The organism is Mycobacterium sp. NGS54 (assembly GCF_059812465.1).
On sequence record NZ_JCALCS010000011.1, the window covers coordinates 57,672 to 115,342 of the forward strand.

General features: G+C 67.8%; 38 protein-coding genes and 1 pseudogene (2 of these 39 cut by a window edge). 14 read left to right on the forward strand and 25 right to left on the reverse strand.

Annotated features, from left to right (window positions below):
• From cysW to AC5Y5E_RS29240, 4 genes are all read right to left on the reverse strand, one after another.
• Positions 1-277: the beginning of a sulfate ABC transporter permease subunit CysW gene (cysW, locus tag AC5Y5E_RS29225; protein WP_499907324.1), read on the reverse strand. Its footprint begins 545 nt before the window's first position; 277 of the gene's 822 nt are visible here — the first part of the coding sequence; it begins with the start codon at positions 275-277; the stop codon falls past the left edge of the window.
• Positions 277-1,116 (reverse strand): sulfate ABC transporter permease subunit CysT, encoded by an 840-nt coding sequence (gene cysT / locus AC5Y5E_RS29230; RefSeq protein ID WP_499907326.1) that lies wholly within the window; start codon positions 1,114-1,116, stop codon positions 277-279. The genes cysW and cysT overlap by 1 nt, the downstream gene beginning before the upstream one ends.
• Positions 1,113-2,150, reverse strand: a complete 1,038-nt coding sequence (locus AC5Y5E_RS29235; protein WP_499907327.1) for a sulfate ABC transporter substrate-binding protein — start codon at positions 2,148-2,150, stop codon at positions 1,113-1,115. The genes cysT and AC5Y5E_RS29235 overlap by 4 nt, the downstream gene beginning before the upstream one ends.
• A 309-nt stretch (positions 2,151-2,459) precedes the next feature.
• Positions 2,460-2,654 (reverse strand): hypothetical protein, encoded by a 195-nt coding sequence (locus AC5Y5E_RS29240; RefSeq protein WP_499907520.1) that lies wholly within the window; start codon positions 2,652-2,654, stop codon positions 2,460-2,462.
• An 83-nt stretch (positions 2,655-2,737) separates the two neighbouring features.
• On the opposite strand from AC5Y5E_RS29240, the gene AC5Y5E_RS29245 reads away from it, so the two are divergent.
• On the forward strand, positions 2,738-4,789 hold the full coding sequence (locus AC5Y5E_RS29245; RefSeq protein WP_499907329.1) for a glycoside hydrolase family 15 protein: 2,052 nt from the start codon (positions 2,738-2,740) through the stop codon (positions 4,787-4,789).
• Between the two features lie 9 nt (positions 4,790-4,798).
• Here AC5Y5E_RS29245 and AC5Y5E_RS29250 read toward each other — a convergent pair whose 3' ends face one another.
• From AC5Y5E_RS29250 to lepA, 4 genes and pseudogenes are all read right to left on the reverse strand, one after another.
• A complete protein-coding gene (locus tag AC5Y5E_RS29250) occupies positions 4,799-5,494 on the reverse strand; it encodes a sensor domain-containing protein (protein WP_499907331.1) in 696 nt (231 codons plus the stop codon).
• 227 nt (positions 5,495-5,721) lie between these two features.
• On the reverse strand, positions 5,722-6,456 hold the full coding sequence (locus AC5Y5E_RS29255; protein ID WP_499907333.1) for a sensor domain-containing protein: 735 nt from the start codon (positions 6,454-6,456) through the stop codon (positions 5,722-5,724).
• A gap of 190 nt (positions 6,457-6,646) precedes the next feature.
• Positions 6,647-7,414, reverse strand: a complete 768-nt coding sequence (locus AC5Y5E_RS29260) for a sensor domain-containing protein (RefSeq protein WP_499907334.1) — start codon at positions 7,412-7,414, stop codon at positions 6,647-6,649.
• Between the two features lie 2 nt (positions 7,415-7,416).
• Positions 7,417-9,400: pseudogene (gene lepA / locus AC5Y5E_RS29265) on the reverse strand (translation elongation factor 4).
• On the opposite strand from lepA, the gene AC5Y5E_RS29270 reads away from it, so the two are divergent.
• Complete coding sequence (locus AC5Y5E_RS29270) at positions 9,382-9,960, forward strand: type II toxin-antitoxin system PemK/MazF family toxin (protein ID WP_499907336.1); 579 nt, start codon at positions 9,382-9,384, stop codon at positions 9,958-9,960. The pseudogene lepA and the gene AC5Y5E_RS29270 sit on opposite strands and share 19 nt — an antisense overlap.
• A gap of 6 nt (positions 9,961-9,966) precedes the next feature.
• Here AC5Y5E_RS29270 and AC5Y5E_RS29275 read toward each other — a convergent pair whose 3' ends face one another.
• A complete protein-coding gene (locus AC5Y5E_RS29275) occupies positions 9,967-10,395 on the reverse strand; it encodes a CBS domain-containing protein (RefSeq protein WP_499907338.1) in 429 nt (142 codons plus the stop codon).
• A 171-nt stretch (positions 10,396-10,566) separates the two neighbouring features.
• Between AC5Y5E_RS29275 and AC5Y5E_RS29280 the strand changes: the two genes are divergently transcribed.
• A complete protein-coding gene (locus tag AC5Y5E_RS29280) occupies positions 10,567-11,409 on the forward strand; it encodes a ribonuclease Z (protein WP_499907340.1) in 843 nt (280 codons plus the stop codon).
• 7 nt (positions 11,410-11,416) lie between these two features.
• Here the strand turns inward: AC5Y5E_RS29280 and AC5Y5E_RS29285 are convergent, their stop codons facing one another.
• The 4 genes from AC5Y5E_RS29285 to AC5Y5E_RS29300 are packed head-to-tail and all read right to left on the reverse strand — an operon-like array spanning position 11,417 to position 15,606.
• Positions 11,417-12,082 carry a hypothetical protein gene (locus AC5Y5E_RS29285; protein ID WP_499907342.1) on the reverse strand — a complete coding sequence of 222 codons (666 nt, stop codon included), beginning with the start codon at positions 12,080-12,082 and terminating at the stop codon, positions 11,417-11,419.
• 10 nt (positions 12,083-12,092) lie between these two features.
• Positions 12,093-12,932 carry a transglutaminase family protein gene (locus AC5Y5E_RS29290; protein WP_499907344.1) on the reverse strand — a complete coding sequence of 280 codons (840 nt, stop codon included), beginning with the start codon at positions 12,930-12,932 and terminating at the stop codon, positions 12,093-12,095.
• Positions 12,932-13,909, reverse strand: a complete 978-nt coding sequence (locus AC5Y5E_RS29295; protein ID WP_499907346.1) for an alpha-E domain-containing protein — start codon at positions 13,907-13,909, stop codon at positions 12,932-12,934. Before AC5Y5E_RS29295 ends, AC5Y5E_RS29290 begins: the two co-directional genes overlap by 1 nt.
• Positions 13,909-15,606, reverse strand: coding sequence for a circularly permuted type 2 ATP-grasp protein (locus AC5Y5E_RS29300; RefSeq protein WP_499907348.1), 1,698 nt, complete (start codon positions 15,604-15,606; stop codon positions 13,909-13,911). Before AC5Y5E_RS29300 ends, AC5Y5E_RS29295 begins: the two co-directional genes overlap by 1 nt.
• Before the next feature lie 154 nt (positions 15,607-15,760).
• Here AC5Y5E_RS29300 and rpsT point away from each other — a divergent pair, with 154 nt between their 5' ends.
• Entirely contained in the window at positions 15,761-16,021 is a 261-nt protein-coding gene (rpsT, locus tag AC5Y5E_RS29305) for a 30S ribosomal protein S20 (protein ID WP_499907350.1), read from the forward strand.
• 21 nt (positions 16,022-16,042) lie between these two features.
• On the opposite strand, the gene holA is transcribed toward rpsT, so the two are convergent.
• The 3 genes from holA to AC5Y5E_RS29320 are packed head-to-tail and all read right to left on the reverse strand — an operon-like array spanning position 16,043 to position 19,470.
• Complete coding sequence (gene holA / locus AC5Y5E_RS29310; RefSeq protein WP_499907521.1) at positions 16,043-16,993, reverse strand: DNA polymerase III subunit delta; 951 nt, start codon at positions 16,991-16,993, stop codon at positions 16,043-16,045.
• Between the two features lie 30 nt (positions 16,994-17,023).
• On the reverse strand, positions 17,024-18,553 hold the full coding sequence (locus tag AC5Y5E_RS29315) for a ComEC/Rec2 family competence protein (protein WP_499907523.1): 1,530 nt from the start codon (positions 18,551-18,553) through the stop codon (positions 17,024-17,026).
• A gap of 50 nt (positions 18,554-18,603) precedes the next feature.
• Positions 18,604-19,470 (reverse strand): ComEA family DNA-binding protein, encoded by an 867-nt coding sequence (locus AC5Y5E_RS29320; RefSeq protein WP_499907352.1) that lies wholly within the window; start codon positions 19,468-19,470, stop codon positions 18,604-18,606.
• A 154-nt stretch (positions 19,471-19,624) separates the two neighbouring features.
• On the opposite strand from AC5Y5E_RS29320, the gene AC5Y5E_RS29325 reads away from it, so the two are divergent.
• The 3 genes from AC5Y5E_RS29325 to AC5Y5E_RS29335 are packed head-to-tail and all read left to right on the forward strand — an operon-like array spanning position 19,625 to position 22,325.
• Positions 19,625-20,785: an acyl-CoA dehydrogenase family protein gene (locus tag AC5Y5E_RS29325; RefSeq protein WP_499907354.1), complete on the forward strand. Its 1,161-nt coding sequence runs from the start codon at positions 19,625-19,627 to the stop codon at positions 20,783-20,785.
• 7 nt (positions 20,786-20,792) lie between these two features.
• Positions 20,793-21,899 (forward strand): acyl-CoA dehydrogenase family protein, encoded by a 1,107-nt coding sequence (locus AC5Y5E_RS29330; RefSeq protein ID WP_499907356.1) that lies wholly within the window; start codon positions 20,793-20,795, stop codon positions 21,897-21,899.
• Positions 21,900-21,902: 3 nt separating this feature from the next.
• Complete coding sequence (locus AC5Y5E_RS29335; protein ID WP_499907358.1) at positions 21,903-22,325, forward strand: PPOX class F420-dependent oxidoreductase; 423 nt, start codon at positions 21,903-21,905, stop codon at positions 22,323-22,325.
• A gap of 12 nt (positions 22,326-22,337) precedes the next feature.
• On the opposite strand, the gene AC5Y5E_RS29340 is transcribed toward AC5Y5E_RS29335, so the two are convergent.
• Positions 22,338-33,473: a type I polyketide synthase gene (locus AC5Y5E_RS29340; RefSeq protein ID WP_499907360.1), complete on the reverse strand. Its 11,136-nt coding sequence runs from the start codon at positions 33,471-33,473 to the stop codon at positions 22,338-22,340.
• 450 nt (positions 33,474-33,923) lie between these two features.
• Here AC5Y5E_RS29340 and AC5Y5E_RS29345 point away from each other — a divergent pair, with 450 nt between their 5' ends.
• From AC5Y5E_RS29345 to AC5Y5E_RS29375, 7 genes are all read left to right on the forward strand, one after another.
• On the forward strand, positions 33,924-35,345 hold the full coding sequence (locus tag AC5Y5E_RS29345) for a condensation domain-containing protein (RefSeq protein WP_499907362.1): 1,422 nt from the start codon (positions 33,924-33,926) through the stop codon (positions 35,343-35,345).
• 57 nt (positions 35,346-35,402) lie between these two features.
• On the forward strand, positions 35,403-38,441 hold the full coding sequence (locus AC5Y5E_RS29350) for an MMPL/RND family transporter (RefSeq protein ID WP_499907363.1): 3,039 nt from the start codon (positions 35,403-35,405) through the stop codon (positions 38,439-38,441).
• A 36-nt stretch (positions 38,442-38,477) separates the two neighbouring features.
• A complete protein-coding gene (pe, locus tag AC5Y5E_RS29355; RefSeq protein ID WP_499907365.1) occupies positions 38,478-39,608 on the forward strand; it encodes an acyltransferase PE in 1,131 nt (376 codons plus the stop codon).
• A 44-nt stretch (positions 39,609-39,652) separates the two neighbouring features.
• The gene (locus tag AC5Y5E_RS29360) at positions 39,653-41,416 is read left to right on the forward strand and encodes an AMP-binding protein (protein ID WP_499907367.1); all 1,764 of its coding nucleotides are present in this window, start codon (positions 39,653-39,655) and stop codon (positions 41,414-41,416) included.
• Between the two features lie 97 nt (positions 41,417-41,513).
• Positions 41,514-42,572, forward strand: coding sequence for an NAD(P)H-dependent amine dehydrogenase family protein (locus AC5Y5E_RS29365; RefSeq protein WP_499907369.1), 1,059 nt, complete (start codon positions 41,514-41,516; stop codon positions 42,570-42,572).
• Positions 42,573-42,714: 142 nt separating this feature from the next.
• Positions 42,715-43,152: an MmpS family transport accessory protein gene (locus AC5Y5E_RS29370; protein WP_499907371.1), complete on the forward strand. Its 438-nt coding sequence runs from the start codon at positions 42,715-42,717 to the stop codon at positions 43,150-43,152.
• The gene (locus tag AC5Y5E_RS29375; RefSeq protein WP_499907373.1) at positions 43,149-46,085 is read left to right on the forward strand and encodes an MMPL/RND family transporter; all 2,937 of its coding nucleotides are present in this window, start codon (positions 43,149-43,151) and stop codon (positions 46,083-46,085) included. The genes AC5Y5E_RS29370 and AC5Y5E_RS29375 overlap by 4 nt, the downstream gene beginning before the upstream one ends.
• On the opposite strand, the gene AC5Y5E_RS29380 is transcribed toward AC5Y5E_RS29375, so the two are convergent.
• The 8 genes from AC5Y5E_RS29380 to AC5Y5E_RS29415 form a co-directional block, all read right to left on the reverse strand.
• Complete coding sequence (locus tag AC5Y5E_RS29380; protein WP_499907375.1) at positions 46,068-46,904, reverse strand: DegV family protein; 837 nt, start codon at positions 46,902-46,904, stop codon at positions 46,068-46,070. The genes AC5Y5E_RS29375 and AC5Y5E_RS29380 overlap by 18 nt on opposite strands.
• A gap of 4 nt (positions 46,905-46,908) precedes the next feature.
• On the reverse strand, positions 46,909-47,664 hold the full coding sequence (octT, locus tag AC5Y5E_RS29385; RefSeq protein ID WP_499907377.1) for a diglucosylglycerate octanoyltransferase: 756 nt from the start codon (positions 47,662-47,664) through the stop codon (positions 46,909-46,911).
• Positions 47,654-48,334, reverse strand: coding sequence for a glucosyl-3-phosphoglycerate phosphatase (gene gpgP / locus AC5Y5E_RS29390; RefSeq protein WP_499907379.1), 681 nt, complete (start codon positions 48,332-48,334; stop codon positions 47,654-47,656). The genes octT and gpgP overlap by 11 nt, the downstream gene beginning before the upstream one ends.
• Entirely contained in the window at positions 48,331-48,747 is a 417-nt protein-coding gene (rsfS, locus tag AC5Y5E_RS29395; RefSeq protein WP_499907381.1) for a ribosome silencing factor, read from the reverse strand. The genes gpgP and rsfS overlap by 4 nt, the downstream gene beginning before the upstream one ends.
• Complete coding sequence (nadD, locus tag AC5Y5E_RS29400) at positions 48,744-49,403, reverse strand: nicotinate-nucleotide adenylyltransferase (protein ID WP_499907383.1); 660 nt, start codon at positions 49,401-49,403, stop codon at positions 48,744-48,746. The genes rsfS and nadD overlap by 4 nt, the downstream gene beginning before the upstream one ends.
• A 104-nt stretch (positions 49,404-49,507) precedes the next feature.
• Positions 49,508-50,344 carry an SDR family NAD(P)-dependent oxidoreductase gene (locus AC5Y5E_RS29405; RefSeq protein ID WP_499907385.1) on the reverse strand — a complete coding sequence of 279 codons (837 nt, stop codon included), beginning with the start codon at positions 50,342-50,344 and terminating at the stop codon, positions 49,508-49,510.
• On the reverse strand, positions 50,328-51,626 hold the full coding sequence (locus AC5Y5E_RS29410) for an aminotransferase class I/II-fold pyridoxal phosphate-dependent enzyme (protein WP_499907387.1): 1,299 nt from the start codon (positions 51,624-51,626) through the stop codon (positions 50,328-50,330). The genes AC5Y5E_RS29405 and AC5Y5E_RS29410 overlap by 17 nt, the downstream gene beginning before the upstream one ends.
• A gap of 131 nt (positions 51,627-51,757) precedes the next feature.
• A protein-coding gene (locus AC5Y5E_RS29415) for a type I polyketide synthase (protein WP_499907389.1) crosses the window boundary here: on the reverse strand, positions 51,758-57,671 show its 3' portion. 428 nt of this gene lie beyond the right edge of the window; only the last 5,914 of its 6,342 coding nucleotides appear in the window; its start codon lies beyond the right edge, outside the window; the stop codon is at positions 51,758-51,760.

Consider the following 57,671-nt stretch of genomic DNA (forward strand, 5'->3'; position numbering starts at 1 on the left):
GCAGCACGCCCTTACCGCGAAAACGGTTGCGCGCCAGCACCAGCGCGGTCGGAATCCCGAAAACCACGTTGAGCGGCACCACGATGGCCACCACCAGCAGCGTCAGATTCAGCGCAGACACCGCCGCCGGCGTGCTCACCCAGTCGAAGAATTGACCGATCCCGGGCCGAAACGTCCGCCACAGGATCAGCGAAACGGGAACGACGAGCAACACCAAGACGTACGCGAGCCCGAGGAATCGGATGAGGTAGCGAGACCTCGTCGACGACGCCGTCATCAATCCAACTCCTCGCGTTTGGCCGCGCGCCCGCCCACGAGCCGTAGGACGAACAGCACGACGAAGGAAATAGCGAGCAGCACAATGGATATCGCGGCGGCACCGGTGCGGTCGTCGTTCTCGATCAGCGTGCGTATCCACTGGGAGGACACTTCGGTCTTGCCCGGCACCGCGCCGCCGATCAGCACCACCGAACCGAATTCGCCGATCGCTCGCGAGAACGCCAGGCCCGCACCGGATAACAGGGCCGGGGTCAGCGACGGCAGCACCACCGAGGTGAAGATCTTCGGGCCACTGGCTCCCAGCGACGCGGCCGCCTCCTCGGTTTCGCGATCGATCTCCAGCAGCACCGGCTGGACGGCGCGCACCACGAACGGCAGCGTGACGAAGGCCAGCGCCACCGCCACGCCCCACGCGGTGTGCTGCAGGTGCAGCCCCACCGGGCTGTTGTTTCCGTACAGGGCCAGCATCACCAGGCTGGCGACGATGGTCGGCAGCGCGAACGGCAGGTCGATGATGGCGTCGACGAGCCGCTTGCCGAAGAAGTCGTCGCGCACCAGCATCCACGCGATCACCAGCCCGAAGATCAGGTTGACCGCCGTCACCCCGGCGGAGATGGTGAGCGTCACCCGGAACGATTCCAACGCGGCGTTCGACGTGACGGCGAGCCAGAATGCGTGCCAGCCGCCGCCGGCGGCCTGCCACGCGATGGCCGCCAGTGGCAGCAGCACGATCACCGACAGCCACAGCGTCGCCACGCCGACCCGCAACGATGTGGTGCCCGCTCCGCGGGGGCGCCAGGTGACCCGGGCGGGATCCGGCGTAACGGTGGCCGTCATCCGGTGGCCTTCGTGTAGATCTTGGTGATGCTGCCGGTGTTCTTGTCGAAAAGCTGCGGGTCCACCGTGCCCCAGCCGCCGAGTTGGGCGATCGTCCACAGCTTCGCCGGTGCGGGGAACTGGTCCCGGAAATCGGCGGCGACGGCGGGGTCGACCGGCCGGAAGCCCGCCTGGGCCCACACCTTCTGCGCCGCCACGGTGTATTGGAAGTTCTTGAACGCGACGGCGGCGTCCAGGTGCGGGCTGGTGGTCACCACCGCCAGCGGATTCTCGATCTTGAACGTCTGCGGCGGGTTGACGTGCTCGACCGGCTTGCCCGTCCGCTCGGTCGCGATGGCCTCGTTCTCGTAGCTGATCAACACGTCACCGCTGCCCTGGACGAAGACGTCGGTGGCTTCCCGGCCCGAGCCGGGACGCAGTTTCACGTGTTCGCTCACCAACTTATGGATGAAGTCGATGCCGGCCTGACCGTTGGCGCCGCCCTCACTCTTGACGGCGTACGGGGCGAGCAAATTCCATTTGGCCGACCCCGAACTCAGCGGGCTCGGCGTGATGACCTCGATGCCGGGCCGCAGCAGGTCATCCCAGTCCTTGATGTTCTTCGGATTGCCCTTGCGCACCACCAGCGAGACCACCGACCCGAACGGGATTCCTTTGGTGGCGTCGGTGTTCCAGTCCTTGGAAACCTTGCCCGCCTTGACCAACCGGGTGACGTCGGGCTCGACCGAGAAGTTGACGAGGTCGGCCGGCTTGCCCTCGGCCACGCCGCGGGACTGGTCCCCGGAGGCACCGTACGAGGTGATCACCTGGATGCCCTTGCCCTCCTCGGAGGCGTTGAAGGCGGGAATCACCTTGCTCCAACCGGGTTCTGGGGCCGAATAGGCGACCAGGGTGAGACTCGCATGCGCGTTGCTGGGGCCGCTGCCGCCAACGACGTCGCTGGGGCCGCCCTGGCAGGCGGCGACGACACCGACGATCAGCGCGAGTAAGACGACAGGCCGCCAGCGCGCAGGGCTGCCGATGTCGGTGAGCATTGGTGGCCTTTCATTGCTGTTCAAGCGGGACGACTTTCGGGATCCCGTTGTAGCGGAAAGGCGATACGACTTCAGGAGAGTCGACGACTCCTACCAAACCGCGCACGGGTGGGAGTCAGCGACAACAGTGCACAACGACGGCGCATTCCACGACGCCGGTTGCCATGTGCATGTCGCGAAGCCTAACAGGAATTCGCCGGGCCGCCACCGCGCGCCGGCTTCAGCGTCAGTGCGTCGCTAGCCATGTGACGATCACCAGCACCACCAGCGTGACCAGAATCAATGTCACGTGCGACCGAGGCATGCGCGTTACCCGGGCGCCCCATCGGCGTGCCGAAGGCGGCGCATCAACTTGATGCCCCTTCCGAGCAGGCGGTCCAGCAGGCCGGCCGTGACGTAGGCCACCGCCAAAACGACGGGCATCACGATCATGGCTTGCAGCACAAACGCGAGGCCCGAGAGCCACAGCTCGTTGCCGTCCCACCAATTCAGGAACCCGCCCACCCGGCTCACACTATTCGCCACGGCACCCCGACACCTAATGGAAACATTGGACGCCGGGCAGGTTGACAGTCGATGATGTCGGCATGGTCCTGCACGCCCAACCCGCCGACCAGCCGGCCGACGGCGCTCCCGCGGAGGCACCCCTGGAAGCGTTCGAGGCGCCTCCCGAAACGGCGCTGGCTTCGCCGATCGATTTCAGCGCGCCCGCGCCGCTCGCGCCCAGCACGTCGCTGCGGAACCCGTTTCCGCCGATCGCCGACTACTCGTTCCTCTCCGACTGGGAGACGACGTGCCTGATCTCCCCCGCCGGGTCGGTCGAATGGCTGTGCGTGCCCCGACCCGACTCCCCCAGTGTGTTCGGCGCGATCCTGGACCGTAGCGCCGGCCACTTCCGGCTGGGCCCCTACGGCGTCTCGGTGCCGTCGGCGCGCCGCTACCTGCCGGGCAGCCTGATCATGGAGACCACCTGGCAAACCCATACCGGGTGGCTGATCGTGCGTGACGCGCTGGTGATGGGCCCGTGGCACGACATCGAGCGCCGCTCGCGAACCCATCGCCGCACCCCGATGGACTGGGACGCCGAGCACATCCTGCTGCGCACGGTTCGCTGCGTCAGCGGCACGGTCGAGCTGATGATGAGCTGCGAGCCGGCCTTCGACTACCATCGCGTCGGCGTCAGCTGGGAGTACTCGGCCAACGCCTACGGCGAGGCCATCGCGCGCGCCAGCAAACAGCCCGACGCGCACCCGACGCTGCGGCTGACCACCAACCTGCGTATTGGGCTGGAGGGCCGGGAAGCGCGGGCGCGCACCCGGATGAAAGAGGGCGACGACGTGTTCGTCGCCCTGAGCTGGACGAAGCACCCGGCGCCGCAGACCTACGAAGAGGCCGCCGACAAGATGTGGCAGACCACCGAGTGCTGGCGGCAGTGGATCAACATCGGCAACTTCCCCGACCACCCGTGGCGCGCCTACCTGCAGCGCAGCGCGCTCACGCTGAAGGGTCTGACGTATTCGCCGACCGGCGCGCTGCTGGCCGCCAGCACCACGTCGTTGCCCGAGACGCCGCACGGCGAACGCAACTGGGACTATCGCTATGCCTGGGTCCGCGACTCGACGTTCGCGCTGTGGGGCCTCTACACGCTGGGGCTCGACCGCGAGGCCGACGACTTCTTCGCCTTCATCGCCGACGTTTCCGGCGCCAACAGCAACGAGCGCCACCCGCTGCAGGTGATGTATGGCGTCGGCGGCGAGCGCAGCCTGGTCGAAGAGGAGCTGCACCATCTCTCCGGTTACGACCACGCTCGGCCGGTGCGGATCGGCAACGGCGCCTACGACCAGGTTCAGCACGATATCTGGGGCTCGATCCTGGACTCGTTCTACCTGCACGCCAAGTCGCGCGAGCAGATCCCGGAGACCCTCTGGCCGGTGCTGAAGAAGCAGGTGGAAGAGGCGATCAAGCACTGGCGCGAGCCCGACCGCGGAATCTGGGAGGTGCGCGGGGAGCCGCAGCATTTCACGTCGTCGAAGGTGATGTGCTGGGTGGCGCTCGACCGCGGGTCCAAGCTCGCCGAGCGGCAGGGCGAGAAGAGCTACGCCCAGCAGTGGCGGGCCATCGCCGAGGAGATCAAGAACGACATCCTCGAGCACGGCGTGGACTCCCGCGGCGTGTTCACCCAGCGCTACGGCAGCGACGCGCTGGACGCCTCGCTGCTGCTGGTGGTGCTGACCCGGTTCCTGCCGCCCGACGACCCGCGTGTCCGCAACACCGTGCTGGCGATCGCCAACGAACTCACCGAGGAAGGCCTGGTGCTGCGCTACCGGGTCGAGCAGACCGACGACGGGCTGTCCGGCGAGGAGGGCACGTTCACGATCTGCTCCTTCTGGTTGGTGTCCGCGCTGGTCGAGATCGGCGAGGTGAATCGCGCCAAGCGGCTGTGCGAGCGGCTGCTGTCCTATGCCAGCCCGCTGCACCTCTACGCCGAGGAGATCGAGCCGCGCACCGGGCGGCACCTGGGCAACTTCCCGCAGGCGTTCACCCACCTGGCCCTGATCAACGCCGTGGTCCACGTCATCCGGGCCGAGGAGGAGGCCGACGGTTCGGGGACGTTCCAGCCGGCCAACGCGCCGGTATAGCACACCGCGTCAGATCAGCGCGCCGATCTTCTCCATCATCGCCCGCGCGAGGTCGGTGGCCGCGTTGTCGAAATCGCTTGGTCCACGGCGCGAGCCGCTCGCGGAATTGAAGAAGTCGACCTCCACCTCGATGAGGCAATTGCCCCGGAGGCCGATGGCACGCCCCGCCGGGATCGTTTCCGAATCGTTCTCCGCGTCCCTCGATGTCCATCCCGTCGAAACGGTCGCCGCCAGAACGGAACTGGAAACCTGGACGTCGCTGATTTTGCCCCTGAGCCGGAATACGCTGCCGGGCAGGGATGTCGTCGCGCCATCGCATTGCCGCCATTGCCGAGAAAACGCCGCGAAAAGCGCGTTGGCATCAGCGGCCGTCGGCAGGCTGACCACGCCCTCTTGCACACCGGTCACCTCGGCGGGCAATGCGGCGTGCCGCCACGTCTCGACCGCGACCTCCTCGACCTCGCTGGCTGGGTAGACGTTTTGCTGCAGCATTGCCCCGACGCCCAGACACTCGTCCGGCAGGGCCGATCCAGCGTCCTGCAACTGCTCGGAGCCACCGAATCGTGGCGGAACCCGAGGGTCGATGTCCAAGGACTGCTTGAGGATTCGCGATAGCGTCCTGGTGCCGAGCAACGCGTGGTCGACGCTCTGCCCGGTGAGCGATCGGGGCGTCGGGCCGGGCATCGGCTTGGCCGCGCCGTCCACGCGTGGGGCGCACCCGGCGGCCAGAGTCACGGCGGTCAGCGACACGGCGAGCAACCGAATGCTTTTCCCAAGCCACCCCGGAAACACGGCCCACGTAGTCCTTATCCGTCTCGCCTGAACTTCTGCTTGCCCGCAGTTTAAGTTCGGGGTCGACGCTGGCGCCGCAAGCAGTACCGAAGGCACAGCCGAAATCCAGTAATGTCTCAGGCTCTCGCGAGGTCGACGCCTCAGCTCAGCGCGCCGACGTTGTCCAGGATGGCGTGCGCGATGTCGACGGCACGGGCCCGTGGATCGGCGCCGCGCTCGGACGGCTGCGTGTTACCGAAGAAGGCGACCTCGACCTCGACCAGGCAATTGCCGCGGACACCGAGTGCACGCCCCGACGGGAGCGACGCCGAATCCGTGCTGCGTGAGGCAAACCCCATCGAAATGTCGGCCGCCACAACCGAATCCGCGGTCTGAACGTTTGCGATCGTGGCCTTGAGCCGGAAAACCGTGCCGGACAAGGGCATCGTTGTGGCATCACATTGCTGCCACTGCCGGGCGAATTTGTCGAACAGCGCCTGGGCGTCCGCGGGGCTGGGCAGGCTGACCACGCCCTCCTGCACGTTGGTCACCTCAACGGACTTGGGCGCGTGCCGCCAGGTTTGCACCGCGACGTGGCGCACCTCGCTGGATTGATAGATGGCTCGCTGCAACATGGACGCGACGCCCAGGCAGTCGCCGGGCGAGAGCCACCCGTCGTCCAGCAACGCGTCCGGGCCGCCGAACCGCGGCCGGAAGTGCGGGTCAATCTTGAAGGACTGGTTGAGGATTCGCGACAACGCCCGGTGACCGAGTAGTACCTGCTTGATGGTTTGCCCGTGCAGCGATCGCGGCGCCATGCCCGGAGCCCGGCGGGCCGTGCCGTCGACAACGGCGGCGCAGCCGGCGGTCGACATCACGAGCAGCAGCGCCGCCACGCTGCACCAGCGCCGTGCCAGGCGCGTGGGACATCGTCGCTGTGATTTACCTCTCATATGCGCTTCATTCATCTTTCGGCTCCTTTTAGTTCACCGAAAGTTTACTTTTGGGGAACCCCGGGGCGCAGTAAGACACACCGAAGCCTCAGCGGGAAGGCAGCAATGTCTCAGGCCGCGATAAGGGGCGGCGTCAGCTCAGGGCGCTGACCTTGTCCATCATCGCGCGCGCGACGTCGATGCCGCTGGCGTCCAGGTTGCCCGATCCCGGGTCCGACGGGCGCCGGTCGCCGAAGAAGACCACCTCCACCTCGACGAGGCAGTTCAACTGCACCCCAATGGCTCGCGCCTGTGGCGTGGGCCGTAGCGGTGGCATGTTGGGCAGCACCGACGTCGCGGTATTGGTCGCCGCGACAATGGTTTTGGAGGCATCCGGCACGCGGACGTCGCTGATGACGTTGGTCGTGCTGATCGGGCCGTTTTGCTCCGTCGTCGTGGCGCCGTTGCACTGCTGCCACTGCTGCGAGAATTGCGCGAACAGGGCCTGGGCCTGCGCCGCGGAGGGCAGGGCCACCACACCCTCGATGACGCTGATCACTTGCGCCGGATCGCCGTTGTTCCACCACGCCTGCGACGCAACGTCTTTGACGTCCGCGGATTGGTAGACGCTTTTCTGCAGCATCGCCGTCACGCCGAGACAATTGGCCGGCGATACCGTTTCGTCCTTCTGGCTCAGCGCGTCGGGACCGCCGAACTCGACCGGCTTGCGGGTGGCGAAGGGCTGGTTGAGCATCCGCGACAGGGCGTCACCGTCGAGCAGGACGCGCCTGACGGTGTCGCCGGAAAGCGGTCGCGGCTTCAGATTCGGCGCCGGCTTCGCCGTGCCATCCACAACCCCGCCGCAGCCCGCGGCCAACGCGGCGACCAACATCAAGGCCGTCGCGGGCCCAACTATTCGCACGGCTACTTCTTACCCTTGTCCCCGGCGGCGTCGGTGGACAGTGCGGCAACGAACGCCTCCTGCGGCACCTCGACCCGGCCGATCGTCTTCATCCGCTTCTTGCCTTCCTTCTGCTTTTCCAGAAGTTTGCGTTTGCGGGTGATGTCACCGCCGTAGCACTTGGACAGCACGTCCTTGCGGATCGCCCGGATATTCTCGCGCGCAATGATTTTCGATCCGATCGCCGCCTGCACCGGCACCTCGAACTGCTGGCGCGGGATCAGCTCCTTGAGCTTGGTGGTCATTTTGTTGCCGTACGCGTACGCCGAATCCTTGTGCACGATCGCGCTGAACGCGTCGACGGCCTCGCCCTGCAGCAGGATGTCGACCTTGACCAGTTCGGCCTCCTGCTCGCCCGCCTCCTCATAGTCGAGGCTGGCATAGCCGCGGGTGCGCGACTTCAGGGAATCGAAGAAGTCGAAGATGATCTCGCCGAGCGGCATGGTGTAGCGCAATTCCACCCGCTCGGGCGACAGGTAATCCATGCCGCCGAGCTCGCCGCGCCGAGATTGGCAGAGCTCCATGATGGTGCCGATGAACTCGCTGGGCGCGATGATGGTGGTCTTGACCACGGGTTCGTAGACGATGCGGACCTTGCCCTCCGGCCAGTCGGACGGGTTGGTCACCACGATCTCCGTGTCGTCCTCTTTGACGACCCGGTAGACGACGTTGGGCGATGTCGAAATCAGGTCCAGGTCGAATTCGCGCTCCAGGCGCTCGCGGGTGATCTCCATGTGCAGCAGACCCAGGAAGCCGCAGCGGAAACCGAAGCCCAGCGCCACCGACGTCTCCGGCTCGTAGGTCAGGGCGGCGTCGTTGAGCTGCAGCCTGTCCAGGGCGTCGCGCAGATCCGGGTAGTCCGAGCCGTCGACGGGATACAGCCCCGAGTAGACCATCGGCTTGGGTTCGCGGTAGCCCGTCAGCGCCTCGGTGGCGCCGTGGCGGGCGGTCGTCACCGTGTCACCGACCTTGGACTGCCGGACGTCCTTCACGCCCGTGATCAGGTAGCCCACCTCCCCCACACCGAGGCCCTCGCTGGGCTTGGGTTCCGGCGAGACGATGCCGACCTCGAGCAGTTCATGGGTGGCGCCGGTGGACATCATCGCGATGCGCTCCCGCGGGGTGATCTTGCCGTCCACCACGCGCACGTAAGTGACCACGCCGCGGTAGATGTCGTAGACGGAGTCGAAGATCATCGCGCGGGTGGGCGCGTCGGCGTCGCCCTCGGGCGGCGGGACCTCACGTACGACGTGATCGAGCAGGTCGGCGACGCCCTCCCCGGTCTTGCCGGACACCCGCAGCACATCCCCGGCCTCGCAGCCGATGATGTGGGCGATCTCGCCCGCGTAGCGGTCGGGGTCGGCGGCCGGCAGGTCGATCTTGTTGAGCACCGGGATGATGTGCAGGTCACGGTCCAGCGCCAGGTACAGGTTGGCCAGGGTCTGCGCCTCGATGCCCTGGGCGGCGTCCACCAGCAGGACCGCGCCCTCGCAGGCCTCCAGCGCGCGCGACACCTCATAGGTGAAGTCGACGTGACCCGGGGTGTCGATCAGGTGCAGGACGTAATCTTGGTCCCCGACCTTCCAGGGCAGCCGCACGTTCTGCGCCTTGATGGTGATCCCGCGCTCCCGCTCGATGTCCATCCTGTCGAGGTACTGGGCGCGCATCGACCGCTCGTCGACGACGCCGGTGAGCTGAAGCATCCGGTCCGCCAGCGTCGACTTGCCGTGGTCGATGTGAGCGATGATGCAGAAATTCCGAATCTGCGCCGGCGGGGTGAAGGTCTTGTCGGCGAAACTGCTGATGGGAATCTCCTGGTCTGGGCCTGCTCGCGGCCGCCTGAGCGGTATGTCCAGGGTATCTGTGCGGGGTCGTCGGGACCTACTTGGACACATTCGCACCCGGCCGCCCGCGGTTATGCTGCGAATATGGCGTCTCCCCGGAAATCCCAATGGAAGACGCTGCAGCGGTTCGCCCGAAATGTGGTGATCTACGCGCAGACTGCCCAGGTCGTCGCGCGCGAACTCGAGCGCGCCGTGAAGATCACCGCGAACGTCATCGCCGCCGCCGCACCACAGTCACCGGCCGAGATCGCGGCGGGGCGCCCGGTGACCAGCACCAGTTTTCCCACCGCCCAGCGGGCGCGAAAGCTGGTCTACGCGCCCGACCTCGACGGCCGGGCCGATCCCGGCGAGATCGTCTGGACGTGGGTGGCCTACGAGGACGATCCGACGCGGGGCAAGGATCGACCAGTGCTGGTCGTGGGCCGTGACCGCCGCGTCCTGCTCGGGCTGATGGTGTCCAGCCAGGAGCGCCACGCCGGTGATCGCGACTGGGTCGGGATCGGGGCCGGCGCCTGGGATTACGAGGGCCGGGCAAGCTGGGTTCGCCTGGACCGAGTGCTCGACGTGCCCGAGGAGGGCATTCGCCGCGAGGGCGCGATCCTGGATCGCGAAATCTTCGACGTCGTCGCCGCCCGGCTACGGGCGGACTACGCCTGGAGCTAGGCCCGGTCAGCCCTGCGTGATGTAGGACTGCAGCTGCTGCTGCTCGGCCTCGAGCTCCTCCATGCGGGTCTTCACCACGTCACCGATGCTGACGATGCCGATCAGCTTCTTGCCGTCCAGCACCGGCACGTGGCGCACCCGGTTCTTCGTCATCAGCACGCTCAACGAATCGACCGTGTCGGATTTCGTGCAGCTGGCGACGTTGGCGGTCATGATCTTCGAGATCGGCCGCGAGAGCACGCTGGCGCCGTGGGTGTGCAGTTGGCGCACGACGTCGCGCTCCGAGACGATGCCGACGACGCCCTCGTCGCCGACCACCACCATGGCGCCGATGTTCTGCTCGGCGAGGCCGGCGAGCAGCTCCTTGACGGTCGCGTCGGGGTTGATCGTCACCACCGCCGCGCCCTTGTTCCGCAAGACGTCCGCAATCCGCATCAAGGCCTCCAGCCGGTTGTGATCCGCTTCACATCAGGCTACGGCTAACTCGCCCGGCGGGAAAGCCAACACGAAAAGCGGTAACCGCGGGCTCCCATACCCTCGGATTCCACGCCCAAACCCGACGGTGAAATACCCCTGTGGATGCGTCGGGCTTGCAAGGATGAACCCATGATCGAGATCACCCTGCTGGGCACCGGAAGCCCCATCCCCGACCCGAACCGCGCCGGACCGTCGACCCTGGTGCGAGCCGGCGGGCAGGTGTTCCTGGTGGATTGCGGGCGTGGGGTGCTGCAGCGCGCGGCGGCGGTCGGCGTGGGCGCCGCCGGGTTGTCGGCGCTGCTGCTCACCCACCTGCACAGCGACCACATCGGCGAGCTGGGCGACCTCCTGATCACCCGTTGGATCACCACCTTCGCGCCCGATCCCGCGCCGCTGCCGATCATCGGGCCGCCCGGCACCGCCGAGACCGTGGCGGCGACGCTGAAGGCATTCGGCCACGACATCGGTTACCGGATCGCCCATCACGCCGATCTGAACGCGCCGCCGGCGGTCGAGGTGCACGAATGCACCGAGGGCGCGGTGTGGGACCGCGACGGGGTGTCGATCCGGGTCGGGCCGACCGACCACCGGCCGGTGGCGCCGACCATCGGCTTCCGCATCGAATCCGGCGGCGCGTCGGTGGTGCTGGCCGGAGACACGGTCCCCTGCGCCGGTCTGGACGAACTGGCAAGCGGCGCAGACGCATTGGTGCACACCGTGATCCGCAAGGACATCGTCGTCAACATACCGCAGCAGCGGATCCAAGACATCTGTGATTACCACTCCTCGGTGGAGGAGGCGGCGACGACCGCGGAGCGAGCGGGCGTGGGCACCCTGGTGATGACGCACTACGTGCCGGCGCCGGTGCCCGGGCAGGAGGAGCAGTGGCGCGCACTGGCCGCCACCAAATTTGGCGGCCGCATCGAGCTCGGCGACGACCTGCACCGCGTCGAGGTCAGCCCGCGGGCGTAGCCGTCATTCAACGAATGTCGTTGCGGCGCAACGGTAGTAACACGCCCGCCAGCACCAGCCAGGCCAGGCCCGAGACCCGCGCGATGGGCACGATAGCGCCGAGTTCGGGCCACACCAGCACCAGCGTCGCCGACTCGGCCAGGGCCGCGATCGCCAGGCCGGCCCAGGCCACCGGGCGCGGCGTCAACCCCAAGACGAGGCTGGCCACCGCCATGCCCGCCACCAGCAGCCCCAGCGCCACGATGTGGCCCGGGCCGCCGAGGAGAAACACCAGGAAGTAGACGGCGCGGACCAACGCGGCGTCGGCGCTGACGTCCGGCCTCGACAGCGTCCAGGCCAGCAAACCGGTGAGGCCCAGGGCTCCTGCCGCCAGGATGCCGCCCGCGAGCGCGATCGTGGCCCCCGGGGCGCCGAGTTGCCGCAACCCGGCGCTGGCCGTCGCCGCGTAGATTGCCAGCGGCACCGACGACGCGAACACCGCGGTGGCGATCACTTGAATGGCGAGCGGCTCGGCGCGGACGTACGCGGTGACGGCGGACGCTTGCCCGTACGGCAGCGGCATCACGCCGCCCAGCGCGATACCGATGGCGATCCCGCCGAGAAGCACGCCGAGACAAAGCGCGGAAAGCCATAGCAGGGGCCGCAGGTTTCGGCCTGCCGGTGAATCGTTCATGACCTGAACGCTAGGCCAGCCGGGTGATCTCCACGACCACGTCGAGGTCAGTCGCGCCCTCGCCCGAATAGATGCCCTTCAGCGGGGACACGTCGGTGTAGTCGCGGCCGACGCCCACGCTGACGTACTGCTCGTTGATCTCGCTCTCATTGGTCGGGTCGTAATTCCACCAGGAGCCGATCCAGGCCTGCAACCAGGCGTGGCTGCGGCCGTCCACGGTGTCGCCGACGACGGCGTCTTTTTTCGGATGCAGATATCCGGACACATAGCGCGCGGGAATTCCCATGCCGCGCAACAGCATCAGCGAAAGGTGAACGAAGTCCTGACAGACACCCTTGCCCGCGTGCAGCGCCTCGAGGCCCGACGTGTGCACGCCGGTGGTGCCCGGCAGATAGTCCAGCTCCTCGTGCACGAACTTGGCCGCGGCGACAACCGCTTCGGCGGGCTCCTCCCCTTTGGCAAGCCGCTTGTAGATGGGCCGCAGCCGTTTGGGATCCGGGGTGTGGTCGGTCGGAGTCAGAAATTCGTCGAAGCGATCGATCACCGCCTCGGATTCCAGGTCGTCCCAGCGGACATCGGTTTCCGGTGGCTCCGGCTGCTCGGTTTCCACGACCGAAGACGACGTGACCGTCAGATCGGTGTGCGGGGCATGCAGGTCGAATGCCGTGACGGCGGTGCCCCAGTAATCGGTGAAACGGTAGGACCGGGTCGCCGGGATGGTTTCCACCCGGTTGAGGATGACGTTTTGCCGGGTATCCGATTGTGGGGTCAGCCGGGCCTCGTTGTAGGACGCCGTGACCGCCGATTGGTAGGCAAATCCGGTTGTATGCACCACCCGTAGCCGCCACATCAGGTGTCTCCGTTGCGTGCAACCAGCTCGGCACTGTGGCCGGCATCCGACCAAGCCACCCACGGCGTGACGTGAAAGTACTGCTGCGCCAACGCCTCTCCGACGTCGTAGCACGTCTTCTGCAGGGCGGCCAGGCGCGTCTCGAGCGTGTCGAGCAATACCCCGGGCGGCATGAACTCCAGTTCGCTGCGCGCCTGCCCGAGCAGTCGCTGCGCTTCGACGGTGGCCCCCACCCGACTCTGTGGGTTGTGCACCAGCTCTTCGATGCTGTGTTCGGCCAGCCGCAGCGAGTAGAACACCGATCGAGGGAACAGTCGGTCGAGCAACATGAACTCGACCACTCGACCGGCGTCCAGCGCGCCGCGGTAGGTACGCAGATAGGTGTCGTGCGCGCCGGCCGAACGCAACAGCGTCACCCACGCCGGCGAGGACGCACTGTCGCCCACCCGCGACAGCAGGAGCCGCACCGTCATGTCGACGCGCTCGATCGCGCGGCCCAGCACCATGAAGCGGTATCCGTCGTCACGAGACAAGGTGGAGTCGGCCAGGCCGGCGAACATCGCCGCCCGGCCCTCGATGAACGACAGAAATTCATGCGGCCCGAGGCGTTTGGCAGCGCGTTGGCGTTCGGGTAAGGCGTTGTAGGTGGTGTTGAGGCACTCCCAGATCTCGATGGAGGTCACTTCCCGCGCCGACTTCGCGTTCTCACGCGCCGCCGTGATCGCCTCGACGATCGACGTGCCGCCACGGTCGTCGGTGTTGTAGGCCACCAGATCCGTCAGCGACCAGACGTCCAATTCGTCGTCGGGGGCCTCGACGCCGAGCACCCGCAACAACACCCGTGATGCCTGGTCGGGATCGACGCTCGAATCTTCCAGCAATTGATGGAGCGCCACGTCCAGAATCCGTGCGGTGTCGTCCGCCCGCTCGACGTAGCGACCGATCCAATAGAGCGCTTCGGCGTTGCGGGCCAACATCAGTGGACCACCCCTCGCTGCTGGTGTTGCTCTTGTTGCTGTTTGTGCTTCTTCTTCGGCGGTGCGGACTCGCGGGGGTGGTCGCCGTTCGACTGCTGCTGAGTCGAATTGTCAACGCTCGCCTTTGATTTCGGCAGCGAACGCACCACCTCGGCGGCCCCCAGCTCGCGGTCGGCCGCCGACGCGCGCGACGACGCCAGCACCCACGTGTCTTTCGAGCCACCCCCTTGGCTGGAGTTCACCACCCGCGAGCCCTCCTCCAGCGCCACCCGCGTTAGACCGCCCGGCAACACCCAGACCTCGTCACCGTCGTTGACCGCAAACGGACGCAGGTCGACGTACCGCGGAGCCAGCGAGCTGTCGATCTGCGTCGGCACCGTCGACAGCTCCATCATCGGCTGCGCGATCCAGCTGCGCGGATCGTCGCGGATCTTCTTGCTAACGGCGGCCAACTCCTTTTCGGAGGCGTCAGGCCCGAACACGATTCCGTACCCGCCGGACCCCTCGACCGGCTTGATGACCAACTCGTTGACCCGGTCGAGCACCTCCTCGCGTTCGTCGGCGAGCCAGCAACGGAAGGTCTCCACGTTGGCCAGCAACGGTTTCTCACCCAGGTAGTACTCGATCATGGTGGGCACGTAGGTGTAGACGAGCTTGTCGTCCCCGACGCCATTGCCGATCGCGCTGGAGATGACGACGTTGCCGGCGCGCGCGGCATTGACCAGACCGGCGACCCCGAGCACCGAGTCAGCACGGAACTGCAGCGGGTCCAGGAAGATGTCGTCGATGCGCCGGTAGATGACGTCCACCTGGGTTTCGCCCTCGGTGGTGCGCATGTAGACCTGGTTGTCCCGGCAAAAGAGGTCGCGCCCCTCGACGAGCTCGACGCCCATCTGCCGGGCCAGCAGCGAATGCTCGAAATAGGCCGAGTTGTAGACGCCAGGGGTCAGCACCACGACGGTCGGGTCGGCCTCGTTGGTGGCCGCGGAGTTGCGCAGCGCGCGCAGCAGGTGCGAGGCGTAGTCGTCGACGGCGCGCACCCGGTGGGTCGCGAACAGGTTGGGGAAGACCCGCGCCATGGTGCGCCGGTTTTCCATCACGTAGGACACCCCTGACGGCGAGCGCAGGTTGTCCTCGAGCACCCGCCAGGTGCCCTTCTCGTCCTTGATCAGGTCGATGCCGGCTACGTGGATGCGCACGCCGTTGGGCGGGACGATGCCGAATGCCTGTCGGTGAAAGTGTTCACAGGACGTGATCAGCCGGCGCGGGATGACGCCGTCATTCAGGATCTCCTGATCGCCGTAGATGTCGTCCAGGTACATCTCGAGGGCCTTGACGCGCTGGATGATGCCGCGCTCCAGCCGAGTCCATTCGGCCGCCGAGATCACCCGCGGCACCAGGTCGAGCGGGAACGGTCGCTCCTGGCCGGACAGGGAGAAGGTGATGCCCTGGTCGATGAAGGCACGGGCCAGCGCTTCGGAGCGGGCTTCCAGGTCTGAGGCGTCCGACGGCACCAGCTCGGCGTAGATGCCCTTGTACGGGCCGCGGACATTGCCCTGGGCGTCGAACATCTCGTCGAAGGCCAGCGCGTAGGCGTCCGACGTCAGGTTGTAGCCGCTGAAAATCCGTTCGAAGCGCACCTCAGAACGCTTGGCACCGCGGGATCCACGCCTGGTTTTCTCCAGTTGAAAACTCACTTTTCAGATGCTGCCTCACATCGACATTCTGGCAGGCCACGGGTTCCCGTTTTGGGAGAAAACGTAACCGACTGATAACCTGGGCAGTCGCTATTGGGTGTGGGGCGCCCCCCGAAAAGTACCGCAAACACCGATTCGTAGAAGGAACTCACGCGTGGCCAACATCAAGTCGCAGCAGAAGCGCATCAAGACCAACGAGCGCGCCCGGCTTCGCAACAAGTCGGTGAAGTCCTCGCTGCGTACCGCCGTCCGCGCGTTCCGGGAGGCCGCCGACGGCGGCGACAAAGAGAAGGCCGCGGAGCTGCTGGTCTCGACCAACCGCAAGCTGGACAAGGCGGCCAGCAAGGGCGTGATCCACAAGAACCAGGCCGCCAACAGGAAGTCGGCGCTGGCGCGGGCCCTCAACAAGATCTGAGCACCGGGCCGCAGAAGCCTGTCAGTGGCCCCGGTCGGCCACCAATTCGGCGACCTGCCTGACCGCCGATTCCAGCGCGTAGTCCGCGTCGGCGACGGCCCCCTTCACGTTGGCGTTGAGTTCCGCCACCACTTTCATCGCGACCGCAACCGTCTCGCGCGTCCAGCGCCGGGCCTGCTTCTGGGCTTTCTGCACGCGCCACGGCGGCATGCCCAGCTGCGACGCCAGGCGGTAGGGGTCGCCGGACAGCGGACCCACCCGGCCGATGGTGTGCACGGCCTCGGCCAGCGCGTCGGCCAGCACCACCAGCGGTTCGCCGCGCATCATCGCCCAGCGCAGCGCCTCGGTGGCCCCCGCGACGTCGCCGGTGACCGCCTTGTCGGCGATGTCGAAGCCCTTCACCTCCGCCTTCCCGCTGTGGTAGCGGCGCACCGCGGCGGCGCTGACGTCACCGGCGGTGTCGGCGACGAGTTGTGAACACGCGGCGGCCAGCTCGCGCACGTCGGAGCCGACGGCGTCCAGCAGAGCCGTCACGGTCTCCTCGTCGACCTTGACCCGCAGCGCGCGGAACTCCTTGCGGATGAAGTCGACGCGCTCGCTGAGCTTGGCGATCCGGGCGCACGGATGCACCTCGGCGCCCAGCGACTGCAGCTCGGTGGCCAGCGCCTTGGCGCGCCCGCCGCCCGAATGCACCACCACCAGCACCGTGCCCGAAGGAACGTCGGCGGCGGCCCCGGCGATGACCGCGGCCGCTTCTTTGCCCGCTTCGGCGGCCGCTTCCAGCACGACGATGCGCTCGTCGGCGAACAGCGACGGGCTCAGCAGCTCGGCGAGTTCGTAGGTGCCGACGTCGCCGGCCCGCATCCGGCTCACCGGGACGTCATCGGTACCGGCGCGCTCGCGCGCCGACCGCAGCACGTCGGCCACCGCCCGCTCGACCAGCAGCTCTTCGTCCCCCAACACCAGGTGCAGGTGTGCAACATCGCTCACCCCACGATGGTGTCACGACCCGGCGACGACCCCCGACAGCGACCAGCCGAGCGCGCACACCGCGACCGCTCCCCCGGCCCATCCGACCGCCCGGCGAAACCAGCGCCACCGCCAGAGCAGCCGGGCCACCAGAAGCACCGACACCGTGCCCGCGGCGACCAGCGCCACACCGGGCGCACCGGCCGGCACGGGCAGCGTCGCCGCGGGCGCGCCGGCCGACCACCTCGCCACGTGCAGGACCCACCACAGTTCGGGGCCGGTGAAACGGATCAACAACTGCGCCCCGGCGGGCCACGCCACGCACAGCAGGGCCGCCGCGCTGCCGAGCACCGTGATCGGCGCGATCATGGGCGCGACCGCGAGGTTGGCCGCCACGGCGACGAGGCTGACCCGGCCCGAGATGCCGGCGACGAGCGGGGCGGTCACCATGTGCGCGGCGCACGCGACGGCGAGCGCGTCGGCCAGCGGCTTGGGCCAGCCCCTGTCGACCAGGCGCCGCGACCAGGCCGGCGCGATGACGATCAGCGCGGCCGTCGCCAGCACGGACAGCCCGAAGCCCACGTCGACGGCGAGCTGCGGAGCGAGCGCCAGCAACATCAGCACCGCGGCCGACAGGGCCGGAATCGCCTGGCGCCGACGCGACGACAGCACGCCCGTCAGCGCGATGGCGGCCATCACGGCGGCCCGCAGCACGCTGGCCGTCGGCTGCACGACGATGACGAACGCCACCAGCGCCACCGCGGCGAGAGCGACTGCGGCGCGCGGGCCGATCAACCGCGCCGAGAACAGCACGGCCCCGCACACGATCGTGACGTTGGCCCCCGACACCGCGGTCAGGTGCGTCATGCCCGCCGCGCGAAAGTCGCGGCTGGTCTGCCCGGTGACAGCCGAGGTGTCACCGAGAACCAGGGCGGGCAGCATCGCGGCCTCGTCGGCGGTCAGGGTCTCGCGGGCGGCGACGGCGAGCCTGCCGCGCACGGCGTGGGCGGCGCGCTGCACGGCACCGGCGGTGCCCATCGTCGGACGGCCCGACGCGTTGAGCACCGCGACCGTCAGGTCACGGCGGCCCGGACGGCTGATGCGTGCGGTGAACCGCACGGGCTGGCCCACCGTGAGGTCGCCGAAGTCCGATGCCCGCGCGAAGACGACCACCCGGCCGGACATCCTGTCGTCGCGCAGGCGCTGCAGGGTGGCGCGAAACATCAGCCGGCCCGGGCCCAGGGGCAGCGCGCTCTCGGTGGGGCTGACCGTCACCGGGGCGGCCGTACCGAACGCCGCGGTGATCGGGTGGCGAGCGACCGCGTCGGTGCGCAGCGCTATCGCCAGCCCGTACCCTGCGCCCACCACGCCGACCGCCACCAGGCCGGCGCCGAGCGTCCGCAGCGGCCGGGCGCGGGCCGGCCCGCGCGCCGCGTAGCACGCCAGCGCCGCCGCCACGCCGAGCAGCACGACGCAGCAGCACGCGGCCGCGCGTCCGATCGGCCACCAGATCCCGCCGGCGGTGACCACCCAGGCGGTGAGCGCGGCGGGGACCAGGCGCACATCGAGGCGCGCCGAGGCCGGGTCGGCGTGGGCCGCGTCGCGCACCGCCGTCAGACACGCACCAGCGGGCGCAGTTTTTCCAGCCGCGCCGGGCCGATGCCATCGACGTCGGCGAGCTGGTCGACGCTGGCGAATTTCCCGTTCGCCTGCCGCCAGGCCACGATCGCCGCGGCGGTGACCGGCCCGACCCCGGGCAGCGCGTCGAGCTCCTCCTGGGTCGCGGTGTTGAGGTCGAGCACCTCGCCGGCCTTCGGCTTCAGCGTCCCCGAGGCTGGCCCCGCCGCCCCGGGTGCCGGCGACGTGCCGGCGGACACCGAGCTGCCCAGTGCCGTCCGCTGCCCCGGGACGGGGGCGATCCCGACCACGATCTGCTCGCCGTCGCCGACCGGGCGGGCCATGTTCAGTCCGATGGTGTCGGCGCCGTTCACCGGTCCCCCGGCGGCCTGCAGCGCGTCGGCGATGCGGGCGCCGGGCGCCAGGGTGACCAGCCCGGGGGTGTGCACCAGCCCGACCACGCTGACCACCACCGGCCGGTCGGGAGCGGCGGGCTGCCCGGCGCCCGGGCTGGCCGACGACCTGGGGCTCGCGGTGGCGGCCTTCTCCACCGGTGGCAGCTTGGCCGACATCACCGGCGCCGGCCGGTCGCGCAGCAGGGTGAACACCGTCACCAGCACCGCGAGGGCCGCCACCACCGCCAAGGCGATGGCGCCGGCGCGGCCGGGGTCAGCGCGCATCTTCGCCACCCAGCCCCGGTGGTCGGCGGCGTCGGGAAGCCAGCGCGGCAACAGTGAGTTCGGGTCTTCTGATTCGGCCGAGTCCGGGGACTGTTCCTCCGAGTCCGACTCGTCGGCCGAATCGGTCTCCGGGTCGGCACCGAGGCGCCGCTGCAGTCGCTCGCCGGGCAGTTCCGTTCGCATGCGCCGACCGTAGGCGCGCCGACCGCCATGACGGGCCCGCGCGACGGCGTCGCGATGCCGGACTGTGGACCAATTCGAGGCTGTGCACAAGCACCGAAGATGATGGGTAAAGATGGAACGGTCGCGACGTTCACCTCAACCCAAGGAGGCTGCCATGCAACTGGCGCTCACACCGGAGGAAGCCGCGTTCCGCGACGAGCTTCGCACCTTCTACACCACCCAGATCCCCGAGGAGCTGCGGGACCGGGTGCGCCAGGGTGCGGCGTCGGTGCGCCGCGACGACATCGTCACGAGCCACAAGATCCTGCACGAGCACGGCCTGGCGGTCCCGAGTTGGCCCGTCGAATGGGGCGGCAAGGACTGGACGCCCACCCAGCACCAGATCTGGGCCGACGAGATGCAACTGGCCTGCGTGCCCGAGCCGCTGAACTTCAATACCAAGATGGTCGGCCCGGTGATCGCCGAATTCGGTTCCGAGGAGATCAAACAACGCTTCCTGCCGCCGACGGCCAGCCTCGACATCTGGTGGTGCCAGGGTTTCTCCGAACCCGAGGCCGGCTCCGATCTGGCGTCGCTGCGCACCACCGCGGTCCGGGACGGTGACCACTACATCGTTAACGGCCAGAAGACCTGGACAACGCTCGGCCAGTATGCGGACTGGATCTTCTGCCTGGTGCGCACCGACCCGCAGGCGCCCAAGCGCCAGGCCGGCATCTCGTTTCTGCTCTTCGACATGAAGACCCCGGGCATCACACTGCGCCCGATCAAGACGATCGACGGCGGCCAGGAGGTCAACGAGTTGTTCTTCTCCGACGTCCGGGTGCCCGTCGATCAGCTTGTGGGACACGAGAATCAGGGCTGGTCGTACGCGAAATTCCTGCTCGGCAACGAACGCACCGGCATCGCCGGTGTGGGGCGCACCAAAGTGCGCCTCGCCGAGGTGAAGAAACACGCGGCGCAAACCGGGATGCTCAGCGATCCCCTGTTCGCGGCGCGGCTCGCCGAGGCCGAAAACGACGTCCTGGCACTGGAACTCACGCAGTCGCGGGTGGTTTCGGACTCCGCGGACGGCCAGCCCAACCCGGCGTCGTCGGTGCTCAAGCTGCGCGGCAGCCAGTTGCAGCAGATCGCAACCGAGCTGCTGGTCGAGGTCGCCGGCGCGGACGCGCTGCCCGCCGATGGCGAAGACATCTCATCGCCGTCGTGGGCACAACACAGCGCGCCGCACTACCTCAACTACCGCAAGACGTCGATCTACGGCGGCAGCAGCGAAGTGCAGCGCAACATCATCGCGTCCACCATTCTCGGATTGTGAGGCAGCAATGGACTTTCAGTTGACCGACGAGCAGGCCCTGCTTCGCGACACCACCCGCGACCTGCTGTCGCGCACCTACGACCCGGAGAGCCGCAACAAGGTCATCGGGTCCGACCTCGGCTGGAGCCGGGAGGTGTGGAGCCAGCTCGCCGACACCGGGATCCTCGGCCTCGGGTTCGAGCCGGAGGAGGCCGGCCAGATCGAGATCATGGTGGTGCTCACCGAGGTCGGGCGCCGGCTGGCCCCCGAACCCATCCTGCACGCCGCGCTGGCACCGGGCGCGCTGATCGCCGAGCTGGGCAGCGACGCGCAGAAACAACAGCTCGACGAGGTCGCGGCCGGCCAACGCCTGCTGGCCTTCGCCCACCTGGAACCCGGCCACCGCACCCCGACCGCTACGGTTACCACTGCCGCTGTGCGGCAAGGTGATTCATGGACGTTGAGCGGCAGAAAGAACCCGGTGCTCGCCGGTGACTGCGCCGACGCGTTGCTGGTCAGCGCCGCATTGCCCGACGGCGGCACCGGCCTGTTCCTGGTCGACGCAGCCGCGGTGGCGAGGCACCCCTACCGGACGTTCGACGGGCAACGCGGCGCACAGGTCGATCTCGACGGCGCCGCGGCCGAACCGCTCGGCGAGGGGGGCGACGCCTCGCTCGCCATTCGCGACGCCGTCATCCGCATCCAGTCGGCGTTGTGCTCCGAAGCCGTCGGCGCGATGGAGGAAGCGCTCCGCCTGACCACCGACTACCTCAAGACCCGCAAGCAGTTCGGCGTGACGCTCAACAAGTTCCAGGCGCTCACCCAGCGGGCCGCCGACATGTACGTGTCGCTGGAGGTGGCGCGCAGCATGAGCTTCTACGCCGCAATGTCGATCGCCGACGGTAACCTCGACCCGCTGATCGCGTCGCGCGCCAAGGTGCAGATCGGCCGGTCGGGGCGGCACATTGCGCAGGAGTCGATCCAGATGCACGGCGGAATCGGCGTGACCGCGGAGTACCCCGTCAGCCACTACGCGGCCCGGCTCACCGCGATCGAGCACACGCTGGGAACCTCGAACGACCACCTGCACAACCTGATCGACCACCTCGGCGACTACGACCTGGCCCGGCTCTAGCGTATGGCCGAGCTCTCCGAGCAGGTGGTCGAGTTCCTGTCGGCCGGCACCCGCACCGGGATGCTCGGGTACGTCGCTGCCGACGGGCGGCCGCTGGTCGCACCGGTCTGGTTCGTCGTCGACGACGGCCAGCTGGTGTTCACCACCGGCCGCGACACCTCGAAAGGTCGTGCGCTGGCCAGGGATTCGCGGGTCGCGATCTGCGTCGACGACCCGCATCCGCCGTATTCGTTCGTCCAGGTGCAGGGCGTGGCCTCGGTGAGCGAGCATCAGCCCGACGTGCTGGACATCGCGACGCGGACCGGCGCGCGCTACATGGGCGCCGAGCGCGCCGACGAGTTCGGCCGCCGCAACGCCGTTCCGGGCGAACTGGTGGTGCGGGTGCGCCCCACCAAGGTCATCTCCGGATTCGATATCGCCGATTGACGCGCGGGGGCATCAACTCGGATCCGCGGTAGGCGATTCCGCATCCACCGCCGGCGCTTCCGCCTCCTCCGGGGCCGGGGCCGGCTCCGGTTCCGAATCCGGCAGCTGACCGGCGAGGTACTCGGCGAGCCCCCCGATCGTCGGATAGTCGAATACCGCGGTGGCGTTGATCGTGAACGCCCCACCGAACTGGCTGTACAGCCGGTTGCGCAGCTCGACCGCCATCAGTGAATCCGTACCGAGGTCCAGGAACCGGCTGGTCGCGGCCGGCGGCTGGGCGAGCCGCAGGAAGCCCTGCACCTCGCGCTGCAGGAATTCGGTGATGAAGCCGGCGCGCTGGGCCACCGGTATTTCCTGCAGTTGCCGCAGCAACTCGCTGTCGCCGGTCGCCTCCGTCACCGCGCTGGGCAACACCAGGTCGAGAATCGGCGGCCGGGACGCGCCCAGCAGCTTGGCGGCGCGCTGCCAGTTGGCCTTGATCACGGTCGCCTGCCCGGTCCCGCTGGCGACGGCCTCGGCGAGCGCATTGAGGGCGGCCGTGGGTTCCAACGGAATCAGGCCTTGCGCACCGAGATTGGCGCGCGCGGCCTCCGAAGACGCCATGCCCCCCTTGCCCCAGGGACCGAGGTTGACGCCGGTCGCCGGCAAGCCGTGCGCCTTGCGCTCCGCGACCAGGCCGTCGAGCAGCGCGTTGGCGGTCGAATAGTTGGCCTGGCCGGGCGAACCGAGCAGGCTGGCCACCGAGGAGGACACGATGAAGAAGTCGAGATCGTCGTCTCTGGTCAACCTGTCCAAGTAGCAGGCGCCGAAGGCCTTTGGCGCCAGCGTCGTGCGGAAGCGCTCCAGGTTCTGCTCGGATAGCAGCGCGTCGTCGAGGACGCCCGCGAAGTGCGCCACCCCCGCGAGCGGCGGCAACTCCGCCCGGATCCGCGCCAGCAGACTTTCGACTTGCGCCTCGTCGCCGACGTCGGCCGCGAAGACGTGGATGCGGCACCGGTAGCGCTCGGTGATGTCAACGATCGCGCGTTGTGCGTCCGCGTCGGGTGCGCGGCGGCTGGTCAACACGATGTCGCCGGCACCGAGCTGGGCCAGATAGGCGGCCATGTGCAGGCCGATCGCGCCGAGCCCACCGGTGATCAGGTAGCTTCGATCCCCGCGCGGCTGAAGCGGTTTGGGCATCTGCAGCACGATCTTGCCGACGTGGCGCGCCTGCTGCATGCGGCGGAACGCCGTCTTCGCCTCCGTCAGCGGGTAGATCTCGGCGGGCAGTGGTGTCCACTCGCCGCTGGCCAACCCATGGGACACCTCGCCCAGCAGGCCACGGATGCGTTCGGGCTCCTGGAAGGTAACCGTGTCCAGCGCGACGATCTCGTAGGCGATGTCGGGACGGGCCGCCGCCATCTGCTCCGGGGTCCAGATGTCGCGCTTGGCGATCTCGGCGAACCGGCCGCCCTGTGCGGTGGCCCGCACGGTCGCCTCGACAAACCCCTCGTTGGTCAGGCTGTTGAGCACCACATCGACACCCGCACCGCCGGTGTCCGCCAGTATCTGGTCGGCGAAATCCGTACTGCGCGAGTCGTAGACGTGTTCCACGCCCAGCTTGTGCAGCGTCGCGCGCTTGTAGGTGCTGGCGGTGGCGAACACGGTCGCGCCGCGCTGCTGCGCCAGCTGGATGGCGGCCAACCCGACACCGCCGCTGGCGGCGTGGATGAGGACGCGGTCACCGGGCTTCAGCTGCGCCCAGTCGAACGCGAGCCGCGCCGTCAGCGCCGCGGCGGGAATCGTCGCCGCGTCGACCGCACTGAGCCCGTCTGGAATTGGCGCCAGCAGCTGGGCCGGCACGTTGAACCGGCTGGCGAACGCGCCCTGCATGAAGCCGAAGACGCGCTGGCCGACCTCGAGCCCGGTGACGCCGCCGCCCAATTGGGTGACGACACCGGCGAAGTCACCGCCGATCGGGCCCGGATCGCCCGGGTAGAGGCCCAGCACGTTGAGCACGTCCCGGAAGTTCAAACCGGCGGCCTCCACGCGGACCTGCACATAGCCGCCGTCCGGCGGCGGCACCTCGGCCTCACTCAGGCGCAGGTTGTCGATGGCGCCGCGTTCGGTGGGCGCCAGGACGTAATCGGTTGCCCGCGGCATCGCGAGATGACCGCTGCGCGACCATTGCAGCAGCCGGGACGCCAAGAATTTGCCTTGCCGCACCGCGAGTTCGGGCTCCTCGATCGGCGTGCCGAGAAGACCGGCCAGCAAATGCACGGCCTGCTCTGACCCGTCGCAATCGACCATCCTGCAGCGCAGGGCCGGTTCCTCGTTGACGATGGTGCGCCCGAGGCCCCACAGGGCCGCCTGCACCGGGTCGACCGGCTCGCCGGATTCGGTGGCCACGGCGCGTTCGGTGACGATCCACAGCCCGCCCGGAAGTTTGACCGTCCCGTCGGCCTGCACGGTGTGCACGACGCTGAGCAGCTGGGCGACCTCGGCCTCCAGGCGCGCGGCGGATTGCGCCTCCGACTCTTCCGCGCTCGGTCCGGCGCTGCGCCAGACGATCCCGGAGAACGGCATACCGCGCTCCTTGGCCTGGGCCAACAGCCGCCCCACGGGCTCCTGATCGGTGGTCGGATCAAAAGCGATGCAGCCCGGTAGCTCGGCCGCCAGCTCATCGAATCCCGCAACCAGCCAGGTGCCGTTCACATTTCGGGTGCCCTCGGCGTCGGCGTTCGACGGCGGCGCCGGCACCTCGTGCCAGCCTAGGGTGTACAACAGCCGGGTGGCGTCGCCGCCGAGCCCGCGCAGTAACGCCTCCCGCGGCGCGCGTTTGACCGTGAACTCGCGAATCCCGCCGAGGCGGCGGCCATCCCGGTCGACGAAGTCGAGATCGAAGACCTGGGTTTCGCTGTCCAGGTCGCTGGCGTGCCATTTCGCGCGGCAGTAAAACCGCCGCGGCATCTTCCCCCGCAGCTCCACCGCGCCGTACCGCAGCGGCAGGAACAAATCGTTCACACCCTGTTCGGCGGCGAGAAGCGCCGGGAACGCCGGGAACGCGACGCCGGTGCAGAGGTCCATCAGCACCGGATGCATCGGCTCGGTTCCGAGGTGTTCGATCAGTTCCTCGCCGACGCTGATATCGCCGATCGCCTCGCCCTCACCGAGCCACAGCGACTTCAACGAACCGGACCAGCAGGGCCCCCAGGCCAGCTCCATGTCCGCGAAGGTCTCAAAAAGCTGCTGCGGACGCATGCGGTTCATCCGCTCGATCGTCGCGTCGATGGATTCCGCGGATTCCGCGGAGTCCGGGGACTCCGCCTCGACATCGGCGACACCGGTGACGACCGTTCCGTCGGCGTTCAGCGACCATTCGGCATCGCTGACGCCGTAGGGGCGGCTGTGCACGCGGAAGCTCCAGCCGCCTGCGTCCAGCGGATACAGGGTCAGCTGCACCTCGCGAGAAGCCTTCTCGGGCAGGATGATCGGCTCGTAGAAGAAGACGTCCTGCACCCGCGCCGGTGCCCCGACGGCGGCGAGGGCCATCGCCGCGTAGGTCGCGCCGGGAACGACGACGGTGCCGTAGATGACGTGATCGGAAAGCCACGGCTGCGACTTGACCGACAGCCGGCTCGTATAGACACAGTCGCCGGACGCGAGATCTTTTGCGTTACCCAAAATTCCGGACACGCCGGCCCCCGGTCCGTCGAGGCCGGCGACCCCGGACGTTTTGGGCCAGAAGTGACGGCGCTGGAACGGATAGGTGGGCAGTTCCAGTCGGTGGTGGGATTGACGATGCAGCGCGGCGAAATTGGGCCGGTGGCCGCTGACGTAGGCCGCGGCCACCGCTTCCGCGATCTGGCGCCGGTCGCCGATGCCCTTGCGCAGCGAAACGATCGCCCGCGGGGCGGCCAGATGTTCCGGCCAGACCTGGACCGCGGCGCCGGTCAGAACCGGTTGCGGGCCGATTTCCATCAACACCGAGCAGCCCAGCGCCGCGATGGTGCGCACGCTTTCGGCGAACTGCACCGGCTGGCGGGAATGCCGCCGCCAATATTGTGCGTCCAGCAGGGTTTCCGCCGTGAGCACGGCGCCGGTGCGGTTGCAGACAAGCGGCAACGTCGGCACGGCGAACTCCATCCGCGCCGCGTACGACTCGAATTCATCCAGCACCGGGTCCAGCAGCTCCGAGTGGAACGCGTGGCTGGTTTCCAGCCAGCTGCACCGGATCCCGTCACCGCCGCAGCGGGCGGAGATCTGTTCCAGATCCTCGCCGGGTCCAGAGAGCACGGTGTTCGGCCCGTTGTAGGCGGCGACCGACACCCGAGGGAAGTCTCCGGCGATCTCCTCGACGTACTTGGCGTCGGCGAACACCGCCACCATTCGGCCACCTTCGGGCAGGCTGCCGAACAGCCGGCCGCGCGCGGCGATCAGCCGTGCCCCGTCCTCGAGGCTGAAAACCCCGGCCACACACGCCGCCGCGTACTGGCCCACGCTGTGCCCCAGCACCACGTCGGGCTCGATGCCCCAGGACTGCCACAGCCGGGCCAGGCCCATCTCGACGGCGAAAAGCGCGGGCTGAGCAAAAGAAGTGTGCCGCAGCATCTTTGCAGCTGCACCGCCGGTTTCCCTGTCGGTGGCGAACAGTACCTCCAGCAACGGGCGCGGCAGCATCCCGTCGACCGCCTCGGCGCAGCGGGTCACCGCGTCCGCGAAAACCGGTTCCGCGCCGAACAACTCGCGCGCCATCCCCGGGTACTGGCTGCCCTGCCCGGTGAACAACCACGCCGTCGTCGGCCGGTCGGTGCACTCGCCTCGCACCGCCCCCGGTCGCATCCGGTTCTCGGCCAACTCGGCCAACACCTCGCGGGCGCCCTGAACCGAATCGACGACCAGCGCGGCCCGGTGCTCGAAATGCGAACGCCCGGCCCCCGCCGTGAAGCACACGTCGGCGATGTCGACCTTGGGGTGGGCATTCAGCCATTCCCCGTAGCGCTGGACCAACGCCACCAGCGCCTCCGGTGACCGCGCGGACAGCGGCAGCACCTCGACCGGTTCCGCTTGAGCGTCCGACTCCGACGACGAGGAGGTGTCGTCGCGGAAGATGTCGCTCGTCGAGTACTCGTCGGCGGTCGCGGCAAGCGGTGGCGCCTCCTCGATCACCACGTGCGCATTGGTGCCGGTGAACCCGAAGGAGCTGACGCCGGCACGACGCGGTTTTCCGTTGGCCTGCCACGGAATGGCCCTGTCCACGACCCGCACCGGCAGCGAATCCCACGGGATGTGCGGCGACGGCGTCTCGAAATGCAGGCTCTGCGGCAGCATTTCATGCTGCAGCGACAGCACGACCTTGATCAGGCCGGCGACCCCCGATGCCGACTCGAGGTGGCCGATGTTGGTCTTCACCGATCCGATCAGCAACGGCCGGTCCGCGGCACGGGCGGCGCCGAACACGGCCCCCGCCGCCTGCACCTCGATGGGGTCACCCAAAGCGGTACCCGTCCCGTGCGCCTCCAGATAGTCGACGTCCCCGCCGACGAGACCGGCGCGGGACAGCGCCGCGCTGATAAGCCGTTGCTGCGCACCACCATTGGGCACCGTCAGACCGCTGGATGCGCCGTCCTGATTGACCGCGCTGCTCGGAATGACGGCGCAAACACGGTCGCCGTCGCGCACCGCGTCGCTGAGCCTCTTGAGCACCAGAATCCCGCAGCCCTCGCTGCGCACATAACCATCGGCGGAGGCGTCGAAGGTCTTGCATCTCCCGACGGGGGAAAGCATCCTGGCGCGCGACGCGGCGATGATCGTCACCGGACTCAGCAAGACGTTCACCCCACCGGCCAACGCCAAATCGCAGTCACCGGAATGCAGTGCCTGGCAGGCCTGGTGGACGGCCACCAGCGACGAGCTGCACGCGGTGTCGACCGCGACCGCCGGTCCCTCCAGTCCGAGCGCGAACGCGACCCGGCCCGAAATGGCGTTCAGCGCATTGCCGGTGATGAAGTGGGGCTCGAGCTTCTCGACCGACTCGGCGGACAGCAGATGCGAGTACTCGTTGGCGCCCACCCCCACGAAGATGCCGCTTCGGCTGCCGCGCAAGGCGGATGGCGCGTACCCCGCCCTCTCGAGGCCCTCCCAGGCCGTTTCCAGCATGAGCCGCTGCTGCGGATCGATCCAAACGGCCTCGCGCGGGGAAATCCCGAAGAATTCCGGGTCGAATCCGTCGATCTCGTCGATGAATCCGCCGAAGCGGCTGTAGATCTTGCCCGGCGTCTCCGGGTCCGGGTCGTAGAACTCGTCGATGTCGAATCGGTCCTCCGGGATCTCCCGGATCGCATCGACACCGCCGGATAACACCTCCCAGAACGCTTCGGGATTCGGCGCGCCGGGAAAACGGCACGCCACCGCGACGATCGCGATCGGCTCATCCGTGCGCGTCGCCACGACCGGCGCCCGACGCGGCCTGGCGTCCGCCTGCTCGCTGAGACCGAGCACGTCGCCCAGCAGATAGTCGGCCACGTCGACCAGGCGTGGGTGGTCCATCGCCAGGGTCGCCGGTATCTCCTGGCCCACTCCTTGCTCGAGCCGCTGCCGCAATTCGATGGCCATCAGCGAATCCATGCCGAGATCGAAGAACCCGGCGTCCTCGCGGATCTCCGAGGCGTCGACTCGCGTCACCTCCGCGACCGCCTCGCGCAGGTAATCCACCACAAGCTTTTTGCGCTGCTGCACCGGCGCGTTGGTGAGCCGTTCGACGAGTCGAGTCGTTCCGGACGCCCCGGACAGCGTCGCCGCCTGCACGGAAGCCGGCACCTCACGTTCCAGCTCCGCCAGCAATGACCGCCGCCCCGCTTGCTGATAGAGCGGCAGGAAGCGGGCCCAGTCGATCCGGGCCACTACCCCGTTGGCCGCCCCCTGCGCGGAGGAAGCCGCCATGAGCTCGGCCATCCCCGCCAGCGCATCGGAGGGCCCCAACGTCAGGACCCCGCGCCGATCCAGTTGGGCACGGGCCTGCTCGTCGGCCATGCCCGCCGCCCAGGGACCGAAATTCACGCTGATCGCGGGAACGCCGTGCTCGCGCAGCCGCCAGGCATGCCCGTCGAGGAAGGCGTTGGCCGCGCCATAGGCGGTCTGACCGAAACCGCCCCACACCGAGGCGATCGAGGAGGTGCTCACGAAGAAGTCCAGCTGCAGGCCGAAGGCGTCCAAGGCGGCTTCGCTCAAATTCCAAGCGCCCCAAACCTTCCCGGCGAATACCCGATCCACCTCGGCGTCGTCCAGGGCGCGCAGCGGCGTGGTGCCGATCTCGCCCGCGGCGTGCACGATGCCGGCCACCGGCGGCAGTTCGGCCTGCATGATGGCCAGCAGGCGCGCGACGGCGTGCGCGTCGGCGACATCGGCCGCGATGACCCGGACTTCGCAGCCGTGCTGTTCGCCGATGGCATCAATGCGCCGTTGGGCGGTATCGGTGGGCGCGCGCCGGCCAGTCAGCACCAGGTGCCGGGCGCCGTGCGCGGCCAAATATCCGGCAATTTCCAGTCCGACCGAACCCAGTCCCCCGGTCACCAGGTAGGTTGCGTCGTCGCGCAGCGCCAGCGGTGCGGCGCCCGCCTGCCCGCCCCGCCGAACCAACCGGGGAACGTAGACCGCTTGATCACGCAGCGCGACTTGATCTTCCCGGACGGCCGTGTCGCGCGGCGCCGCCGTCAACCGGTCGATCAGCCGCGACCATTCGGCGGCTTCGTTTTCCCGGCCCGGCGACAGGTCCGCCAGTCCGCCCCACGCCTGCGGATGCTCCAGCGCGGCGGCCCGACCGAATCCCCAGAGGCAGCTCTGATCCGGTGACACGGTGTCCGCGTCGGTGACCCGTTGCGCGCCACGCGTTACCACCCAGATGGGCCGGCGCAGTTCGGCGGACACCGCGGCGCGGAAGAGCCGCCGTGTGCCGCCCAGGATTCGATGTTGCATCCGCAGCAGCGACCGCGCCGACGGTGCGGCGTCGGAGTCGAGCGCCGCGACGTGCAGGATGTGCGACGTCGATTCGTCCGCCTCCGCGGCGCGCAACGCGGCCACGAGCTGTTCCTCGTCGGCGTCGGACACCGGCAACCCGAGAACCCGATGTTGATGGCCACGCGAGGTCAGCACGTCGACCAACGGCCCAACCGCGTCGGCATCATTGCCGATGAGCAGCCACGCCGATCGCTCGCCGGCTTCCGCGTCGGTGGCGTTTGCGGCCTCGGCGATGGATTTCTCCCAGCGAACCTCGTAGCGGTCGTCCACGATGGACCGGATCTCACGCTGCTGGTTGTGTTGTGCCGCAAGCTTCGTCAGCACGTTCACGGTCTGCTGATCGCCGTTCGCACCGTCGAGCAGTGCGGCGAGTTCCTCGAGCCGGCCGTCCTCGAGAAGCCGGACGGTTTCGGTGCTCGCGGCGCTGTTCTGTTGTTGGTTTGGGCGCTCCCGAGTGTCGCGGTACCAGTACTCGCGATGCTGGAACGGGTAGGGCGGCAGGTCGACCTTGTGCGCCGGTCCGATGACGCCGCCGAAGTCGGGTAGGTGGCCCAGGACGTAGGCCCCCGCGAGGGCTTCGCTGAGCTGGCGGTGGTCGGCGGCGTTTCGCCGCAGCGAGGCGATGGCCCGCGGCGCCGTGCCCGGGTCGGGCCACGCCCGCAGGGCCGCGGCCGTGAGCACCGGATGCGGGCCGATCTCCAGCAACACCCTGCAATTCAGCTCGGCGAGGGTGCGCACGCTCTTGGCGAATTCCACCGGTTGGCGCGCGTGGCGACGCCAATAGGAGCCATCGAGTTTCACGCTCCTGCCGAGCGCTGCGCCGGTGCGGTTGCACACCAAAATCCGTTGCGGCGGGCGGAAATCGAACCGGTTCGCGTACGCCTCGAACTCGTCGAGGATCGGATCCAGGAGCGAGGAGTGGAACGCGTGGCTGGTGTCTAACCAGTCACACCGGACACCGTCGGCCGCCAGGCCGGCCACCGCCTGGTCCAGATCCTGCGCGGGTCCGGAAAGTACGGTGTTGGCACCGTTGTAGGCGGCAACCGACAGGCTCGGGAATTCGTCGGTGAGGCCCTCGACCCGCTCGGCGGCGGTGAACACCGCGACCATGCGGCCGCCCGCGGGCAAGCTCCCGAAAAGGCGGCCACGCTTGGCCATCAGCAGCGCGCCGTCCTCCAGGCTGAGCACGCCCGCAACGCAGGCGGCCGCGTACTGGCCCACGCTATGGCCCAGCACCACGTCGGGTTCGAAGCCCCACGACTGCCACAGCCGCGCCAGGCCCATCTCCACGGCGAACAAGGCCGGTTGGGCGTAGGAGGTCTGCCGCAGCGTCTCTTCCTTGTCGGGGCCGTCCACGTCGAAAATCACATCCAGCAAAGGCTTTTCGAGGACGTCCGCGACCACTGCCGCGCAGCGGGTCACCGTCTCGGCGAACACCGGCTCGGTGTCGAACAGCTCGCGGGCCATGCCCGGGTACTGGCTGCCTTGACCGGTGAACAGCCACGCCGTCTTCGGCGTGTCGTCGGATATCCCGCGCAGCAGGCCGAGCGCCGGACGGTCGTCGGCGAGCGCACCGAGCAGTTCCGTAGCCGATTCCTTCGAGTTGATCACCAACGCGGCCCGGTGCTCGAAGTGCGCTCGCCCCACCCCGGCGGTGAAGCACACGTCGGTCAACGAGGCCTCAGGGTGCGCGCTCAACCAGCTGCGGTATTGATCGGCGATCTGCACCAGCGCGGCGGGCGTGCGCGCCGACAGCGGAAGCACCCTGAACCGTTGGTCGCCCCGACCCGGTGCCACCGCGCCTTGACCCGCCCCACCGACCGTCGCCGGAGCTTCCTCGATCACGACGTGCGCATTGGTCCCGGCGAAGCCGAACGAGCTGACTCCCGCGATGCGTGGCCGACCGTCGCGCTCCCAGGCGGTGGCCTCCTGCACGACCTGGACGGGAAGCCGTTCCCACGGAATGTGCGGCGACGGATTGCGGAAGTGCAGGTGCTGCGGCAGCGACTCGTGCTCGAGCGACAGGATGACCTTGATCACGCCCGCGATTCCCGCGGCGGCCTCCAGATGGCCGATGTTCGTCTTGACCGAACCGATCAACAACGGCCGGCTGGGGTCGCGGCCCTCGCCGAACACCGCGCCCGCGGCCTGCGCTTCGATCGGATCGCCGAGCGACGTCCCGGTCCCGTGTGCCTCCAGGTATCCGACGTCGCCGGGTGTGACGCCGGCGCGCTTGCACGCCTCGGCGATAACCCTTTGCTGGGCAATGCCGTTCGGCACCGTCAACCCGCCCGACGCACCGTCCTGATTGATCGCGCTGCCCCGGATCACGGCCCTGATCCGGTCGCCGTCTCGGATCGCGTCTTCGAGCCGCTTCACGACGATGACGCCGCAACCCTCGCCGCGCACGTAGCCGTCCGCGGCGGCATCGAAGGTCTTGCACCTGCCGTCGGGCGCGAGCATGTGCGCGTGGGAAAAGGTGATCATGGTCGCCGGGGTGAGCAGGACGTTCGCGCCGCCGGCCAACGCGAGGTCGCATTCCCCCAAGCGCAGCGCCTGGCAGGCCTGATGGATCGCCACCAACGACGAACTGCACGCGGTGTCGACCGCGACCGACGGGCCCTGCAGCCCCAACCGATAACTGATCCGGCCCGCCGCCGCGGCGTTCGACGTCCCGATTGCCAGATATGCCTCGATCTCGGCGGAAGTCAGGTCGTGCGACATCATTCCGAGGTAGTCGTGGGTGGATAGACCCATGAACACACCGGTGTTGGTGTTCGCCAAAGCCGTTGGCGCGGTGCCGGAATGCTCCACCGCCCGCCACGCCGTCTCCAGCAGCAGCCGATGCTGCGGGTCCATCAACCTGACCTCGCGCGCCGACATCCCGAAGAACGGCGCGTCGAATCCCGTTACGTCATCGACGAAACCCGCCCGCCGGGTCACAACCTTGCCGGGCACGTCGGGATCCGGATCGAAGAATTCGTCGACATCCCACCGGTCCTGGGGCACCTCCGATATCGCGTCCCGGCCCTCGGCCAACACCCGCCAGAATTCGTCCGCATCCGCCGCACCCGGAAAACGCGCCGCGTACCCGACGATCGCGAAGCCCCCGGAAGCCAACGGCCGCTCCATCGGGTCTTCGACGAATGTCATGCGGTTGTCCTCCCCGTTTCGACCGGAAAATTTGATGCCCGCGGGCCCTTGCGGCGCCGGAGCCGTGGTTTCTTCGAACCACGTCCTAGGCCGCCCACTGCACACACCCAGGACCAGAGCTGGCAGAACCCCCCCGGGTACTGCCTTACAGCGACTGTCATCGCGAATCTACACATCCGGGCCGGGTTGCCGCAGCCGAATCCACTACGCCTACCAGTATTACAAGCACGGGCCGATTCGCGGTGGCGCGACGCGCACAGGTTGTCGCGTGCGGGTCCCGCCGCGCCCGCCTCGACGGTCGCCCAGGGGGTTCGATCACCACGGCGGGCCGGGCGGGTTGAGCTGTTGCGCGCGGATCTGTGCATGTCGGGGACGTTGGCAGCGCGAGGGGCTATCTTGGGTCTCGCTACCGGCGGAGCGGACGTGCCGCCGTGAAACTGGGGAGCACATTTGCGCATCGGGAAAATTAGGATCGGCTCGCTCGGTGATTGGACGCCGACCGCGGGGGCGGTCATCTCGTGGCATCCGACCGCCGCGGCCCTGGAGAAGGCCCGCCAAGCGCCGGTCAGTTCGGTGCCGGTCAGCTACATGCAGGGTCAGCATCTGCGCAACTACCACGAGCGGACCGCCGCCGGGCTCGACTTTTCGCGACAGATCATCGCCACCTGTGAGGTACCCGGCCAGTGCGACATTTCCGCCATGGACCACGCCGTCAACGCCTACCTCCGTCGGCATGACACGTTCCGCAGCTGGTTCGAGCCCGCCGAGAATGGCGAATTCGTCAGGCACACCCTCGCGGATGCCGCCGATATCGAATTCACGCCGATCGACCACGGCACCATGACGGTCGACGAAATACGCGCGCACCTGGTGGCCATTCCGAATCCGTTGGAGTGGGGCTGCTTCACCTTCGGAATCGTCCGAAACGACAATCATTTCACTTTCTTTGTCGCCATGGACCACGTCCACGGGGACGCGACATTGATCGGCACGACGATGCTCGAGGCCAACGGAATGTACGCGGCGTTGAGCGGCGGTGGTGAACCCCTCGCGCTGCCCCAGGCCGGCAGCTTCAACGACTTCTGCACGCGCGAGCGCCAGTACGCGTCGACGTTGACCCTGGATTCACCGCAGGTGCGTTCCTGGATCGACTTCGCCGAGAACAACAACGGTGGCTTTCCCGAATTTCCGCTCCCGCTGGGTGATCCTTCGGAGCCGAGCAACAGCGAATTGCTCTCCGAATTCCTGATGGACCCGGAGCAGACGAAGCGATTCGAATCGGCCTGCACGGCGGTCGGCGCGCGCTTCATCGGCGGCCTGTTCGCCTGCTTCGCCCTGGTAGAGCACGAGTTCACGGGCGCCCTCACCTACTACGGCCTCACCCCCAGGGACACCCGCCGGACCACGGACAATTTCATGACGCAGGGTTGGTTCACCGGCCTTGTCCCGATCACCGTGCCGATAGCCGCGGCCTCGTTCGCCGACGCCGCCTGGGCGGCGCAGGCCTCTTTCGATTCGGGCCTGGACCTGGCGAAGGTGCCGTATTACCGCGTCCTGGAATTGGCGCCGTGGTTGCACTGGCCGGAGCCGAATTTTCCGGTCTCGAACTTCTTGCATGGCGGAGCCGCACCGCTCAACGCCGTCTTGGCCGCGGCCGACCTGGGTTACGCGAACAATTTAGGAATCTATTCCGACGGCCGCTATTCGTATCAACTGACCATCTATGTGTTTCGGTACGGGGAGGGCACGGCAATGGCGATCATGTACCCCGACAATCCGATCGCCCAGAAATCGGTTACCCGCTACATGGAAGCGATGAGGTCCGTATGCGCGCGGGTCGCGGACAGCGGGCATTGGGGACGCGTCGCCTAGCGCGGAGTAGTTCAATGGCTCGAAGTGGGAAATTGTGTGGTTTGAGGTGAGGCCAATATGCGACGGCTAGCCGATTTCGTGGTGCGGTGGCCCTGGGCGGTGATAGGGCTCTGGGTCGCGATTGCGGTCGCCCTGCCACTGTCCCTCCCGTCCCTTGGCGAGATGGCCCAGAAGCATCCGCTCGCGATCCTGCCCAGCGATGCACCGTCGAGCGTCACCGCGCGGAAGATGACGGAGGCGTTTCACGAATCGGGCTCGGAAGACCTGCTGCTGGTGGTGCTAACCAGCGACAATGGGGCCAAGGCGCTCGGCCCCGACGACGAGGCCGGATACCGCAAAGTGGTGGACGCCCTGCGCGCGGACCCGCGAGACGTCGTGATGCTGCAGGATTTCATCAGCACGCCGCCCCTGCGTTCGGTCGTGACCAGCCAGGACCATAAGGCCTGGGTGCTGCCGGTCGGCGTCGCGGGCGAGTTGGGCACTCCGCAGTCCTACGCCGCGTTCAACCGGATCAGCGACATCGTCAAACATTCGTTGGCACAGGCTCCCCCCGGGACGCATCTCACCGCGAACCTCACCGGCCCCGCGGCGACCGTCGCCGACCTCACGGTCGCGGGCAACCGGGATCGGCTTCCGATCGAGTTGGCGATCTCCGTTCTGGTGCTGATCGTCCTGCTGGTGGTGTACCGCAGCGCGGTCACCATGCTGCTGCCGTTGATCACGATCGGCTTGTCGCTGGTGATAGCCCAGGCGCTGGTGGCGGGCTACTCGCAGCTGACCGGCTCGGGCGTGTCGAACCAGTCGATCGTGTTTCTGAGCGCGATCATGGCCGGCGCCGGAACGGATTACGCGGTCTTTCTCACCAGCCGCTATCACGACTATCTGCGGACGGGTGCGGATTTCGATCAGGCGGTCAGGCGGGCGATGATCTCGATCGGCAAGGTGATCACCGCGTCCGCCACCACCGTCGGACTCACCTTTCTCCTGATCAGCTTCGCGCGGATGGGAGTGTTCGAAACGGTCGGAGTGTCGTCGGCGATCGGGATCGGCGTCGCATTCCTCGCGGCGATGACGTTGCTGCCCGCGATTCTGGTGCTCGCCGGGCCACGCGGCTGGGTCAAGCCGCGGCGCGAACTGACCGCCCGGTTCTGGCGGCGCTCGGGCATCCGCATCGTGCGCCGGCCGAGGGCCCACCTGGTTGCCAGTGTGTTGGTGCTGATCATCCTGGCCAGCTGCGCCGGCTTGGTGCGCTATAACTACGACGACCGCAAAGCCCTGGGGCCTTCGGCCCCGAGCTCCATCGGGTATGCCGCGCTGGATCGCCATTTCCCGGTCAATCAATCCATTCCGGAGTACGTCCTCGTCCAATCACCGCATGATCTTCGGACGCCGCAGGCCCTCGCGGACCTGGAACAGATGGCGGACCGCGTCAGCCAACTGCCGAATATCGCCGCGGTCAGCGGCATCACCCGTCCCACCGGAAACGTGCCGGAACAATTCCGCGCCACCTATCAGGCGGGCGCGATCGGCAGCTTTCTGGCGGGCGGGTCCACCCTGATCAACGAACGCACCAACGACCTCAACCGGCTGGTCGAGGGGGCCGGCACGCTGGCCGACAGCCTCAGCGAAGTCCGCGGCCAGGTCAGCCAGCTGGCCGCCGGCGTCCGGGAACTGGAAAACGCCTTTGCCGCGACAAAGAACCAGTACAGCGGCGACGCGCTGGTCAGACAGGTCGACATCGCGGCCCAACTCGTCGACCACGTCAACTCGCTCACCAACGCCATGGGCTGGAATTTCTCAGCCGCCAAGAACATGTTTGCCTGGATTGGCCCGGTGCTGGCGGCGCTGCAGGGCAACCCCATCTGCGACGCCGACCCGTCGTGCAGCGCGACCCGAGGCACGTTTGAGCAGTTGGTCGGCTCGCGCGACCAGGCAGACCTCGACGCGATCAACGACCTGTCCCACCAGCTGCAGGCGTATCCGGACAAACAGACCCTGAAGGCGTCGACAGACCGGCTGCGCAATGCGGTCACGAAGCTCACCAACGTGCTGCACTCGATGGGGGTGGATCAGCCCGGCGGCCTGCAGTCGAATTTGAACACCCTGCAAAACGGCGCGGACCGGTTCGCCGGTGGGAGCAGGCAAGTGGCCGACGCGGTGGCGCAACTCGTCGAGCAGGTCAAGAAGCTGGGCGCCGGGCTCAGTGAGTCAGCGGCATTCTTGCTGTCCCTGAAACACGACGCGGCACAACCGGCGATGGCCGGGTTCAATATCCCGGCCCAGCTGCTACATCTCAAAGAGTTCCAGGAGGCTGCAAAGGTTTTCATCTCGCCGGACGGCCACTCGGTGCGGTATCTGGTTCAGACCAAGCTCAATCCGTTCAGCACCGAAGCCATGGATCAGGTCAACACAATCAGTGCGACCGCCCGGGGAGCCCAACCGAACACCGCCCTGGCGGACGCCAAGGTTTCGATGGCGGGATACACCGTCGGCCTGAAGGACACGCGCGACTACTACCAGCACGACATCCGCTTCATCATCGCGGTGACCCTCCTGGTCGTGCTCCTGACCCTGATCGCGCTGCTACGTGCGATTGTCGCGCCGCTCTATCTGGTTGCATCCGTGGTCGTTTCGTATTTGTCGGCGGTCGGGATCGGAGTCGTGTTCTTCCAGTTCGTGCTGGGCCAGCAATTGCACTGGAGCGTGCCCCCGCTGGCATTCGTGGTGCTGGTCTCGGTAGGCGCCGACTACAACATGCTGCTCGTCTCGCGAATGCGTGACGAGTCCCCGAACAGTGTGCGTTACGGCATAATTCGCACGCTCGGTTCGACGGGCGGCGTGATCACGGCGGCGGGTCTGATCTTCGCGGCCTCGATGGCCGGCCTGCTGTTCTCCAGCATCGGTACCGTGGTTCAGGGCGGTTTCGTGATCGGTGTGGGAATTTTGCTGGACACCTTCCTGGTGCGCACCATCACGGTTCCGGCCATCGCGGCGCTGTTCGGGCGGGCGAACTGGTGGCCATCAGAAGTGCAGGTACGGCGGCCGACATCGACGGTCGGACGCGCGGAACCGCAATCCGTTGACGGGCCGGCGTGATGTGTGAGACTAGAGCAGAGCGGGTCGGGGGTAAGGATGAATAAAACACTCGCAAGGGCTACCGCGCTGGTAACTGTCGGCGCCACAGTGTATTTCGGCGTCGGGGCGGCATCGGCCGACGAGACGCCCATCGGCGGACCGCCGACACCGGGGGCCCCGGGCGACCAGACGGCGTACGCTCTCGGCGGCGCTCACGTTCTCGGCATCCCCTACGACGAGTACATCCGTCAGGAGGGTGCGCAATGGTTCCCCGGCCAGCAGCGCGAAATCGTAAACTACCCGGCGGGACAGGTTCAGGGCCACGTGCTGGGGCGGCTCTTCCCCGGAATCGGCAAGGCCGGCGACGAGATCATCCCGGGTCTGGGTCTGGACGGCCCCAGCGTCGGCGAGTCGGTCGACGCGGGAGTGGACAACCTTGTTGCCGCGATCAAAAGCGGTCGCCCTGGTACGGCGATCGGCCTGTCCGAGGGCGGGTTCGTGGTCGACGGCGCGCAGGCGCGGCTGGCGACTGACCCGACCGCTCCCCCGCCCGACACGCTGAACTTCGCCACATTCGGCGACCCGATCGGGCATCACGCCTTCGGTCAGAGTTTCCTGACCGCCGTGTTCCCGGTCGGCAGCACCGTTCCCGCGCTCGACTACACCATGCCACCGACCTACGAGAGCCAGTACGACACCGACAGGTTCGTGGCCGCGTACGACTCGATCGCGGACTTCCCCGACCGGCCCGACAACCTGTTCGCCTTCGCCAACACGCTCATGGGCCTCGCGACCGGTCACACCGCGGTGGCCTTCACGAACCGGAGCATGGTGCCCCCGCAGAACATCCGAACCACGATCAACTCCCGGGGCGCGAAAGACACGACCATCATGGTGCCGGAGAAACACCTTCCGCTGGTCATGCCGCTGAAATACATCGGGATTCCGGAGGACACGCTCAACAAGCTCGACGCGATCCTGCTGCCCCGGGTGAACGCCGGCTATTCGCGAAACGACGACCCGTCGACCGCTCCGGTTCAGGTGGACCCGGTGCACGGTTTCGATCCGGCGGAGGTCACCGCGCCGGCCAACCAGGCGACGTTCGGCGGCGGCGCCGACCCGTTCTCCCAGATCCTCGCCGGTGCCATGTCCGTGTTGTCGCACAGCGCACTGCAAACCGACCACTGACTCCAGCGGAGCCGAACAACTAGTACGGACGTGATCTAACCCCGATGCCTCGATCAACGATTCTGTCGATGCTGCACGGACGCGCCAGCCTGCGGCCCCACGACGTGGCGTACACCTTTACCGATTACGCCGACGACTGGGCCGGAGTTCCCGAGATCCTCACGTGGGCGCAGCTGTCCCGCGGGACGTTGAATGTGGCGCACGCGCTCCGCCCGCACGGGTCGGTCGGAGACAGGGCGGTCATCCTGGCCCCCCAAAGCCTTGACTACATTGCGGCATTCCTGGGATCCATGCAGGCCGGGCTGATCGCCGTCCCGCTCCCGTTGCCCCACCGCGGCGCCAGTCACGAACGCGTCAGCCCGATCCTTGCCGACGCGGCTCCGTCAGTTGTCCTCACGACCTCCGCGGTGGCCGAAGACATCGCCGAGTACGTCGACCAGGCGCGCCTCGACACCGTGCCCGAGATTGTCGAAATCGATTCGATGAACTTGGATGTCGATCCCGGAACAGGCGTCCGGGCAGCCGATCCGCCCAGCATCGCTTATCTGCAGTACAGCTCGGGTTCGACCCGGGCGCCGACCGGGGTCATCGTCTCGCACCGCAATCTGCAGGTGAACTTCGAGCAGCTGATGCGCAGCTTCTTCGCGGATTCCAACGTCAAAGCCCCCGCCGACGCCACGATCGTGTCGTGGTTGCCCTTCTACCACGACATGGGCTTGGTGCTGGGAATCTGCGCGCCGATCCTCGGCGGCTATCGCGGCGAGCTGACCAGTCCCGTTGCGTTTCTGGAGCGGCCGGCCAGGTGGGTGCGAGCCCTGGCGGAAAATCCCCATACGTGGTCGGCGGCGCCCAACTTCGCCTTCGACCTGGCCGCCCGCAAGACGACCGACGCCGACCTGGCCGGGCTCGACCTCGGCGAGGTATTGGGCATCATCAGCGGTGCCGAACGCGTCGAGTCGGCCACCTTGCACCGCTTCGTTGATCGGTTCGCCCACTTCAATTTTCGGGACCATATGATGCGTCCCTCGTACGGTTTGGCGGAGGCGACCGTCTTCGTGACGGCCGGCACCTGGAGCGAATCATCGGACGCGGTTGCATTCGACATCGAGGAGCTGTCCGCGGGCCGCGCCCGGCGATCTGCGGAAGGGGCCGGCACGGCGCTGGTCAAATACAAAGTGCCGCAATCACCCACGCTGCGGATCGTCGACTCCGACACGAACCGCGAGTGCGCGCCGGGCTCGGTCGGCGAGATCTGGATACACGGGCCGAATGTCGCCGACGGCTACTGGGGCAAACCGCCGGAGGAGCAGCGCTGCTTCGGCGCGGTGCTCGCCGACCCGTCGCCGGGCACACCCGACGGACCGTGGCTGAGGACCGGCGATCTGGGTTTCGTCTTCGAGGGTGACCTCTTCATCGTCGGCCGCATGAAGGATCTGCTGATCATCCGTGGACGCAATCACTACCCCGAGGACATCGAGGCGACCGTCCAGGAGATCACGGGTGGGCGGGTCGCGGCGATATCGGTTCCGGTGAGCAGCACCGAGAAGCTCGTCGCCGTCGTCGAGCTCAAGAAGCGAGGCCATTCCCACGAGGATGCCCAGGACATTACGCGCTGGCTCACCTGTATCAAGCGCGACGTCACCTCCGCAATATCCAACGCGCACGGCGTGAATGTCGGGGACCTCGTTCTGGTGCCGCCGGGGTCGATTCCGACCACGACGAGCGGCAAGATCCGGCGCGCGGCCTGTGTCGAGCAGTACCGCCGGGACCAGTTCGCCCGGTTGGACGCGCGCACAGAACCTGCTTGAGGACTTGGCCGGCCTGGTGATTGGGACGACCGGCCCGCGTGCGCGTGGGCCTGGTTGAACATAATGAGTCCAATCGCACCGGCAAAGGAGCCCCCTGATGACCACGACCAGCGCAGACCGCCCGTTCCGGGTGATCCAGTGGACGACCGGCAACATCGGGCGGCGGTCGCTGCACGCCATCATCGGCCGGCCGGACATGGAACTGGTCGGGGTGTACGCGCACGGAGCCGAAAAGGTCGGCGTGGACGCCGCCGAGCTGTCCGGGTGGCCGGAGCCGACCGGGATCAAGGCCACCAATGACATCGATGCGCTGCTGGCGCTTCGACCCGACGCGTGTTGCTACAACCCGTTGTGGCCCAGCGTCGACGAACTGGTGCGGCTGCTGGAGGCGGGCGTCAACGTATGCACCAGCGCCGCCTGGATCACCGGCGGCAAGCAGACGCCGGAGGACCGCAACCGCATCCAGGACGCGTGCGAACGGGGCGGTTCCACGATCTTCGGCAGCGGAGCGCACCCCGGGATGACCAACATGGTCGGGATGGTGCTGTCCGCATCGTGCGAGCGCGTCGACGAGATCCGCATCACCGAGTCGGTGGACTGCTCGACCTACGAGTCGGCGGAAACGCAAACGGCGATGGGGTTCTCGCAAGACCCCGATACCCCGGGACTGGCGGAGAACGTGCGCCGGGAAAGCGAGGTCTTCGCGGAATCGGCCGCGATGATGGCCGACGCGATCGGCGCCAAACTGGACAAGATGACGTTCGACGTCACGTTCACCGCGGCCACCGCCGACTCCGACCTGGGCTTCATGAAGATCCCGGAGGGAACGGTCGGCAGCGTCTACGGCTACCACCGCGGCTGGGAAGGCGACCGCAACGTCGTCAGCGTCGGATTCAACTGGACGATGGGCAGCCACGTCGTCCCCCCAAAACCGCTCGAGCACGGCCACGTCATCCAGGTGTTCGGCCTGCCCAACATGCGCACCGTCCTGCACTGCCTGCCGCCGAAGGATTGGACGGAGCCCGGATTCATGGGGCTGGGAATGATCTACACCGCGATGCCGGTGACCAATGCCGTCCCGGCCGTCGTCGCTGCCAGGCCCGGGATAGTGACGCTTGCCGATCTGCCGCCGGTCACGGGCCGGGTGGCGCGCTGACCCCGTGTCGGCCGCCCCGAAAGCCCAAACCCGGAGGAACGGTTCCGTGCACTAGGTCTACGATGCTTAGCTGAGCAATGTATCGGCAACCGGCGTTGTCGGCGGCGGTCGCCGCGGGGGCGAGCGGAAGGCGGTCAAGGTAGTGAAGGCCCTAGCCCGGGCGCTCAAGCGAGCGTGGATCCCTGTGGTGTTGGTGGTCGTGCTCGCCGTCTCGGCTTTGGTGGTCTCGCGGCTGCACAAAATTTTCGGGTCCCAGGACCTCAACGCGAATGCGGGCAGGGGGATCGAGATCGTGCAATTCAATCCGAAGGTCGTCGTGTACGACATCTCCGGGCCGCCGGGGTCCACCGCGAACATCAACTACTGGGACGAGAACGCCAACACTCACCAGATCAACAACGCGCCGCTGCCCTGGTCGACCACGATCTCCACCACGCTTCCCTCGGTGAGCGCCAACATCATGGCGCAAAGCGACGGCAGCCGGATCAGCTGCAAGATCACCGTCGACGGCGTCGTCCGCGACAACCAGAATTCCGACGGCCATAACGCCCAGACCTTCTGCCTGGTGAAGTCGGCATGACCGACATCGACAAGGCCGGTTCCGGCGCCAGAAGCGCCGAAGACGACGAAGCCACGGGTCCGATCACGGCCAAGAAGCCCAGCATGGCGGATCGCGGCCACCGCCCTTATCTTCCCCACGCGATCCGTATCTTCGCGATACCGATCATCCTGGCCTGGGTGTTCGTGACGGTGCTCGTGAACACGATCGTTCCCAAACTCGAAGTCGTCGGCGAAGCGCATTCGGCGCCGATGGCCCCACTGGACGCTCCGTCCATGAAGGCCATGATGCGGATGGGGCACAACTTCCGCGAATTCGATTCCAACAGCACCGTCATGATCGTGCTGGAAGGCCAACAACCCCTGGGCGACGACGCGCACCGCTACTACGACAACGTCATTCGCCAGCTGCGGCAGGATTCCAAGCACATCCAGCACATCCAGGACTTCTGGGGAGACCGGCTGACCGCGGCCGGGGCACAGAGCGCCGACGCCAAGGCCGCCTATGTGCAGATAAACCTTGCCGGTAATCAAGGCACCACGCAGGCCAACGGGTCCGTGGACGCGGTCCGCAAGGTGATCGACGAGAACAAGGCGCCACCCGGGGTGAAGGCCTACGTCACCGGTCCCGCCGCGCTGTCCGACGACATGCACATCATCGGCAACGCCAGCCTGGCCAAGATCACGCTGTTCACGCTGGGCGCCATCGCGATCATGTTGCTGCTGGTCTACCGGTCCATCGTCACCACGCTCGTGCAGCTGTTCATGACCTTCGTGGCCCTGGCGTGTGCGCGAGGGGTCGTCGCGGTTCTGGCGTATCACGACGCATTTGGGCTCACGACCTTCGCCGCCAACATCCTCACCATGCTGGCGATCGCCGCCGGGACCGACTACGGCATCTTCCTGGTCGGCCGGTATCAAGAGGCGCTGGCCGCCGGTGAGGATCGAGAAAGCGCGTACTACACCACATTCAAGGGTGTTGCTCCCGTCGTCCTGGGCTCGGGCCTGACGATCGCCGGGGCGACCTATTGCCTGAGTTTTTCGCGGTTGCCCTGGTTCAACACCATGGGCGCACCCGTGGCGATCGGCATGCTGGTCGTGGTCGCGGCCGGGCTCACCCTGGGCCCCGCGGCGGTCTTCATCGGCAGTCGCTTCCACCTCTTCGAAAAGCAGGCCAAGCGTGGCCGGCTATGGCGCCGGGTTGGCACCGCGGTAGTGCGTTGGCCCGCACCGATTTTGGCCGTCAGTGCCGCGGTCGTGCTGGTCGGCATGATCGCCCTGCCGAGTTTTCACACGAGCTACAACGACCGCCATTACCTGCCGTTGTCAGCCCCGTCCAATCAGGGGCAAGAGGCCGCGAACCGGCATTTCTCCGAGGCGCGGATGAACCCCGACCTGTTGATGGTCGAGTCCGACCATGACATGCGAAACCCGGCCGACATGCTGGTGTTGGACCGGGTGGCAAAGAACGAGATGCGCACGCAGGGCATCGCCATGGTCCAGGACATCACCCGGCCGCTGGGAATCCCGATCCAGCACAGCTCGATTCCGTTCCAGAACAGCATCCAGAGTCAGACCACGATGCAGAACATGAGCTTCCTCAAGGACCGCATCGCCGACATCCTGAGGATGGCCGACGATCTGCAGACCCAGATCGACACCACGCAACGCCAGTACGAGGTGTCGCTGGACCTGGCCAACGCCGCCGACGACAGCGCAAAGACCACCGAGGTGACGTCGCAGATCACGGACAAGTTGCGCGACCACATCGCGGATTTCGACGACACCTTCCGGCCGGTACGGAGCTACTTCTACTGGGAGCGGCACTGCTACGACATCCCGTTGTGCATCGGCATACGGTCCCTCTTCGACACCTTCGACGGCTTCGACCAGCTCGCCGAGCAGTTCCACTACCTCACCGCCGATATCGCACACACCGCCAAGGCCACCCACGACCTGAATGCGCTGTTCCCCGTACTGATCTCGACCCTGAAGAACACCAGGGGCATCACGCTGACGCTCTACCAGACGTTCAAGGCGATGATCGATCAGATGGAAGCGATGAGCAACACCGCCATCGTGATGGGGCAGAGCTTTGATCAGTCCAAGAACGACGACTTCTTCTATCTGCCGCCGGAGGCCTTCGACAACCCCGATTTCCAGACGGGCCTTCGCATGTTCCTGTCACCCGACGGCAAGTCGGCCCGGTTCTTCATCACCCATCAGGGCGATCCGATGAGTCCAGAGGGCATTGCACGAGTCGACGCCGAACGTACCGCCGCGCAGGAGGCGTTGAAACAGTCCTCGCTGTCGGATGCCCGGGTGTATCTCGGTGGAACCGCCGCGACGTTCCGGGACATGGCCGACGGCGAGAAATACGACCTGATGATCGCCGTGGTGTCGGCCCTGACGCTGATCTTCACGATCATGCTGCTGCTCACCCGGAGCGTGGTTGCCGCGCTGGTGATCGTCGGCACGGCGGCCAGTTCGATCGCCGCGTCATTCGGGCTGTCGGTGCTGATTTGGCAGGACCTGTTCGGCATCAGAATCCACTGGATCGTGATGGCGCTGTCGGTCATCATCCTGCTGGCCGTCGGATCTGACTACAACCTGCTGCTGGTGTCGCGGTTCAAAGAGGAAATCCATCACGGACTCAAGACGGGGATCATCCGATCGATGGCCGGCACCGGTGGGGTGGTGACCGCCGCGGGGCTGGTGTTCGCCTTCACCATGGCGTCCATGCTCGGCAGCGAACTGCGGGTGCTGGGGCAGTTCGGGTCGACGGTGTGCATCGGCCTGCTGCTCGACACCCTGGTCGTGCGCACACTACTGATGCCGTCGATCGCCACCCTGCTCGGTCGCTGGTTCTGGTGGCCGCTCGTCGTTCACCCGCGCGGTGACTACGGCCGTCCGCGCGCCGTCACGCCACCGGTGACGTCAGCCGCCAGGAGCTAAGTCCAGGCAGACCGCCACGGCCCCCGGGCCGACGTGCAGCCCGAGCACCGGCCCCAGCGGGCTGACGATCGCCGGCTCGCACGCCGGTAGCCGCTGCGCCAGCGCCGCCGCCACCTGGTTCGCTCCCTCCGGGTTGGCCACATGCTGCACGGCCAGGGCGGCGGGGCTCTCGCCGACGACCTCGCAGACCCGGTCGATCATCGCCGCGGTCGCGTGGGTCACCGTCCGCACCCGTTGGGCGAGAACGAGTTTGCCGTCATCGATGCGCAACAGCGGCTTGAGCGCCAGCGCGGTCCCCAGCCACGCCTTGGCCCCGCCGATCCGCCCGCTGCGGCGCAGGTTGTCCAGGCGGTGCACCACCACGAACGCGTGGCCGCGCGACACCGCCGAAGTCGCGGCGCCCGCGACGACGGACAGGTCGCCGCCGTCGGCCGCGGCGCGCGCGGCGGCCAGCGCCACGAACCCCGTTCCCATTGCGGCCGAACGCGAGTCGATGACGCGCACGTTCGCGTCCAGGTCGGCCGCGGTGCGTTGGGCGGCGCCGCAGGTTCCGGACAGCGCCGAGGAAAGATGCACCGCCACCACGCCGTCACCGCCGCTGTCGGCCAGCGCCTGCTGATAGGCGTTGGCCAGTTCGGCCGGGGTGGCCGCCGCGGTGGTCGCGTGCTGCTGGTAGATGTCGTCGGGAATGTCGTCCACGCCGTCGCGCAGGTCGCGGCCGTCGAGCAGGATGTGCAATGGAACCACGCGGATGGACCACTTTTCGAGCAGATCGGCGGGCAGGCGCGACGACGCATCGGTCACGACCACGACTGGCATCGCGTTACCCGCGGGGCTTCTCGCCGGCAACGCCGGCTTCGGCCAGGGCCTTGAGCATCAGCTCCGCGACCGCCTGGTGGGCTTCGAAATTCCAATGGATGCCGTCAGGGTTACCGCGCCCACTCATGACCTGTTCCGCGACAGCGGCTTTGAGATCGACCAGGGGGACGTCGTGTTGCTCCGCCCATTCGGTGATCGCGGACACCGTCCCCGCGCGGCCATGGTGGGCCTTGCCGTACGTCTCGGCGATGTGCACCGACGGCAGTGACGCCACGATCGGAATGCCGGGGCGGTTGAAATCGATTGCGCCGCGGGTCTGTTCGAGGTATTCGGCGCTCAGGTGCGGCGGCAGCGCCGACCGGGCCACCGGCGAGAGCCGGGGCTGCAGCCACGCGTAGCCGTCGCGGACCCAGCGGCGCAGCCACGGCGGCCGCACGTAGCGGATCAGCTCGCGCACCGCGGTCGGCAGCACCGAGGGCAGCGAATCCATTCCGCCGGTCGCGAAGATCACCGCGCCCGCCCGGGGCAGCGCCGCCCAGGCCCGCGGGTCCTGCGTCGCCGCCCACCAGACGTCGCGACAGGTCCAGCCGATGCGCCCGATCAGCTCCACATCCCAACCCAGTTGCGTGGCAACGATATTGGGCCAGATGCGGGGATCGTCGGCGGGCAGGCCGCCGGTGGGCCCGTAATAGGACAGGGAGTCGGCGAACACCAACAGGGTGGGCCTGGACCCCTGCGTGCGGGACGGCTCAGAGGACATCGTTGGCAACCTGCGCGGAAGCGTTCCACACATCGAGGCGCCAGCGGACGGCATCGAAATCGGCGCCGGCGCCCCAATCGTCGGAGTGGCCGGACAACTGCACCCAGCTGGCATTGCCCATGCCGCCCAGCACCGGCCAGTTGGCGACCGGCAGCCGCAACAGCGCGGCCGACAGGGCGGCGATCAGGCCGCCGTGGGCGACCAGCACCACCGGCCGATCCGGTTGGTTCTCATCTCCCCACTCCGACTCCCCCGATACCAGTTCGGCGACCAGCGGCAGGCTGCGGGCGGCCACGTCGACCCTGCTTTCCCCGCCATGCGGCGCCCACGTCGCGTCCTCGCGCCACGCCAGGCGGGCGCCGGGCGCCTCGACGTCGATCTGGGCGTGCGTCAGACCCTGCCAGTCACCCAGGTGGGTCTCGCGCAACCGCTCGTCGACCCAGACCTTCAGCCCCGTGCGCTCCCCCAGCTTGATGGCGGTGTCGTACGCGCGCCGCAGGTCCGACGAGACGATCAGCAGCGGCTGCAGCTTGCCCAGCACCTCGGCCGCGGCGACCGCCTGCGCGCGGCCCAGCTCGCTGAGCTCGGTGTCCAGCTGGCCCTGCATCCGGCTGCCGAGATTGAAGTCGGTCTGCCCATGCCGCAACATCACCAGACGGCGGATCCTCATCGCGCGCTCGCCGCGTCGTCCGAGTCGTCGGAATCGGACGGGTCTTCGCCCCGCTCATCGAGGTCCACCGGTATCACCGGGCAGTCGCCCCACAGCCGGTCCAGCGCATAGAAGTTGCGGTCGTCCTGGTGTTGGATGTGCACGACGATGTCGCGGTAGTCGAGCAGCGTCCAGCGCCCTTCCCGGGCACCCTCGCGCCGCGCCGGGCGGTAGCCCGCCTTACGCATTTTCTCCTCGACCTCGTCGACGATCGCGTTGACCTGCCGCTCGTTGGACGCCGAGGCGATGACGAAGCAGTCGGTGATCACCAGTTGGCCCGAGACGTCGATGACGAGCACGTCGTCGGCCAGTTTGGAGGCGGCCGCGCGCGCCGCGACGGTGGCCATCTCGATGGCTTCCCGGGTGGCGGTCACGTGTTGTTTCCCGCCGCGAATGACGTTGGGCGCGTTGATCCTTCGGCCGTGCGGTACAGCCGACGCTTCGAAACGTATTGCACGACACCGTCGGGCATCAAATACCACAGCGGGCGGCCCTCCTCGGCGCGCCGGCGACAGTCGGTCGACGAGATCGCCAGCGCCGGAACCTCGACGAGGGTCAGCGCGTCCTCGGTCAGCTCGCCCAGGACGCCGGTGACGTGTTCGCGGCGCAGCTCGTATCCGGGCCGGCTGACGCCGATGAAGCGCGCCAACCCGAACAGCTCCTCCCAGCCCTGCCACGACAGGATCGACTCGAGCGCGTCTGCGCCCGTGATGAAGTACAGCTGCGATTCGGGGTTGAGCGCGTGCAGGTCGGCCAGCGTGTCCCGGGTGTAGGTGGGACCGGCGCGGTCGATGTCGACCCGGCTCACCGAAAACCGCGGATTGGACGCGGTGGCGATCACCGTCATCAGATACCGGTCCTCGGCGGCGGAGACGTGCCGGCTCTTCTGCCACGGCTGGCCGCTGGGCACGAAGACCACCTGGTCCAGGTCGAACAGGTCGGCGACCTCGCTGGCGGCGACCAGGTGGCCGTAATGGATGGGATCGAACGTCCCGCCCATCACCCCGAGCCGGCGAAGCTGCTTTTGCACGGTTTGCCAGCTTACTTGAGCTCAGGCGCGGCGCTGATTTTGCAGGTCGGGGCTCGATTCGCCGAACATCGCGATAACGACTGGTGGCGAGACGAAATCGCAAATCAATCCGTTGGCGTTGCGACTGTGTCGCCCTGGTGCGGAACTTTCGTGAGCAGAAGTTCCACAACGATTCTGGGCATCTCGGCGATGATCGGCACGTCGGCGCTGCGCCGGGGGAGAAAAACGTACCTGCGCCGGTTTGCGACGGCCGCGACGACCTCCCGCGCCACCTTCTCCCGCGGCACATCAACCATGAGCCCCAGCCGGTAAAGACGGCGGTACGACCTGGCGGTGGGTCGATACCGCTCGGAGGCGGCGAGCATGTCGGTGGGTACCGGTCCGAGCGCAACGAGGGTGGTGCGGATCGGCAGCCCGCGAAGGTCGGCCCGCAGACCCGCGGTGAATTGCGAAAGGGCCGCTTTGGACGCCGAATACGGGATGTTTCCGGGAAAAGCGATGCAGCCGCCCATCGAGGAGACGTTGACGATGTGTCCGCCGCCGCGGCGCAGCATCCGTGGTATCACTTGCCGGCACAACTCCGCGGGCGCGAGATAGTTGACCTCGGTGACGGTGCGCAGATGCTCGTAGGTGACGTCGGGGAACCCGGCGGCGCTGTCGATGGCGGCGTTGTTGACCAGGATGTCGACGGGACCGTCTGCGGTTTCGACCCGGTCGATCAGCTCGGCGACCTGCTCGGCATCGGACAGGTCGGCGACGTGGGCCGATCCGCCGAGCGAAGTGGCCACCGCTCGCAGGGCCGTCTCGGTCCGCGCCACCAGCGAGACGTCGGCGCCGGCGGCGACGAAGGCGCGGGCGAGCGCCTCCCCGATGCCCCGCGACGCGCCGGTGATCAACGCCCTGCGTCCCCGCAGGTTCGGTGCTTTACGGTCGAGCCTCATCGCCCCGAGCTCCGCCGAGCAGTTCCTGGATCTTGGCCGCCGCGTTCGAGACCGTGAGCGCGTTGCCGATTCGGGGGATCAATCCGACCACCTCGGAAACCAGGTCGGCGGTGCTTTGCAACTGCTCTTGGGTGTGCTCGCTGGTTACGAAGAACCGCAGCCGCTCCTGGCCGGGCGGGACACCCGGTGCCACCACCGCGCCGACGTATACGCCGCGTTGCAGCAGCATCGAGGAGCTGAACAGAACCTGGAATTCGCCGGGGACCAGCACGGGACAGATCGGCGTGTTCTCCGCGAGCCCGACGTCCAGCCCGCGCTCGCGCAGAGCCGCGTTGAACCACTCCGCGTTGCGCCACAACCGGGCCAGCCGGTCGGGCTCTTTGTCGAGCACGTCGAGGGCCGCGAGCGCGGCGCCTGCGGCCGCCGGTGAGGGGCCGCCGGTGAATTGCTCGACCCCCGGAGCGATCGTGCGGATCGCCTCGATCAGGTCACCGTTGCCGGCAATGAAACCGCCGCAGCTGCCCAACGCCTTCGACAGGGTGCCCATCCAGATGTCCACCGCGTCCCCGGGCAGGCCGAAGTGTTCCCGTACGCCGTGCCCGTGGGCGCCGAGCACACCGAACGAATGCGCCTCGTCCACCATGACCGCGCAATCGAATTCGCGGGCGACGGCGGCGATCTCCGGCACGTGACCGATGTCGCCGTCCATGCTGTAGTGGGCTTCGATGACCACCATCACGCGCTCGAAGCGGGTGCGCGACATGCGCAGCACGTTGCGCAGCGAGTCCGGGTCGTTGTGGCGGAACGTCAGCTGGCGCGCTCCCGACCACTGCCCGCCCGACACGATGCTCGCGTGGTCCAGGGCGTCGCAGACCAGCGCGTCGCGCTCGCCGAGCAGGAAACCGATCACTCCCGCATTGGCGAGGTACCCGCTGGTGGTGATGACGGCCCCGTCGACGTCATACAGCCGCGCGAGCCGGCTTTCGAGCTCGGCGTAGAGGTCGATGCCGCCGGAGAAGATCCGGCTGGCCGACGCCGAGGCGCCGTATTGCGCGAGCGCATCCTGGCCCGCGCGCACGACCTCGGGGTGCGCGGCCAGGCCGAGATAGTTGTAGCTGGAGAAGTTCGTTGCCGGCCCGCTCGGTCCGTCGATCACGGGGTTGTTGGGGCCTCGCCTCTGCAGGAACAGCGGACTCGGCATCCCGGTCAGCTCGACCATCTCCAGCGCGCGAGCTCGTCGCTCGCCGGTGGCGAGCACGTCCGGGTGATCGGCGAAGGGCAAGCGCGCCCGCTTTTTCACCGGCACGGCCGGAGCCGGGAGTGGCGCCGAAACCCGTTGGGGCGCTGTGTTTGACGGCGCGGCGAGCAAACGGCGGGCAGTCTCGCGTGCCGAAACGTCGTTCAGGCTGTCGCTCACGCGGCGAGCCCCTTGCGCGCCAGGATCATGCTCGCGACGTGAGCGCCCGCCTGCCGAAGATCGAAGGCGCGGCCCAGGGGAAGCGAATTCAGTTGCACGCCAAGCGCTTGGCTGGTGCGGGCGCCGAATTCGACGGCCATCAGTGAATCCAGGCCGAGCTCGGTCACCGGCACGTCGAGGTCGATGGATTCGGCCGAGACACCCATTACCACCGCCAGCTGCTCGGCGAGCATGTAGGCGACCACCTCGGCGCGCTTACCCTCGTCAAGGGCGACCAGGGCGGCGCGCAGCCGATCCTCCGCCGAATCGGCTTCGGCCGCGGCGGCGACGGCGCCGGCGGTGCGCCGCAAGTGCGGGAAGTGACCGGCCGCGCCGCTGAGCTTGGTCCAGTTGATGCAGATGATCGACGCCTGAGTGATGTTGAGCCGCAGCGCCTCTTCGAGATAGATCGCTCCGTCGTCCATGTCGATCGGATCGAAGCCCGCGGCTTCCAGGAATTTCGCCGCCGTCGGATCGGCGGCCATGCCGCCGCCACGTCCCGACATCCGGCCCCAGCCGATGCAGGTTACCGGCTGGCCCTGACGGACGATGGTCTCGGCCAGCGCCTGTACGGCCATGTTCGCAGCGATGTAGCTGTACTGACCCAGGATGCCCAGCAGCGAACCGCCCGACGAATAGAAGACGAACTGGTCCAAGGTGATCCCCGCGGCGCGGATCGCCGACCATAGTGCCCGCGCCCCATCGACCTTGGATTCGAAGACCCGCTTGAGCGCGTCAAGCTCCACGTCCTGCACCCGCTGATCGGCCACGGCCCCGGCCGCATGGAAGATGCCCCGTAGCGGGCGGTCGGACGTGTTGCAACGATTGACCAGCGCGTCGACGGCGGCCGTGTCGGTGATGTCGATCCGTTCTTCGCTGACCTCCACCCCCGACGCGCGCCACAGGGCGAGCTGCTTGCGGGCGAAATCCGTTGTCGCGCCAGTCCTGCTGGCCAGCACGAGGTGCCGGGCTCCCCGGCGGACCAGCCAACGCCCGGTCGCAAGGCCGAAGCCGCCGTATCCGCCGGTGATCAGGTACGCGCCATCGGGATCGGTGACGAATTCCGGCCAGTGCGGCTTGACCGGCACCGCGTCGTCGGTCAGCCGAACCGCCATGCGGCCAATGCGTTCCGAGCGGAACGCTTCTTCGGCCGCCGCCGCCAGCTCCGCGGTGGCAACGATCGTCACCGGCAGCGGCCGATAGGTCCCCTCGGCGAATTTCCGGTACACCGTCGTGGCGACCGCCAGGAATTCCTCCCGACTGGTGCGAATCATTCGGTCCAGGTCGATCGAGAAGTAGTCGACGTTCTTCTCGAAGAGCAGCATGTCCAACGTTCCGCCGGTGTAGACGCCGGGCTTTCCGATTTCGGCGATGCGGCCTTGCTCGGCAACGGCATCGAAGCTGTGCCGGAGGACCTCGAGAGGTGCGGCGGTGCAGACCACATCCACCCCGCGGCCGTCGGTGAGTTCGCGGACATCGTCGACAAAATTCAGCGAGCGCGAATCGATCATGTGGTCGGCACCCGCGGCGAGCGCGTAGGAACGCCGCTCGTCGCTGCTGGCGGTGCCGATCACCCGCGCCCCGCACCACTTCGCCACCTGGATGGCGGCCGATCCCACACCGCCGGCGGCACCGTGTATCAACACGGTTTCACCCGGCTGCAGCCGGCACATGTTGATCAACGCGTATTCAGCCGTGACGAACGAGACGGTGCTGCTGCAGTGTTCGGGCCGGAACTCCTGGACATCACTGGCGGGCAGCGGGACGCACAGGTCCACGTCGATGACGAGATAGCGGGTCAGCATTCCCCGGGCGAATGTCGCGACGACCTGCCCGACCCGCGGCTCGACGACGCCCGGCCCGACGCGGGTCACCAGTCCGACACCCTCCATGCCCATCTCGCCGCGGTAATGCGACCCGCTCAACTCTTGTTCGCCAACCAGACCGAGTGCCTTGACCGCATCCTTGTACCCGATGCCGACATCGATCATCTGCAGCTCCACCTGACCCGCGCCCGGCGATCGCCGGCCGCAGCGCCGCCAGGCGAGGTCGGAGAGGATACGCGACTTCGGGAGCTCGACGGTGTAGTTCGCCTCCCAGTCGGTGAGCTCGGTTGCCTCGTCCATCTCCTCCAGCCGCTGCGCCAGCGTGCGCGTGACTACCGGGGCGAATCGCATGCCGCTGCGCAGTATCACCTCGTCGGCGCCGTCCGCGCTGAAAGCACCCGGCACCGCGAGTTCCGCGACGAGATCGTCCAGACCGGTTTCCGGCTCGGTGTCCACCAAACGCCACCGCAGCCGCTTCTGCTCGCAGATCAGGACGCGCCGAGCGCCGGCCAACGCGGCATGGCCGGGATTGGGTGACGATTCGTCGGTGGGATGGGTGAAGGCCCGTTCGGTAACCAGGCTGACGTAAAACGCGTCGTCGCCGAACGCCGACGTCTGCGCGGGCGTTCCACCGAGGTCTTGGTCGAGGAATGCCTCGACGACGGTGGCAACGTTCCTGAGTGCCCAGATGGCGCCGATGTCGTCCGTGACGTCGCCCACGACGACGCAGATGTGCAACCCGCGCGGCTCCGCCAGGGATTTGTGAAGCAACTTAAGTTGTTGTGTCACAACGGCTTCAGTGTCAGTGTTCCGAGGGGTGCAGTCGCACAGGACCGCGTGTGGCAGGGTGTCGGTGAGTTCGCCGAGCCGCGCGTGGGGACGATCACCCAGGGCGACGACCAGCGTCGCCGTCTGCTCCGCCGGCGGCGGACCAGCGAGGGGCAACGGATCCAACAGATCCCAGACCTCTTGATAGAAATGCTGCTCGATCTGGTCGAGCGGCCCGCGCCCGGGGTTGATTGAACCGCACCGCATGCCCGAAATTTGTGCGTACACAAACTGTTCCGGGTCCAGCATGACGATATCGACCCGCAACGGGTCGGCCGGGTCCCGGCTCGCGACAATCGTGATCTCGTCGGGCGGCCTACCGAAGACTCGCACGCTGTCCAGGCCGATCGGAACGACCGTCCCCAGGCTGCGGCCGACCGCCTGATGGATCAGCGACCCCCCGGTTTGCAGCGCGGTATCGATGATGCAGGGGTGGGCAAAATGCTTCGCCTCGTCCGGCGGCAGCCGTGCGTCAACCGTGCACACCGCCTGCCACATGTTCATTCGCAGCGCCGTCACACGCCGGAAGCGGGGCCCGAATGTCACGCCATGGCCGGCCATGTCCTCGTAGAAGTCCTCGGGATCGATCTCGATCATGTCGCGGGTGTCCGGGACGGACCATTTGACGGCCGCATATGTCCCTTCGACCAGCCGGGCGGTGGCGTGCACCGTCCACACCGTGCTCGTGGCCGGGCGGGAGCGGACCGTGATCCGGCGGCTGGCGACGTCGACATTCGTGCGCAGCACGGCACCGTCGACCGGATCGACAATCAGCGGAGCGAGGAACTGGACGTCTTCGACTGCGCCCGAGGTCAATCCGGTGTGCAGCGAGGTGGCGCTGAGCGCGGCGTCCACGTACGCCGCGCCGGGAAGCATGCACCGACCGTCGACGACGTGATCGGGCAGCCACGGAAGCGTCTGGCCGCTCACCCGCAGTTCCCAGCAGAACCTGTCGTCGAAGTCCGGATCGCCCAGCATGCCGTAGCCGTCGGGGGTGCCGTGCAGGTACTGCCGCAATTCCGGGGGTTCGTTGAGCAACCGCTGCCGCTGCCAGGGATACCGAGGCAGCGGGAAATGCGCGGCGGGCCCGGCGAACATCGCCGTGATGTCGAGCGCTCCAGCACCGTAGAGGCCGGCGATGGTCTGGCGCACGCTCTCGGCGTCGGGTCGCTCCCGGTCCAAAGTCGGTATGGTGGCGCCCGACTCGCCGGAGAGCAGCAAGACCTCGCGGATGTTTGCCGACAACACCGGATGCGGGCCGACCTCCACGAATACCCGATTTCCCGCGCGCAGAGCCGCTTTGACGGTGTCGGCGAATAGCACCGGCCGGCGCACGTTCGCGCACCAGTAGTCCGCGTCCCAAAGGTCGCCCTCGCCCACGACCTCGCCGGTGACCGACGAGTACACCGGGATGGTCGGCCGCGTGGGCGCGAGGCCGGCCAGCGCACCGCGCAGCTCGGACAGGATCGGGTCCATGCGGCGGCTGTGGTAGGGCACCTCCACCCGCAGCAGCCGGTTGAAGACCCCTCGTTCGCTCAATGTTTCAGCGAGGACCCCCAGTTGATCCACGTCGCCCGCGACCGTGACGGACGACGGGCTGTTGATCGCGGCGACGTCGATCGCCAGGTCGCCGCCGAGCAGGGCACGGACCTCGTCGGCCGGCAGCCCGATGGCGAGCATGCCGCCCGTTCCGGCGGTGGTTGCCTGCAGCCGAGCGCGGTGATAGGCGACGAGAAGGGCATCGGACAGCGACAGCATGCCGCTGACGTAGGCCGCCGACACCTCGCCGACGCTGTGCCCGACCACCGTGCTCGGGGCGACCCCCCGCTCGGCGAGCTCGCGGGTGAGCGCCACCTGGACAAGGAAGTTCGCCGGCTGGGCGATCGCCGTCGACGTTATTCGGGACTCGTCCTCGCCGCGCGACAGCTCCTCGACCACCGACCAGCCCGCGATGCCCCGGAAGACGTCGTCGATCTCGGCGGCGGCAGCCGCGAACGCGCCACCGGCGTTGAGCAGGTCACGACCCATTCCCCACCACTGCGGACCCATCCCGGTGAACACGAACATCGGCCCGGCCGACCGTGGCACGATCGACGCGAGTGGTGTTGCGCCAGAAGCGATCTCCCGCAGCCGCCCCGTGAGGTCACCGGAATCCGAGAAGGCCACCCCGGCCCTATGGCGGTGATGGGCACGGCGCGTCCATGCGGCCTCCACCAGTTGCTCGACATCGGAGCCCGCCTGAAGCGCATCGGCGTAGCCGCCGGCCAATTCACGTGCCGCGGCCTCGCTGCGCGCCGAGAGGGGAAACACATCGACCACCCGGCTCGATGCCTCGCCGGCGGGGCGCGGTGCGCCGTGCGGCTCCGCGATTATTGCGTGTGCGTTGGTCCCGCCGTACCCGAAGCCGTTGACAGCAACCGACATTCGCTCGACATCGGGTCCCACCGGCTCGGCTTCCAGCTGGACGGCCAGCCCCAGTTCGTCGAAGGGGATCTCGGGGTTGGGAGTGTCGAACCAGCCCTGCGGCGGCAATGTGCGGTGGTGGACGGCGAGGGCCGCTTTGATGACGCCGGCGATGCCGGCGGCGGCTTCGGTGTGGCCCAGGCTGGCCTTCAGCGATCCGATGGGAAGCGGCCTGTCGCGGCCGGCACCGGCGCCGTACACACGCCCGAGCGCCCCTAGCTCCACCGGATCGCCGACCGCCGTTCCGGTGCCATGCGCCTCCACGAAGGTCACGTGATCGGGGGCGACGCTTGACCGCGCACACACCGAACGGGCCAGCGCCTCTTGGGAATCGCCGTTCGGCACGGTGATGGCCGGGGTACGACCGTCCTGATTGGAGCCGGTCGCCTCGACGATCGCGTAGATCCGATCTCCGTCGCGCAAGGCGTCATCCAGCTTGCGCAGCAACACCATCCCGGCGCCCTCGCCGCGACCGTAACCGTCGGCGGAGGCCGAGAATGATTTGCAGCGGCCGTCTTCGGCCAGGAATCCACCTTTGCACATCATTACGAAGGTTTCCGGCCGCAGCAGCGCGGTAACGCCGCCGACCAGAGCCATCTCACAGTCGCCTTGGGAAATCGCCTGGCAGGCGAGGTGCAGGGCGACCAGTGACGACGAACAGGCGGTGTCGACGGTCAGCGCGGGCCCGGTCAGGTTGAGCGCGTACGCCAGCCGGTTCGAAAGCATCGTGAACGAGGCGGACCCGGCGGTGCTC

What these genes read in the sequence shown, in the direction of transcription:
- cysT (WP_499907326.1), bottom strand. Translation starts at nt 1,116, where the DNA reads ATGACGGCCACCGTTACGCCGGATCCCGCCCGGGTCACCTGGCGCCCC.
- AC5Y5E_RS29235 (WP_499907327.1), bottom strand. Translation starts at nt 2,150, where the DNA reads ATGCTCACCGACATCGGCAGCCCTGCGCGCTGGCGGCCTGTCGTCTTA.
- AC5Y5E_RS29245 (WP_499907329.1), top strand. Translation starts at nt 2,738, where the DNA reads ATGGTCCTGCACGCCCAACCCGCCGACCAGCCGGCCGACGGCGCTCCC.
- AC5Y5E_RS29270 (WP_499907336.1), top strand. Translation starts at nt 9,382, where the DNA reads ATGGCGTCTCCCCGGAAATCCCAATGGAAGACGCTGCAGCGGTTCGCC.
- AC5Y5E_RS29275 (WP_499907338.1), bottom strand. Translation starts at nt 10,395, where the DNA reads ATGCGGATTGCGGACGTCTTGCGGAACAAGGGCGCGGCGGTGGTGACG.
- AC5Y5E_RS29280 (WP_499907340.1), top strand. Translation starts at nt 10,567, where the DNA reads ATGATCGAGATCACCCTGCTGGGCACCGGAAGCCCCATCCCCGACCCG.
- AC5Y5E_RS29285 (WP_499907342.1), bottom strand. Translation starts at nt 12,082, where the DNA reads ATGAACGATTCACCGGCAGGCCGAAACCTGCGGCCCCTGCTATGGCTT.
- AC5Y5E_RS29290 (WP_499907344.1), bottom strand. Translation starts at nt 12,932, where the DNA reads ATGTGGCGGCTACGGGTGGTGCATACAACCGGATTTGCCTACCAATCG.
- AC5Y5E_RS29295 (WP_499907346.1), bottom strand. Translation starts at nt 13,909, where the DNA reads ATGTTGGCCCGCAACGCCGAAGCGCTCTATTGGATCGGTCGCTACGTC.
- AC5Y5E_RS29320 (WP_499907352.1), bottom strand. Translation starts at nt 19,470, where the DNA reads ATGCGAACGGAACTGCCCGGCGAGCGACTGCAGCGGCGCCTCGGTGCC.
- AC5Y5E_RS29325 (WP_499907354.1), top strand. Translation starts at nt 19,625, where the DNA reads ATGCAACTGGCGCTCACACCGGAGGAAGCCGCGTTCCGCGACGAGCTT.
- AC5Y5E_RS29330 (WP_499907356.1), top strand. Translation starts at nt 20,793, where the DNA reads ATGGACTTTCAGTTGACCGACGAGCAGGCCCTGCTTCGCGACACCACC.
- AC5Y5E_RS29335 (WP_499907358.1), top strand. Translation starts at nt 21,903, where the DNA reads ATGGCCGAGCTCTCCGAGCAGGTGGTCGAGTTCCTGTCGGCCGGCACC.
- AC5Y5E_RS29340 (WP_499907360.1), bottom strand. Translation starts at nt 33,473, where the DNA reads ATGACATTCGTCGAAGACCCGATGGAGCGGCCGTTGGCTTCCGGGGGC.
- AC5Y5E_RS29350 (WP_499907363.1), top strand. Translation starts at nt 35,403, where the DNA reads ATGCGACGGCTAGCCGATTTCGTGGTGCGGTGGCCCTGGGCGGTGATA.
- pe (WP_499907365.1), top strand. Translation starts at nt 38,478, where the DNA reads ATGAATAAAACACTCGCAAGGGCTACCGCGCTGGTAACTGTCGGCGCC.
- AC5Y5E_RS29360 (WP_499907367.1), top strand. Translation starts at nt 39,653, where the DNA reads ATGCCTCGATCAACGATTCTGTCGATGCTGCACGGACGCGCCAGCCTG.
- AC5Y5E_RS29365 (WP_499907369.1), top strand. Translation starts at nt 41,514, where the DNA reads ATGACCACGACCAGCGCAGACCGCCCGTTCCGGGTGATCCAGTGGACG.
- AC5Y5E_RS29375 (WP_499907373.1), top strand. Translation starts at nt 43,149, where the DNA reads ATGACCGACATCGACAAGGCCGGTTCCGGCGCCAGAAGCGCCGAAGAC.
- AC5Y5E_RS29380 (WP_499907375.1), bottom strand. Translation starts at nt 46,904, where the DNA reads ATGCCAGTCGTGGTCGTGACCGATGCGTCGTCGCGCCTGCCCGCCGAT.
- octT (WP_499907377.1), bottom strand. Translation starts at nt 47,664, where the DNA reads ATGTCCTCTGAGCCGTCCCGCACGCAGGGGTCCAGGCCCACCCTGTTG.
- gpgP (WP_499907379.1), bottom strand. Translation starts at nt 48,334, where the DNA reads ATGAGGATCCGCCGTCTGGTGATGTTGCGGCATGGGCAGACCGACTTC.
- AC5Y5E_RS29405 (WP_499907385.1), bottom strand. Translation starts at nt 50,344, where the DNA reads ATGAGGCTCGACCGTAAAGCACCGAACCTGCGGGGACGCAGGGCGTTG.